Raw genomic sequence first — 57332 nt, 5'->3', positions numbered from 1 at the left:
TTGAATACCGAACTGAAAGCGCTCTCCACCGTTGAGGCAAGGGACAATGCGTTCCCTTCTTTCGAACGCTTTACCCACGATGCGGTAAAGCAGAACCTTGAAAGTCTGTTGCGTTCGCGAGGACGAAATGTCGAGATCAATCCCGATCAGATTATTGTCCAGACTGACGATTTTCAGAAAAGCGTAACGGATCTGCTCATAGAAGGACTGTCGTTTGAAGCTGCCAATCCGGCTTATCCGAGCAAGTATGACCCGAGGTATTTTTTGACGGACGGCCATCCGGCCATTGATCAACTGGATATTCGCGATCTGTCCTCGTTATCGAAAACATTCCGTCCTGGCGACAGGTATACGGAAATGCTCAATACCGACTATCTGGACGGGAAGCATCCTGGCTACGCATTCAAGCGCGCCGTTCACGCAAAAAAAGTTCGCTGTCAGATGCATTACGATCTGCTCTCCAACTACATTGATGGCAGGTTTGGCTCTGAAATCTTTATAGCGCTACAACGGGTTGTCGGCAGTTTGAAAGAGGATGTCTATCACTACCCGATCAATGATTCGTCCGCAGAAGGTGATGAAGGTCTTTACGAATTCAATATCGGGAAAATCGGCTTGACCAAGGCGGGGGATCGTACGGTTGCGGGTGTCTACATCCTACGGATGAACATTCTCGGCCAGTTCCACGACTGGTTATATACGCCCGATGCGCCGGATGGCGTTGCCTATCGACCCATCAACGATTTCATTCCATCGATTCGTTTCCAATACGGACCTATGCGCGATTATTACTTTGACCGGGTTGCAATCGTCGATCAAAAAGTAATCAATGACTATTTTGACGATCTTGCCGCAAGCGGGAAACCCCTGCCTCCGGTCAAGACGCAAGAACGTGCCAAGTTGAACAACCTCTTCACGTTCCATGATCGGAGAGTGCGTCGCGCATTGAGCGATATCGATGAGCGAACCACCAGTTTGAAGGAGGTTATCGCGGGACTGGTTTACGATGGCCTGATCAAAGTGGTGAATGTCATCAGTCTCGCCGTGCCGCCTATTGGCTCCGTGGCCGTTGCGGTGCAGATGATGAAAAGTGTCTACGACGGAGCACTGGCGCAACGGCGAGGTGACTACTCGGCGGCACTGGGATACGGCGCGGACGCGTTGATCGGACTATTTACGCTCGGCCAGGCGGCCACAGCCGGTGCGAGCGCAGAGGTGATCAAGCAGGTGACCAACGTTCAACGATCGTTTCTCGGTCTGGTCGATGATGCACGGTCGGCGGCGCAATTCGTCGCCGAGGCGGCGGGTCATAAAGCGGCAGATCAACAGTTGATCGATTTCTTCACTGAATTGATGAAGGATCGGGTAACCGGCATCAGCCAGACCATCGTGCGCTGATCCCGGGCTGGCGCCTGGAGATCGCCTGACTCAACCGGCTTGCTCATACCCCATGCGCCAGCTCACGGCCCGCGACGCCGCCAGTAACCGCTGCGCCGCCGGGCCGTCTTCATCAGCGTGGAACAGTGAAGTCGGGCCGACGATGGTCAGCACCGCGGCGATCTGCCCGACTGCGTTGAACACCGGGGCTGACAACGCGTCCACACCTGGCATCAACAAGCCGTGCACATGATGCAGACCGCGTTCGCGGATCTGCTCGCACAAACCGCTGTAGGCATTTTGATCGGCCAGTGGATGGCCGGCGACGGCGATTTCCTGCTCGCGCAACTCATCGGTTTCCCGATGCGGCAGAAAGGCACTGAACACCAGCCCGGTGGACGAGCTGAGTAACGGCAACACCGAACCCAGTTGCGTCACCACCGTCACCGCGCGCACCGCCGGTTCGATGTGCACCACGGTCGCGCCCTGATTGCCCCACACCGCCAGAAAACAGGTTTCGTTCAGTTCATCGCGCAACTCGGACAGGGGCAGGGCGGCGACTTTCAGCACGTCCATACTGTTCAGCGCAGCGAGGCCTACACGCAACGCTTCACGGCCGAGTCCGTAATGGTTGGTGGCGGCGTTCTGCTCGGCAAAACCACTGGCGATCAGTGCCTGGAGATAGCGGTGCACCTTGCTCGCCGGCATCTGCACATGTTCGGCCAATCGCGACAGTGAGGTGGAGGGCGATAACTCGGCCAACGCCTTGAGGATGTCAGTGCCGACCTCGGCGGAGCGGACTTTCTGTTTGCCGTTGCTGTCGCTGGTTTTTTCCATGGTGCGGCCGGGATCCGAAAACGAATGGGCGTCTTTATAGCTTGACGCTGGATAGCGAGCAAATTACGTTATGCGTAATCGAATTACGATAATAACAACCCCGGCGTGCGCAAAGCTCTGAGCCAGAGCGATGGGCCACTGCCGACTCCCTGTTCAGGAGGCTCCATGAACCTCGATTCAAACGCGTCGAAGCTGGCGTACCAGTCCGGTTTCGGCAACGAATTCAGCAGTGAAGCGTTGCCCGGCGCCTTGCCCATCGGCCAGAACTCCCCGCAAAAAGCCCCGTACGGCCTCTATACCGAATTGCTCTCCGGCACTGCGTTTACCATGACCCGCAGTGAAGCCCGGCGCACCTGGATGTACCGGATCCAGCCGTCGGCCAATCACCCGGCGTTCGTCAAACTGGAGCGGCAACTGGCCGGCGGCCCGTTGGGTGAAGTGACGCCCAATCGCCTGCGCTGGAATCCTCTGGATATCCCGGCCGAGCCGACTGATTTCATCGACGGTCTGGTTGGCATGGTGGCCAATTCGGCGGCGGAAAAACCAGCCGGCATCAGCATCTATAACTACACCGCCAACCGTTCGATGGAGCGGGTGTTTTACAACGCCGACGGCGAACTGCTGCTGGTGCCGCAACTGGGGCGGCTGCGAATTGCCACTGAACTCGGCGTGCTCGAAGTCGCGCCGCTGGAAATTGCTGTGCTGCCGCGTGGCCTGAAATTCCGCGTCGAGCTGCTTGATCCGCAGGCGCGCGGTTACGTTGCCGAGAACCACGGCGCGCCGCTGCGCCTGCCGGACCTGGGGCCAATCGGCAGCAACGGCCTGGCCAATCCACGGGATTTCCTCGCGCCGGTCGCGTCTTATGAAAACCTGCAGCAGCCGACGACGCTGGTGCAGAAATTCCTCGGCCAGTTGTGGGGCACCGAGCTCGATCATTCGCCGCTGAACGTGGTCGCCTGGCACGGCAACAACGTGCCGTACAAATATGATCTGCGCCGTTTCAACACCATCGGCACCGTGAGCTTCGATCACCCGGATCCGTCGATCTTCACCGTGCTGACCTCGCCGACCAGCGTGCACGGTCTGGCCAACCTCGACTTCGTGATCTTCCCGCCACGCTGGATGGTCGCCGAGAACACCTTCCGTCCGCCGTGGTTCCATCGCAACCTGATGAACGAATTCATGGGCCTGATTCAGGGCGAATACGATGCCAAGGCTGAAGGCTTCGTGCCCGGCGGTGCCTCGCTGCACAGCTGCATGAGCGCCCACGGCCCGGATGGCGAAACCTGTACCAAAGCGATCAACGCGGAACTCAAACCGGCGAAGATCGACAACACCATGGCCTTCATGTTCGAGACCAGTCAGGTACTGCGCCCAAGCCGCTTCGCCCTCGACTGCCCGCAACTGCAATCCACATACGACGCCTGCTGGGCCACGCTGCCCGCCACGTTCGACCCGACCCGGAGATAACCCATGACTCAGACTTCCATCACCCGCAGCTGGGTTGCTTCGGCCAATGGCCACGCGGATTTCCCGCTGCAGAACCTGCCGCTGGGCGTGTTCAGCACTGGCGGCTCGGCGCCGCGCGCGGGCGTGGCGATCGGTGAACACATTTTCGATCTGCAGGTGGCGCTTGAAGCCGGCCTGTTCGACGGCCCGGCACGCAGCGCGGTCGAAGCCATGCACGGCGGTCTGCTAAACGCCTTCTTCGACCTCGGTCGTGAAGCCCGCGTAGCCTTGCGCAGCCGCTTGCTGGAATTGTTCGGCGAGGGCAGCACTCATCGCGGCGCCATCGAAGCCCAAGGCGCAAAACTGCTGCCACTGGCTGCCGATTGCCAGATGCACCTGCCGGCGCGCATCAGCGATTACACCGACTTCTACGTCGGCATCGAGCACGCGCAGAACGTCGGCAAACTGTTCCGTCCGGACAACCCACTGCTGCCCAACTACAAGCACGTGCCGATCGGTTATCACGGTCGCGCCTCCACCGTGCGCGCTTCTGGTACCGACGTGCGCCGCCCGAAAGGCCAGACCCTGCCGGCCGGTGCGAGCGAGCCGACCTTCGGCCCGTGCGCACGACTGGACTACGAGCTGGAACTGGGCATCTGGATCGGTCAGGGCAACGACATGGGCGAGCCGATTGCCATCGGTGACGCCGCCGAACACATCGCCGGTTTCTGCCTGCTCAACGACTGGTCGGCCCGCGATATTCAGGCCTGGGAATACCAGCCACTCGGCCCGTTCCTCTCCAAGAGTTTTATCACCAGTGTTTCGCCATGGGTGGTGACCGCCGAAGCGCTGGAGCCATTCCGCATGGCGCAACCTGCGCGCCCGGAAGGTGATCCGCAGCCGCTGCCATACCTGTTCGACAAACGTGATCAAGATGGCGGCGCCTTCGACATCGAACTGGAAGTGCTGCTGCTCACCGAAGCCATGCGCGAACAGAATCTGCCAGCCCATCGGCTGACCCTGAGTAACACTCGCTACATGTACTGGACCGTCGCACAAATGGTCGCGCACCACAGCGTCAACGGCTGCCAGTTGCAGGCCGGTGACCTGTTCGGTTCGGGGACTTTGTCCGGCCCGCAAAGCGGTCAGTTCGGCAGCTTGCTGGAAATCACCGAGGGCGGTAAAAAGCCGATCGAACTGGCCTCCGGCGAAGTGCGCAAATTCCTCGAAGACGGCGACGAAATCATTCTGCGTGCGCGCTGCGCCCGTGACGGTTTTGCCTCGATCGGCTTCGGCGAATGCCGCGGCAAAGTGCTGGCGGCGCGCTGACAGGAGCGGATCATGGATCTCTACACCTATTACCGCTCGACCTCGTCGTATCGGGTGCGTATCGCGTTGGCGCTGAAAGGGCTCGACTACACCGCGTTGCCGGTCAACCTGATTGCGCCGTCGGGAGGCGAGCATCGCCAGCCGGCGTATCTGGCGATCAATCCGCAGGGCCGGGTGCCGGCCTTGCGCACCGATGACGGCGAGCTGCTGATTCAGTCGCCGGCGATCATCGAGTACCTGGAAGAGCGTTATCCACAGTTGCCATTGCTACCCGAAGACCTCGCCGCCCGTGCTCATGTGCGCGGTGTGGCGGCGGTGATCGGCTGCGATGTGCATCCGCTGCATAACGTCAGCGTGCTCAATCGCCTGCGCCAGTTGGGCCACGAAGAGCCGCAGGTGGTGGAGTGGATCGCGCACTGGATCAGTCAGGGGCTGACGACCGTCGAGCAATTGATCGGTGACAGCGGTTTCTGTTTCGGTGAGTGGCCGTGTGTGGCGGATGTTTATCTGATTCCGCAGTTGTATGCGGCCGAGCGCTTCGGTGTTTCGCTGCAGGCTTATCCGCGGATTTGTCGGGTGGCGGCGTTGGCGGCTGAGCATCCGGCGTTCATCAAGGCGCATCCGGCCAATCAGCCGGATACCCCTTAAAGCTTCACCTTGCCCCAATGTGGGAGCGGGCTTGCTCGCGAAAGCGGAGTGTCAGGTACCGGGATGCTGACTGATACACCGCTTTCGCGAGCAAGCCCCTCCCACAGGGGAGATTCGGCGCCCGCCAAAAAAATCATAAAAACAAAACAGGTACCTTGCGATGCATAACCAGATTGCCAGCTTTCGCGCGGCACTCGACGCCCGTCCTGTGTCCCGCTATCAGTGGTTATTGCTGATCCTGCTCGCCTTGCTGCTGGTCACCGACGGCTATGACGCCCAGGTGCTCGGTTACGTGGTGCCGGCTCTGGCTCAGGACTGGGGGCTGGAGAAAGCCGCATTCGGGCCGGTTTTCAGTGCCAACCTGTTGGGCCTGACCCTTGGTTCGCTCGCGGTGACGCCGCTGGCCGATCGCTTCGGCGTACGGCGGATCCTGCTCGCCTGCGTGTTGATCTACGCCAGCCTGACGGTGTTGATGGTGTTCGCCGATTCTCTGAACACCTTGATGATCGCGCGCTTCATCTGCGGCATCGGCATGGGCGGGGCGATGCCCAGTGCCATGGCCTTGATGTCGGAATATTCACCGCCTCGTCTGCGCACCTTGATGGTGACGCTGGCCGCTTGTGGGTTTTCGTTTGGCGGTGCGGCGGGTGGTTTTGTTGCTGCGGGCTTCATCGACCGCTTTGGCTGGCAAGCGGTGTTCCTTGCCGGTGGTGTCACGCCGTTGCTGCTGTTCCCGTTCCTGTGGTGGATGCTGCCGGAGTCGCTGCCACGTCTGCTGCGCGATGCACCGCCCTATGCGCGCCTGCGCAAAGTCACCGCGCGAATGCTGCCGGACTGGCAACCGCCGGCCGCGTCCGTCGAACAGAACAAGCGCGAGCAGGGCAGCAAATTGACCGTGGTCGAGCTGTTCCGCAACGGTTATGCGCGCCCGACCCTGCTGATCTGGGCGACGTTTTTTGTCAGCCTGATTCTGTTGTATTTCATGATCAGCTGGCTGCCGACGTTGTTGCTGGAAAGCGGTCTGAAACTCAATGAAGCCAACCTGGTGACCTCGATGTTCCTGTTCGCCGGCACCTTGGGCGCAGTATGCATGGCGTGGTTCGCCGACCGTTTGAAACGCAAGGTGCGGCTGCTCTGCGCAGTGATGGCCGGGGCGGCGCTGTGCACGATTCTGCTGGGTTTGAACCACGATAATCCACGTTATCTGGTGGCCTGCGTGTTTGCCGCCGGGTTCTGCATCATCGGTGGGCAACTGACGCTGAACGCCTTCGCCAGCAACTTCTACCCAGCGCATGTGCGGGCCACGGGCACGGGCTGGGCGTTGGGGGTAGGGCGCTTCGGTTCGATCCTCGGGCCGCTGTTCGGCAGCATGCTGCTGGCGATGCACATTCCGGTGACGCAGATTTTCTTCTTCTGCGCGATACCGGCGGTCATTGCGGCGCTGCTAATCATCCAGGTGCGCTCGCCTTCAGATATCCCGCAATCCAATGTGGGAGCGAGCTTGCTCGCGAAGAACGATAACGCAGTCTGACAGGAACAACGGTGGCGCCTGCTTCGCGGGCAAGCCACGCTCCCACAAGGGATCGTTGTGATGCAGAAGAATGGGGCCACGCTGAACCCTGTGGGAGCGGGCTTGCTCGCGAAGGCGATTCAGGCTTCGATGCATTCATCGCTGACACGACGCTTCGCGAGCAGGCTCACTCCTACAAAAAGCGTTTAGTGCACAACGGAATTGGGTGGCAGGTGGCCGAGGCGTTCAGTCAGACGCAGGCGCTGGATCGGGTCGTCACTAAGCAGCAACGCATGTTCCAGATCGAAGCGCTCGGCGTTCGGACAGTCGAGCCGTTGATACAGGCTGGCGCGGGCCAGATAATCGGCGGCGCTGGCACCGCCCAGTTCCAGCACGCGTTCGGCATCGATCAGCGCGGCGATGTAATCCTCATGGGCCAGATGCAACTGCCGCAGGTTGCGTGACAGGCGCTGGAGCATCTGCTCTGGGCTGGCGGTGGCCAGATGGTCGGCGTTGAGTTTGAGGTGCGCGCCGTACTGACGTTGCAACAACTCGCGACAGTCATTGGGGTACAGCCGCCGACCGCCGCAGGGATCCAGCAGGTGATCAGCACCGGGTACCCGCAGCAGGAAATGCCCGGGGAAGTTCACCCCGACCAGCGGAATCTCCAGACCACGGGCCAGTTCCAGAGCAATCAGGGACAGGGTCAGCGGCTGGCCGCGACGGGTCTGCAACACTTTGTGCAACAACGCGACCTGTGGGCGTAGCGGCAGAAAATCGTCCTGAGAGAAGCCCAGATCATTCAACCGCCGCAGCAACGGTTGCGCCAGTTCGCTGACTGGCAGCATCGGCAAGCCGTAGCTGACGCGCTGTTGCAGCTCCTTGAAGTCCTGTTGCAGCGCGTCGACATCGAGGCCTTTTTCGTGCTCGGCAGCCATCCACAGCGCCGCTTCGAACAGCGCGGGCGGTGAACGGTGCAGACACTCGAAAAAGCGTTGGCGCGGACTCATCGAAATCTCCGGGGAATGCCTCGTTTTAGCCCCGTCCGCGCCATTCGTCCAGTACCGGCCAGGTTATGCCGCAAAGTCGCCGTCGAAGCGGGCGCTTATTCCGGTGCGCTTCAGCAATTTTTGGGCGCAAGCCTATACTGGCGTCTACCAGAAGTGATTCGGGAGCCTGCCGATGTTCGCTCTCATGCAAAGCACTCGCCTGGAATCGCTGCACCTCAGCGTTGACCCGGTCACCGGGTTGAAGGCGGTCATTGCCATTCATAACAGTCGCCTCGGGCCTGCCCTGGGCGGTTGCCGTTATCTTGCCTATCCCAACGACGAATCCGCAGTCGAGGATGCCATACGCCTCGCGCAGGGCATGAGCTACAAGGCGGCACTGGCCGGGCTCGATCAGGGCGGCGGGGTGGCGGTGATCGTGCGCCCGGCGCATGTGGAAAACCGCGCTGCGTTGTTCGAAGCGTTTGGCCGCTGCATCGAGCAGCTCGACGGTCGCTACATCACCGCCATCGACAGCGGCACTTCGGTGGCGGACATGGATTGCATTGCCCAGCAGACCCAGCATGTCACCAGCACCACCTCGGCCGGCGACCCGGCGCCGCATGCGGCGATGGGCGTGTTCACCGGGATTCGCGCCACCGCCATGGCGCGGCTGGGCAGCGACAATCTTGAAGGCTTGCGCGTGGCGATTCAGGGCTTGGGCAATGTCGGATATGCGCTGGCGGAGCAACTGCATGCGGCGGGCGCCGAGTTGCTGGTCAGCGACATCGACCACGGCAAGGTGCAACTGGCGATGGAGCAGCTCAATGCGCATCCGATCGCCAACGATGCCTTGCTCAGCACACCCTGCGACATCCTTGCGCCGTGCGGCCTGGGTGGTGTGCTCAACAGCCACACGGTGACGCAACTGCGCTGTTCGGCGGTGGCCGGTTCGGCGAACAATCAACTGACGCATCTGGATGTGGCTGATCAACTGGAGCGACGCGGGATTCTGTATGCGCCGGATTATGTGATCAACGCGGGCGGGTTGATTTATGTCTCGCTCAAGCATCGCGGCGAAGAGCTGGGGACGATTACTGCGCACCTGTCGAAGATTTCTTCGCGGCTGACCGAGGTGTTTGCCCATGCGCAGGCCGAGAAGCGTTCGCCGGCGCGGGTGGCGGATGAGTTGGCGGAGAAAGTCCTGTATCGCTGAAAAGCAAAAGATCGCAGCCTGCGGCAGCTCCTACATATGGAATGCGTATTCCCTGTAGGAGCTGCCGCAGGCTGCGATCTTTTCGATTCAAACGTGGTTACTTGGCAGCTTTCGCCGCTTTAACCGGCTTCACTGGAGCTTCTTCCGGCTCAGCCGCTGCGTCTTTTTCGACTACTTCTGCCGGTGCATTGATCAGCTCCGACAGTGCATCAGGCTGGCTCTTGAAGGCCTTGGCGAACACATCGCGGTTCTTCGCCATGTAGATCCCGACTTCTTCAACCTGTTGCTCGTTCAGCGACGGCACGGCTTTTTGCAACACTTCGGACAGCATCTCGGCCAGTTCGAGCATTTTGTCATGACGGTCAGCTTCGGCTTTATCCATGAACAAGCGCTCCAGATCTCGGCTGCTGCGGTATACCACTTCGACGGCCATTCACCACCTCACATGCCTTCACATTTAGTTGTCTTAGCGACTACTGTATTTATATACAGCGAAAGGATAAGCGAATCCCTGCGCTTTGGGTAGTGGCTTTTCAATGTAGACCGGATTCGGCATTTTTCCTGATGCGCGCGCCTCAAACAAAACGACCCGCACACGGCGGGTCGTTGGTTTTTTTGATTTCAGAACTTGCCGCTGGCGTAACCACCATCGATAGGCATGATCACACCCGTGACGTATGCGGATTGATCGCTGAGCAGCCAGAGCACCGCGTTGGCCACTTCGTCCGCCGTGCCGAAGCGCTTCATCGACGTCACGTTGATTTTGCGCTGGGTGTTTTCCGGTGCGGCTTTCAGGCGTGCCTCGTTGTTCATGCCGCCGAGAATCGGCCCGGGGGCGACCGCATTGACGCGAATGCAGCCGCCTTCTTCCAGTCGCGCATTCTCGATCGACGCCACCTGGGTCATGCCATTGATCGCCTGCTTGCTGGCGACATAGGCGACCTGGCCGCCAATCGGTACCACGCCGGCGCAGGACGAGGTATTGACGATGGCCCCGGTGCCGCGGGTGAGCATCAGTTGCAGTTCATGGCGCATGCAGTGGTAGGTGCCGTTGACGTTGATGTTCATCACCTTCATCCAGTCGTCCGGGCACGATTGCGCGAGCGCTCCGTATTTGGCGGTCACGCCGGCATTGTTGAACGCGCAATCGAGGCGGCCGTAGGCCGAACGAATGGTCGCGAACGCCTGCTCGACCTGCTCCGGATCACCGACATCGCAGGCGATAAAGCGGCAGTGTTCACCCAGCCGATCGGCCAGCGCCGCGCCTTTTTCCTCGTCCCGGCCGAACACGATCACATCGGCGCCGGCCTTGATCAGGCGTTCGCTGACGGTTTCGCCAATGCCACTGGTGCCGCCGGTGACCAGGCACACTTTTCCCAGAAAATCGTACATATGTCGCATCTCCTTATGCCAACGCGGGGCGTAAATATTTCGGGTTTACGCAGCAATACACCCGATCCAGTCGCGGATTGCTTTTGTCACTGAAGCACTGGCTGTCCCATCGGCATTTGTGGATGTCGGCGGAGCGGCCCTGCAGGGTTTTGTTGATCAGGTCGTTGTCGGCAAACAGCGCCCGCGACATCCCCACCCAATCGCATACGCCGTCGGCGAGCAACTGCTCGGCCTTGTCCAGACCGTCGATGAAACCGGCGTAACCCACCGGTACTGTCGACACCGACTTGATCGCCCGCACTCCGGCTTGCAGGTAATGGTCCATGGTCTCCGAATGCACAATCAACTGGCCGAAGGTCGCGCCCATGCACATCGAACATTCCAGCGCGGCAACACCGGCCTGACAGAGCGCCTGCACGGTTTCCTTGAGGTCCGGATATTGCAGCCCTTCAGCGCCCAGACGGTCGTCGATGCCCAGACGAATAGTGACGATCAGTTGGCCCTGGGTGCGCTCGCGGATGGCCTTGACCACGTCGAGCAACAGTCGCGCACGGTTCTCTTCGCTGCCGCCATATCGGTCAGTGCGCTTGTTGGTGTGCGGCGAAAGAAAACTGCTCAGCAGGTAGCCGTTGGACGCCTGCAACTGCACCAGACGTGCGCCGTTGGTCCAGGCCAGCCAGGCGGAGTGGGCGAACTGCTCGATTACCAGGGCGATGTCGCTTTCGTCCATGATCCGCACGCGGTAATCCGGATCGAGTTTCGACACGCGCGGGCAGGGCACGCCACTCGGGGTCAGCACGGCAACGCCGGTGTGGGTGGTGGTGCCCTGACCGCCGTAATGCTGCAATTGCACACCCACCGGCGTGTTGACCTGCTCGGCCATCGCGAACATCGCCTTGAGCGATTCGCCCTGATGCTCCTCGAACAGGCCGAGCCCGGTGCTCTGTAAACGCGACTGCGGCGAGACCGTGGCGTTGCACAGAAACGCCATGGAGCAACCGCCCTCCATGATGCCCTGATAGAACTCGATCATGGCGGGCGTCACGGACCCGCTGTGATCGGCCAGGTCCACGCCCATCGACGCGAAGAACAGCCGATTGCGCAACTCCAGCCCGCCGGCCAGCCGCAGCGGCTCCAGCACGTGGGGATAGCGCGGCATCATGCTTCCTTCCTTTGTTCGGGCATCGCCGAAGCCTGGTCGAAGGTCATCCACAACGGTTGGCCGAGGACGGGCGCCGGAACCGGGGCGGTTTCTTCGTGGGAGAAGTAAGCGAACTGTTTGAGCACTTCGCGCCACTTGAAGCGCAACGGCGAATCCAGCTCTGCCAGGTGCAGTTTGAGCGTGCCGGCCTTTGTCGCGTCGCTGGCGTGCAGCGATTGCAACGGCAGGCTGATCATCCCTTCGTTTTCCAGGTACAGGTAGACGTGTCCGCGCTCGGAAGCCTCGAGCGGGCTGTCGCATTGCACTTGCAGACCGGCCATCGACAACAGTTCAAGGCGGGCGGAGAGGTGACGACCGGAATCCAGGCGCACCAGCACTTCATGGCGTATGCCCTTGAGCGGACGGAACCAGCAGGCCGGGTCGATGTTGATATTCCGCATGCGCTTGAACACCGGCATCTTGATCACTTCGCCGTGCAGGCGAATGTCGGCCACCAGCTCGCCACGCTGGAAGAAACGCGCACGCTTGTCGACCTTGCGTGCCCGTGGCTGGGCCATGCCTTCGTAGTCGCCAACCAGCACATCCACCTGAAACGAAGACTCGGTGTAACGGGGAAAACTCGACAGCAGATCAACGATGGAAATCGACACCTCGCCGCGGGCATAACCGCTGTGCTCGTAGAACTGCGCGTACATGGCCTGGCGTGCCGCTTCGATCAGCATCAGGCCGGGCACGTGTTCGTGGTGCTTGCGGTAGAAAAAGTAATTGGCGGTGTCGTTGAACAGGGTGAAATAGAGCAGACCCTGCTGCGGGCAGCCGTCCAGGTTTTTCAGGACATCATGTACCTGCCGGCGCTGATCGAGGCTCAGGCCGTTGCCGCAACCGGGCAGTCGAGCCAGTTTGGCTTCGGTGCTTTCCAGCACCCAGATGCCGCTGAGGATCAGGTGGTCGGTGGCCTTTTCGTAATTCGTCAGCAGTTCCGGCAGACAGTCCGACAGGCCTGCCTGTTCGAGCTCTTCCAGGTCAATGATGGTTGGCAGCGAGCGCAGCACCAGACGTTCGCTGTCCAGCCGATAGGCCTGATTGACGATCTCCAGATCCATTGGATCAAGGTTCGCCCGTTGCACGACGGCGGCCGGCAGCCAGGCCGGCAGCAAGTGGTGAGCGTCGTAAATCAGCACGTCGTCATCGTGGCCTTTGTGGACGATGTCTTTGGCAACTTTCCTGTGCATGTCGATCATGATCATCCCTCTGTGTTGAACGTTGGTTGTAAGGCAGTTGCTATCCATGGCGTGAAATCGACCCACACCCAAAGGTGCTGCTCGACGCGTATCAGCAGCTTCAGTTGATGTGTTTTCTTGTTTTCTTGTTATCGAGTGTCGGGCAGGGTTACTGCACCGTGATGTAGCAGGCGCCCAGGGTTCGGTTGTCCAGAACCTGCAGCGGCGCCAGCCATTTGTAGTCGATGCCGCCACGTCTGAGCAGGCGTCCGATGGCAACCGGGGACACTGACACCAGATGTGAAACGCCGCAGGTTCGGGCGTACTCCAGCGTGGCCATGAACAGGCCAACGGTGTTTTCGTCGGACATCACCTGTTCGTTTTTACCGCCCTCGGCATCGAGGTCCAGTGAGGTGAAGCGCGACAGCTCCCAGATGTCATCGCCGCACGGGGCAGGCTTGTCGCCGAGCAACGAGGTGAACACTTCACTCAGCAGATACGGCTGGGTGGTGGGCAGCAGGCGGGCGCATCCCTTGATGTTGCCGTCGTGCTCTTCGGCGACAATGTAGTGGGTGCCGCTGTGATCAAATTGGTCGAACTCGAAATCGTCCGGCGTGGATAATTGCCAGCCGAGGCGTTCGACGAACACCTGATAGCGATATTGAGCCAAGCGTTGACGCTTTAGTGTCGTCAACTCGTCATAACGTCCTGACAAGTAATCCATCACAGATTCCGTTTAGTGATTGGTTGGGTGGCGATTAAAGTGCACACTGCGCTCGCATACTACCTGTCACCCTTGACAGCTAGCGGAAACATTTGGAAATATGCTAGGCATGTTGGCAAGAGGCCGACAGCATTAACTGTGGGAAAGGAATCTCTATGTCATATTGGCAGGCTGAACTGTTGGAAAACGCCATGTCTGCAACGGATGTCGAGTTGTTGTTCGACAGTATCAAGACCGTCGCCAGGCAGTTGGAGTTTGATTATGTGGCTTACGGGTCACGCCGGCTTTTCCCCATCACCAAACCTTGTCTTTTTCTCGCCAATAATTATTCGCCCGCCTGGCAAGCTGCCTATTCCGCCAATCGTTACCTGGACATCGATCCTTACGTCCAGCGCGCAATGCGCAGCGTGAAACCGGTGCTGTGGGACGCTGAACTCAAGGCTCAGATGCCCGAATTCTGGCAGGATGCGCAGGCTCACGGGCTCTCGGAGGGCTGGGGGCAGACGCTGCTCAACAGCGAAACTCAAGGGCTGGTGACCTTTGCCCGGGGCAGCGGGACGATCACCGCGCTGGAACTCGAAACCAAACAGGCGCAGCTGTCCTGGCTGGCTCAGATTACTCACCTGGGCCTGACGCGCCTGCAGATGCGCGGCGCCGATTCGGTGCTCCCGGTGCCGATAGAACTGTCGCAGAGAGAAAAGGAAATCCTGCAATGGACCGCTGACGGAAAGTCATCGGACGATGTTTCGGTGATCCTCGGTATCAGCAAAAGGACAGTAAACTTCCATATTAATCATTGCCTGAAAAAACTCGGTTGCCAAAACAAGATCGCCGCTGCAGTTAAAGCTTCGCTGATGGGCCTGCTGTGGAAATAATTACCCTGATAATTTATTGGATAACTAACTGGTGAATACCCGGAGTGTTTGTGCGCGAGTTCACAGATTTTCCCGATTAATAATATTTCATTTATAAGCTAATGCCTTTTCAAGCGTAACGAATTCATCAAGAAACTTCAGTTATAGCGTCACAAACATTCCTGTCGACGGTGCCTGTTCAACGGTGCGACCAAACGCCACGGCGCAGGTTTCATGCCGGCTCGCCATGATGCGTGGCCTCGTTTCTGCATGGCGCATAGCGCATACGGAAAACCGTCACGTCCAACCGGCATCATCCGCTCGCATCGGGCTAAGGAACATCATCGTGAAAATCAACTGGGCCGAGAAACTGCGGCAAAACGTGCATCAACTGGCCGAGTCCCTGGGCAACCTGTTCGTCGAGACCTTCCACTACCTGGCGCTGTTCGCCATTGGTGCGGTGACCGCATGGGCGGCGGTGATGGAATTTCTCGGCATGCTCGAAGAAGGCCACATCAAGATCGATGACATTCTGTTGCTGTTCATCTATCTGGAACTGGGGGCAATGGTCGGGATTTACTTCAAGACCAACCACATGCCGGTGCGCTTCCTGATCTACGTGGCGATCACTGCGCTGACCCGCCTGCTGATCTCCAACGTCTCGCACCACAACCCGCCGGACATGGGCATCATCTACCTGTGCGGCGGCATTCTGCTGTTGGCGTTCTCGATCCTGGTGGTGCGTTACGCCTCGTCGCAATTTCCGTCGGTGAAGATCGAAAAACCGCAACGCAAGCTCGGCGCCGGCTCCGGTGAACACCCCGAGATCGAGAAGGGCGAGCTTTAAAGCCCCATCGACGGCCGAGGCTGGCCGTTGCTCTGCTGCGGTGGCGGAGGCAGCCCGTCGCCGCTGGTCATCGCTTCAAGGATCGCCATGGCGCTGTGGCCCTGTTCGATGGCGATGCCGAACTGAATGCTTTGCACCAGCCGCTTGAGCCGTACCGGATCGTTGCGCTGTTCGGCGCTGATCATCCGTTTGGCGACGATTCGGCCGCTGTTCGACAGGGTCAGCATGATGCTGCCGTCCAGCCCCTGAATGCTCAGGTTGATCTGATAGTCCGGCGCGAAGGCATCGGTAATGATCTGAAAAGGGTTGTCCATGATGCGTCACCGCCTGATTGAACGTGCAGTTGTTGACCGGCCGTGATCGGGTTGGTTCGCAATACCTGATCATCGGCGATTCCGTGGCCTGTGTTGTTGCTTTATGTGGGAGCTGCCGCAGGCTGCGATCTTTTGATCTGCGCTGTTTTGACTTCGGTCATGAAGATCAAAAGATCGCAGCCTGCGGCAGCTCCTACAGGGGATTTGCAAGGGGCATGCCGGGAAAATTGTTGGACAATGGATACGGCATAAAAAAGGCGAGCCCATGGCTCGCCTTTGTCATTTGTGGCCCGTTTCAGGGCAGAACCGAGTAGATGATCGCCGACAGTGCAATCAGGCCGATCAGCACCACGAACACGTTCGACGCCTGTCCCGAGTACTGGCGCAAGGCTGGCACGCGGCGGATGGCGTACATCGGCATCAGGAACAACAGGCAGGCAATCACCGGCCCGCCGAGGGTTTCGATCATGCCGAGGATGCTCGGGTTAAAGGTGGCCACGGCCCAGCAACTGAGGATCATGAACAGCGCAGTCGCACGGTTCAGCCAGCTCGCCGACATCACCTTGCCACGACCGCGCAGGCTCTTGACGATCATGCCCTGAAAGCCTTCGCTGGCGCCGATGTAGTGGCCGAGGAAGGATTTGGTGATCGCCACCAGCGCAATCAGCGGTGCGGCGTAAGCGATGACCGGGGTCTGGAAGTGGTTGGCCAGGTACGACAGGATCGAAATGTTCTGCGCCTTGGCCGCGGCCAGATCGGCCGGCGACAGCGCCAGCACACAGCTGAAGCAGAAGAACATCACCGTCACCACCATCATCCCGTGGGCCATGGCGAGGATGCCGCTGCTCTTGCGTTCGGCCTCGGCGCCGTAGCGCTGCTTCTGGTCAACCGCGAAGGCGGAGATGATCGGCGAGTGGTTGAACGAGAACACCATCACCGGGATCGCCAGCCACAGGGTCTTGAGGAACGTCGACAGCGGCATCGCTTCCTTGGCGCTGGCGAAGAACGCGCCGTTCCAGTTGGGGATAAGGCTCAGGCCGAGCAACAGCAGCGCGGCGACGAACGGATAGACCAGCACGCTCATGGCTTTGACGATCACGTTCTGCCCGCAGCGCACGATCGCCATCAGGCCGAGGATCAGCACCAGCGACAGGATTGCCCGAGGTGGCGGCGCGATGTGCAATTGATGTTCGAGAAAACTGCTCAGGGTGTTGGTCAGTGCAACGCTGTACACCAGCAGGATCGGGAAGATCGCGAAGAAGTACAGCAGGGTGATCAGCTTGCCGGCACCGATGCCGAAGTGTTCTTCAACGACTTCGGTGATGTCGCCCGAACGCCCGGACAAGACGAAGCGGGTCAGGCCCCGGTGGGCGAAGAAGGTCATCGGGAACGCCAGCAACGCCAGAATCAGCAATGGCCAGAAACCGCCGACACCGGCGTTGATCGGCAGAAACAAAGTGCCGGCACCGATGGCGGTGCCATACAGACCGAGCATCCAGGTGGTGTCGGATTTGCTCCAGCCCTTGTGGGCTATTTCGGTGTTGCGTGTGCGATCTACAGCGGGATTTTCGGCAGCAGGTGTACGTACATCGGTCATCGTTTTTGCCTCGTTATTATTTTTGCTCGGGCTCACGGTTGGCGGGCCGCAAGTTGCGGCCCGCCGGGACGGTCAGGCAATGCGCGTCAGCATTCCACCCAGTTCACAGCCAGGCCGCCCCGTGAAGTCTCTTTGTATTTGTCGTGCATGTCGGCGCCGGTATCGCGCATGGTGCGGATCACCCGGTCGAGGGAAATGAAGTGTTTGCCATCGCCGCGCAGGGCCATTTGCGTGGCGTTGATCGCCTTCACGGCGGCGATGGCATTGCGTTCGATACACGGCACCTGCACCAGGCCGCCGACCGGGTCGCAGGTCAGGCCGAGGTTGTGTTCCAGGCCGATTTCAGCGGCGTTTTCCAGTTGCTCCGGGGTCGCGCCGAGCACTTCAGCGAGGCCCGCCGCGGCCATGGCGCAGGCTGAACCGACTTCGCCCTGACAGCCGACTTCGGCGCCGGAGATCGAGGCATTTTTCTTACACAGAATGCCGACGGCGGCGGCGCCCATGAAGAATGCGACGACGTCATCGTCAGACGCGTCCGGATTGAATTTCATGTAGTAGTGCAGCACGGCAGGAATGATCCCGGCCGCGCCGTTGGTCGGCGCGGTGACCATGCGCCCGCCGGCAGCGTTCTCTTCGTTGACGGCGAGGGCGAACAGGTTGACCCACTCCATCGCCGACAGCGTCGAACTGATCACGTTCGGCTTGCCGATTTCCAGCAGGCTGCGGTGCAATTTCGCCGCGCGGCGCGGCACGTTCAGCCCACCGGGCAGGATGCCTTCGTGGCGCAAGCCCTGTTCGACACACTCGCGCATCACCGACCAGATGTGCAGCAAGCCGTTACGGATTTCAGCGTCGCTGCGCCAGGCCCGTTCGTTGGCCATCATCAACTCTGAGACTCGCAGGTTGTGGGTTTTACACAGGCTCAGCAGTTCGGCAGCGCTGGAAAAATCGAACGGCAGCACCACGTCGCCGGCCGGTGCCACACCGGACTCGGCTTCCGCCGCTTCGATGATGAAACCGCCGCCAATCGAGTAGTACGTTTGCGTGAACAGCTCGGCGCTTTCGCCAAAGGCTGTCAGCGACATGGCGTTGGGGTGGTAAGGCAGGCTTTCGTCCAGCAGCAGGAGATCGTACTGCCAGTTGAAGGAAATTTCTCTGTGCCCGGCCAGCAGCAACAGGCCGCTTTCGCGCAGTTGCTGGATGCGTGGGTCGATGGTCGCCGGATCGATGCTGTCCGGCCATTCACCCATCAGGCCCATGACCGTCGCGCGGTCGGTGGCGTGGCCGACACCGGTGGCTGACAGCGAACCGTACAAACGGATTTCCACGCGGCGCACATCGTTGAGCAACCGTTGATCGATCAGCGCCTGGGCGAAGGTCGCGGCGGCTCGCATCGGGCCAACGGTGTGGGAGCTGGACGGGCCTATGCCGACTTTGAATAGATCGAAAACACTGATAGCCATGCTAAACCCTTACAAGCAATGGAGTAGGAATCGCTGCCATTTTTTGTAGGACAAGCGCAATGTCGGCGATACTGCCTACGTCAGATCTACGTGACCAACGAAACTTCCTAAGAAAGCCTTTAGCAGGACTAAACGATGAGTCGTCAATTGCATGCCCAGACCTACGTCTGGCTGCAGGTGTTTTCCTGTGCCGCGCGGCACCTGTCGTTCACCCGTTGCGCTGAAGAGCTGCACATCACTCCGGGGGCGGTCAGCCAGCAGATTCGCCAGCTGGAAGAGCGCCTCGGTTTTCGCCTGTTCCACCGACGAGCGCGGGGCGTGGAGTTGAGTGCGGAAGGCCAGCGGTTAGCGATTACCGTCAACGAGGCCTACGGCAGCATTGATGCGGAATTGCGTCGACTGGATGCGGGGATGATCAGCGGGATTCTGCGGGTGCGTTCGATTCCGTCGTTCCTCAGCAAATGGCTGACCCCGCGTTTGCCGCGTCTGCAGCAGCGCTATCCGGACATCCAGTTGCGCCTGGTGGCCGAGGACAGCAGCGTGCCGTTGCACGAGGGCGATTTCGATCTGGCGATTGACCTGAACGACGGCAGCTATCCGGGACTGTTATCCACAGCCTTGCTCGATGAGCAGATTTTCCCGGTGTGTGCGCCGAATTTGTTGCGCGGACGCCCTCCGCTGCACGGGCCGGCGGATCTGGTGCATTTCCCGTTGTTGCACGACATCACCGCCTGGCGTGGCAGTTATGAATATGCGGAATGGGAGTTTTATCTGAACGCGATCGGTTTTGAGGGTGCCGACGTTCGGCGTGGGCACACGTTCAATCGCAATCACCTGACCATCGAAGCGGCAATTGCCGGCATGGGCGTGGCGATTGCCCGACGCACGTTGCTCAACGATGAACTGGAGCGCGGGACGTTGATTGTGCCGTTCGGCCTGTCGGTGCCCAACCACAAACGCTACGTGCTGCTGTATGCGCCGGGGGCCTTGAGCCATCCGGGCGTGCGCGCGGTGCATGACTGGCTGGTGGAGGAGGCGGGAATTTTCCGTAGCTTGCACCCGTTGAACGACGGGCAATTGTGAGCAGATTTTGCAGGGTTGCGAAGCGACCCAACTCCCGACCTTACCAGTGACTTGCCCGGTTGTCCGGCTTTTTTTGCGAATGAATATTTATCTTTTTTCAGGGGTTGAAATGTTCGCCGGTCGGGCCGATTGTTGTAACCAGGAGGTCAGGAAATCCAATTCAAGGCCTCTGGCGAGCTAGCTGAAATAAGGGATGAACTATGCAAATCCAAGTCAACAGCGATAACCATATTCAAAGCAGTAAGCGACTGGAGGAGTGGGTACGTACAACTATTGAGAGCACGCTCGAACGTTATGAAGAAGACCTGACCCGTGTCGAAGTCCACCTGAGCGACGAGAACGGCGACAAACCAGGTCCCCATGACTTGCGCTGCCAACTGGAAGCGCGGCCAAAAGGCCATCAACCGATTTCCGTCACCCACAAAGCCGATTCGCTGGAACAGGCGATCGACGGTGCAGCCGAAAAACTGGAACACGCGCTGGAGCACCTGTTTGGCAAACTGCGCGGCAAACCTCGCGCCGCCATCGTGCCATTCAGCAAGGCGAATGATGCACTGCTGGAGGAAGAATTTCTCGAGAACGAACAGGCAGCGATCAACAGTTGATACGCTGATTTTTCAAGCCACCCCATGAGAACGGGCCTGCGCAAGCAGGCCCGTTTTTGTTTGTGTTGCTGAACACTGTGGCGAGGGAGCTTGCTCCCGCTGGGCTGCGAAGCGGCCCCAAAACCTGCAAAGGCGTTCAACAGCCAGACCGCATTAGCAGGATTTACGTCTGCTTCGCAGCCGAGCGGGAGCAAGCTCCCTCGCCACTTTTTTTTAGAAAGCCACAGACGTTTGTACATACACCGTACGCGGTTCACCCACGTACTTGCCCTTGTTGTTGTCATCAAACGAGCGGGTGAAATACTGGGTGTTGAAAATGTTCTTCACCCCCACCGCCACGTTCAGATCCGACAGTTGCGGGCCGAAGTCGTAACCGGCGCGGCTGCTGAACAGCATGTAACCGGGGATCTTGCCGGTGCTGCCGTCGGCGCTTTCCCTGGAGGTGTTGGCATTGTCGGCGAACTGGTCGCTCTGGAAGCTGCTGTCGACGTTGAGTTTCCACGGGCCTTCGGTGTAACCGACGCCAATCGTGCCTTTGTGTTTCGACGAGAACGGCACGCGATTGCCTTTGTTCGGCCCGTCTTCACGGATGGTCGCGTCAACATAGGCATAAGTGGCGTACACATCGAAACCGGCGAGTGCCGGGCTCAAGTCATCCAGCGCATAGTTGACGCTGGTCTCGATGCCTTGATGACGGGTCTCGCCCCGGGCAATCACCGAATCGTTGGTCTGGTTGCTTTCGTACTGGTTGTCGAAGTTGATCAGGAATGCGCCAATCTCGGCGCGCAGGGCGCCGTTGTCATAACGGGTACCGAGTTCCCAGGTGCGGGCTTTCTCCGGTTTCACTTCGCCGCTGCTGACGCGGTTGGGCATCTGGCTGTACTGCACGCTGCCAAACGAACCTTCGGTGTTGGCGTACAGATTCCAGCTGTCGCTCAGGTGATACAGCACGTTCAGCGCCGGCAGCGCGGTGTTGTAGTCGCCCTTGTATTTGACGTCGGTCAGGTTGTTGGTCTGCTGCGACTCGATCATCTCGTAGCGCACACCCGGGGTGATGGTCCATTTGCCGATGTCGATGCGGTCGTCAACGAACAACGCATTGGCTTCGGTGCCACCGCGGGTGTCACGGTCGTTGCGGCTGTCGGTGGTCGGGTATTGGTTGCTGCTGATCGGCGTGCGATAGCGCAATTCGTGGCCAGCCTCGTTGATGTAGCGGTAACCGACGCCGACTTCATGGCTGGTCGGGCCGAGGTCGAAGCCTTGGGCGAAACGTGTTTCGAAACCGCGTACCCAATATTCGCGCGGTGACAGCGAGAGGAAACTGCCCTGATCCAGATAACCGCTGCGCAGGGTCTTGGTGAAGAAGGTGTTGGCGGTGAATTCGCGGCGATCTTCCTGATAGCGATAGCCGAAGTTTAAAATTGTGCGGCGACCCCAGAACTGGTCTTTCAGGCGCGTCGACTGATACGGATCGGCGTCGTAATCGGCGACGCTGAGGCCGCCGGGCATGTCGGCCTTGCCTTCGTAATACTGGGCCATGGCGTTGAAGCTGTTGGCCTCGTCGAGCTGGTATTTGCCCTTGAGGATCAGGTCGTCGATTTCGCTGTCGCTGTGTTCACGCCAGTCACCGCCACGGGTGCCGGAGTAAAGCAGCGCGCCGCCCAGACCATTTTCGTTGGTGCCACCGGCCAGCAGGTTGGCGCTGGTCTTGAAGCCGTCATGGCTCGACGACGGACTGGTCTCCGTCTGGAAGCCACCCTTGACCGTCGGCGCGTCGGGAATGGCACGGGTCACGAAGTTGACCACCCCGCCGACGTTCTGCGGGCCGTAACGCACGGCGCCGCCGCCACGCACCACGTCCACGGCATCCATGTTGCCCATGCTGATCGGCGCAAACGACAACTGCGGTTGGCCGTACGGTGCGAACGGCACGGGAATGCCGTCCATCAGTACGGTCGAGCGCGCGGCCAGGCGCGGATTGAGACCGCGAATGCCGAAGTTCAGCGCCATGTCGTGGCTGCCGGTGCCGTTGTTTTCCGGGGCATTGACCCCGGGGATGCGGTTGAGCACATCGCGCGCCTGAGTCGCGCCCTGCCGTTCAAAATCTTCGCGGCGGATCACATCGCGGGCGCCGGGGTGTTCGAACACGTTGACCTGCGCCGCTTCACCGAGCCAGTCACCGACGACTTTCGAGGTGTCCAGCTCCAGCGCCGTGTCGCCGACCGGTTGCAGGCTGAAGGCATTGTCGCCCTCGGCGCGAGCTTGCAGGCCGGTGCCTTCGAGCAGCGCATCGAGACCTTGTGCAGCGCTGTAGCTGCCTTCGAGGCCACGGCTTTGCACACCGCTGGTGACTTGCGAGCCAAAGGAAATCAGCACGCCGGCTTCACGACCAAACTGGTTGAGGGCGTTTTCCAGCGACGCCGGAGCGATGTGGTAAACCTTGGTTTCGGCAGCCATGACCGGCAGAGCGCTGAAGCTCAGGCTGGCGCCCAGTAAGAGGTTGCGCAGGCGGCGGGCCAGTGGCGTGAGACGGGTGGGGTGCATGAAGGTTGATCCTGAGAAGGTTGAATCAAGGGGGCTTTCCTTCTCTGTCACGCCAGATCTGAAAAACGGCTCATTTTTTTTGAAAGCAAAAGATCGCAGCCTTCGGCAGCTCCTACACTTGTTCAGCCTGTAGGAGCTGCCGAAGGCTGCGATCTTTTGATTTTGCTTCTACGCCCGCGCCTCAACGCTGACCCAATAGCGGGTAAACCGCCGCACTTTCACCGGCAGACTGATTTGCAGCAGATCAAGAATCCGCTCGCTGTCGTCCAGTGGATAGGTCCCGGAGATCAGCAGGTCGGCCACTTTCGCATCGCAATGCAACTGGCCACGACGGTAGCGGCCGAGCTCTTCAAGAAAATCGCCCAGGCGCATGTGTGCGGCGATCAGCATGCCGTCGGTCCAGGCGCCGCTGTTGGCGTCCAGTGGCTTGGCTTCGCTGACGGAAGTGGCGCTGAAACTCAGCTGACGAGCGACGGGCAGCCCCATCGGCGCGTGCCCGTGGCGGATCAATTCGACCTGGCCTTCGAACAGCGCAACTTGTGTGCGATCGGCAAATTGACGGACGTTGATCCGGGCAGCACTGGTTTTCAACAGCCCTTGTGCCGTGTGCACTTCGAACGCTTGTGCGGTGCTCAGAAGGATCTCGCCCTCCAGCAAACGGATCAGCCGCTGCGCGCCATCCACGTCCGCGGCGCTCGCGGTATTGAGCTGCAGCTGACTGCCCGCACCCAGCGTCACCTTGCGTCGCTCGCCCAGCGGGCTGCGGTAGTCGGCGAGCAGGGTCGGCAGCGGATTGTGCTCGCGCATGCCCCAGGTGACGGCAGAACCGGCACCGAGAAGCAGCAGCAATTTGAGCGCCTGACGGCGACTGGAAGACTTCTGCCCGTTCAACGCGGCGTGGACCAATGGCGACGCCACGCCGCGCAAGCGTTGGTTGACCCGCTGCATGTGCTCCCACGCGCGACGATGTTCGCTGTGGGCGTCCAGCCATTGTTGCCAGGCTTGTTGCTGACGCGGGGAGAGCGTGCCTTGCTGCATTTCCATCAGCCAGTGCACGGCCTGTTCGGCCACTTGCGCAGAGAAATCCGGAGCGCGGTTCATAGGGCGAAATAGCAGCGCAGGGCGGCTTTGTGCAGATGACGTTTGACCGTGGCCACCGAGATGCTCAGCTCGGCGGCGATTTGCGGATAAGTCAGGCCATCGACCTGCGCCAGCAAAAAGGCGCGCTTGACCAGACGCGGCAAGCCATCGAGCAGCTGGTCCAGCTCGATCAGGGTTTGCAGGATGATCGCTTTGTCTTCTTCCGATGGCGCAACCATTTCCGGCATCTGCGCCAGCGTGTCGAGGTAGGCGCGTTCCAGATCCTGACGACGGTAATGATTGAACAGCACGCGTTTGGCGAGGGTGGTGAGGAAGGCGCGCGGCTCGATGATCACTGCGGGTTCGCGAGAGCTGAGCACGCGGATGAACGTGTCTTGCGCCAGATCCGCCGCGCTGTCCGGGCAGCCGAGTCTGCGCCGCAACCAGCCGGTGAGCCAGCTGTGGTGGTCGTGGTAGAGCGATTCGACGGGATGGGCGGACGACAAGGGTATTACTCCGGGCGCACGTTGGATGCGTTAGAGAACAAGAACTGTTCGCATTGTAGGGGCGGGCGAGGGTGTCCGGCAATCAGATGCTTTTGCGTATGAGAATATTTATCATTAATATTGCTCGCCTGTTGGTTCGGCTCGTTGGCCGGACGTTTTTTCGTTTCAGGGTCGAAACATGAAAGGCAAACTCGCCTCACTTCCCATGTCCTATCGTCTGGCCGTCACCTCGCGGGTGCTGGCGGCGGTGTTCGGCGGCTATCTGGTCGCGGCGCTGGCCAGTGTCGCGCTGACGATGTGGCTGCCGTTGAGCCGCGCCGAAGCGGTGGTGACCGGTATGACCATTTCCTTTCTGGTCTATCTGGTCGCGGTGCTGTGGTGCTTCGCTTGCCGCACGGCGTGGTCGGCGTGGGTCGGTTTGCTGGTGCCCAGCGTGATTCTGGCGACGGTGTCGGGTGCCGCGCGGGGCTTGGGTTACGCATGAAAGAGGGCTTTCGTCAGTCGATGGCCTGGCTGCACACGTGGACGGGGCTGGTGCTCGGCTGGCTGCTGTTTGCGATTTTCCTCACCGGAACGCTGGCCTATTTCAAGGATGAGATCAGCCACTGGATGCAGCCGGAAATTCCCTCGCGGCCCATCAATGCCGAAGCGAGCCTGACCCTGGCGCAAAGTTACCTGCAGCAACACGCCGCCGGCGCCTCGCGCTGGCTGATCGACTTGCCCGACGCCCGCGATCCCGGCCTGACGGTGCGCTGGCAACAGGCTTCGAACACACCGGGCGAGCGCGGCAAGTTCGAATCCAGAACACTCGACGCGCAGACCGGCAGTGAAGTCCAGGCCCGCGAAAGCCTGGGCGGCGAGTTCTTCTATCGCTTCCATTTCCAGCTGCAAATGCCTTATCCATGGGGCCGCTGGCTGGCGACGATGGCGGCGATGGTGATGTTCGTCGGGCTGATCACCGGCATCATCACCCACAAGAAAATCTTCAAGGACTTCTTCACCTTTCGCCCGCGCAAAGGCCAGCGTTCATGGCTCGACGGGCATAACGCGGTCGGCGTGCTGGTGTTGCCGTTTCACTTGATGATCACCTACAGCAGCCTGGTGATTTTCATGGCGATGGTCATGCCGGCGAGCATTCTGGCGTCCTATAACGGCGACGTGCGCACCTTTTACGACGAAGTTTTTCCGGCATCGAAGACCCCTGAGCGGGCCAACCGGGCGGCGCCGCTGAGCCCGTTGGCACCACTGCTGGCCAAGGCTAGCGGGCAGTGGGCGGGAGGCAGCACCGCGCGGCTGACAGTGAACAACCCGGGGGACGCGAATGCCTCGGTGGTGCTGTCGCGCCGTGGCGACCGCGTCGTCCACGATTTCGGTCGCGCGGTGACGTTCAATGGCGTCACCGGCGAGCGCCTCGGCGGCGCTCCGGAGCAGCCCGTGGCGATGGCCGTCGGCGGCACGTTCTACGGTTTGCACATGGGACACTTCGCCGGGGCGACGTTGCGCTGGCTGTATTTCATCTGCGGTCTGGCGAGTACCGCGATGATCGGCACCGGGCTGGTGATCTGGCTTGGCAAGCGCCAGCTCAAACACGCCAAGAGCGGCGTGATGCCGTTCGAATTGCGTCTGGTGGAAGTGCTGAACATCGCCAGCATGGCCGGGCTGGTGTTGGCGGTGGCGGTGTTCTTTTTGGCCAATCGCCTGTTGCCTGCAGATCTGCTCGGGCGCGCCGATCAGGAAGTGAATGCGTTTTTTATCGCCTGGGCTTTGAGTGTGGTGCATGCGTTGCTGCGCAAAGGGGGCAAGGCCTGGGTCGAACAGCTCGCGCTGGCTGCCGTGCTGTTTATCGCGGTGCCGCTGATCAATTTGACCACACCGTGGAATCTCGGGGTAACGCTGGCGCAAGGTGACTGGACGCTGGCGGGTTTCGATCTGACTTGCCTGGGCGCAGGTCTGTTCCTCGGCTGGGCCGCATGGAAAATGCAGCGTGCCGGCGGCGCCGCCAGCGTGAAAAAAACTCCCCGGGAAAAGCCGCGACCGATCGCGCTTGAGCAGGAGGTCAGCTGATGTTGCTGGCGTTGTTGCTGTGCTATGCCGCCTTCAGCGCGTTGTGTCTGTCGATGCCTCGGCACCATGATGAACTGCTCGGCAACAAACCCTCGGCGCGACGCGCACGGGGTCTGAAACTCGCCGGTTGGCTGTTGCTCGGGCTGTCGCTATGGGCGGCAGTCGCTGCACACGGCTGGAGTTTCGGTCTGGTCGACTGGTTCGCGGTGCTCATGCTCAGCGCCTTGGCGTTGGTGCTGTTGCTGCCGTATCGCCCACGTCTGGCCCTCGCACTGGCCGGGTTGAGCCTGCTGGCCAGTCCGGTCGCTGCCTGGGCGCAGGTCTGACATGCTGATCGGTCATCCCCCGGAATCCCGCGACGACGAGCCGCACGGCGCGCGTGCGCATTTTCTTCAGGTGTTCCTGTCGCAGCGCTCGCAGATGGAGGCGCTGGTCAACCGGCGCGTCGGTTGCCGGGCCACGGCAGCGGATCTGGTGCAGGACCTGTTTCTGCGTTTCTGGCGACGGCCGCTGGTGCAGGTCGAAGAACTCAGCACCTACCTGTTGCGCTGCGCCGGCAACATCGCCATCGATCACTTGCGCAGCGAAGGCACGCGGGTGCGGGTCAACGAGGGTTGGCAACCGGATGCGCCGGACAGTCACGGCAGCGAACCGCAAGCCGCGCTCGAAGCGGGCAATGATCTGCGCCATGTCGAAGCGGCGTTGCGCGCCTTGCCCGAACGCACCCGGCAGATCTTCCTGCTCAATCGCATCCACGGCCGCAAATACGCAGATATCGCCAAAGCTATGGGCCTGTCCCAAAGTGCCGTGGAAAAACATATGATGCGCGCCCTCGAGGCCTGCAAGGCCTGCCTGCGCGAACCCGCGCCACGCCTGCCAGGGAAAGCACCGTGAAAGTCACCGACCGCGTCACCCCGACGCCTGCTCAGGAGCAGGCCGCGCTCGCCTGGCTGAGCCTGCTGCACGACCGCCCGAGCACCGGCGATCAACTGACCTTCAGCCAATGGCTGCGCGCCGACCCGGCCCACGCCGAGGCCTACGCCCAGGCGCAAGTGCTCTGGGAGTTGAGCGAAAGTCCGGCGCGTACCTTGGCCGATGAAGAGGCGTTGGCGTTGCAGGGCTACCTCAATGCGATGGATCGTCCGCGTCGTTTACTGCTGCTGCGCTGGTCGGGCGCGCTGGCGATGGCCGCGTGTCTGATGCTGATGATCAGCCTTGGCACGGGTTGGCAGCCGCAGCGCTGGATCGATGATCTCGGTGCCGATTACGTCTCGGCGCCGGGTGAAGTCCGCACCGTGACACTGGCCGATCAATCGCAAGTCACGCTGGATGCCGACAGTGCCATCGCGGTGGATTTCAGTCAGGGCGAGCGGCATGTGCAATTGCGTCGCGGTGCCGGATTTTTCAGTGTCACGCATACGGGGGATCCGTTTGTGGTCGCGGCGGAGAAGGGCGAGGCGCGGGTGCTCGGCACGCAGTTCGAAGTGCGTCTGCAGCCCGGTGGTGCGCAAGTCACGGTGCTGTCCGGGCGTGTTGGCGTGACGGCGGATCGCAACGCGCAACAGCAGATTCTGACCGCCGGCCAGCAAGTGGCTTACGGGCAGGGCAGTGCGGAAAAACTGCACGCGGTGGACAGCGAGGCGCAACTGGCTTGGCGTCAGGGCTGGCTGAATTACTACAAGGCGTCGCTGGCCGATGTGGTGGAGGATCTGCGGCGCTATTACCCGGGACGGATTGTTGTGCTCAATGATGAGTTGGCTGCGCGCAAGGTCAGCGGCAGTTTTCCGAGCAAGGATCCGCAGGCGGTGCTCAGTTCCCTGCAAGGTGTGATGGGGTTTGAGCAGCATCAGGTGTTGGGGCATCTGATTATTTTGCGCTGAGCCTGCCGGCGCCATCGCGAGCAGGCTCACTCCTACATTTGGAATGTGTTCCCCCTGTAGGAGTGAGCCTGCTCGCGATAGCGTTCTTTCAGACAGCAAAAAATATTTTCAAATTTGTGGTGAGGTAAACCGCAGCCCCATCCGTGTAGTGACTGAAACTGCGAGTCATTCGCATCCGTTGCGGTTCTACACAGGTCATTGAGCAATGAAGTCCAGGGCAAAATCGGGTTCGGTCAAACAGTGGTTGGGTGTTTCGGCATTGAGTTTTTCGGCATTGGCGCTGTTGCCGCTGAGTGTGGCGCTGGCCGCTGAAACCGTCAGCAGCCCGACACAGAAACAGTTCAGTTTCTCCCTGAGCGCCAAACCACTGCCCCAGGCTCTGAGCGACTTCAGCCGCGTCACCGGGCAAAGCGTGGTCTACACCGATGAAGCGCCGTACGGCCTCAACGCCCCGGCCGTCAGCGGCCAGATGAGCGCCGAACAGGCGCTGCAACGCCTGCTCAGTGGTTCCGGCATGACCTTTCGCCGTACCGACAGCCACACCCTGGCGCTGGAACCGCAACCCACCGCAGGCGCACTCAATCTTGGCGCGACCACCATCACGTCGATGCGTGACGAGTCGATGAGCTATCAGCCGCCGCAGACCAGTTCGGTGATGCGCTCCTCGGCTTCGCTGCAGGAAATCCCGCAGACCGTCAACGTGATCCCGGCCCAGGTCATTCGTGATCAGGCCCCGCGCAATCTCGACGATGCGTTGGCCAACGTCAGCGGCATCACCCAGGGCAACACCTTGGGCAGCACGCAAGACTCGGTGATGACCCGCGGTTTCGGCGACAACCGCAATGGCTCGATCATGCGCGACGGCATGCCGATCGTGCAGGGCCGTGGCATGAACGCGACGGTCGATCGGGTCGAAGTGCTCAAGGGCCCGGCCTCGTTGCTCTACGGCATTCAGGATCCGGGCGGCGTGGTCAACCTGGTCAGCAAGAAGCCGGAACTGACTCAATACAACGCCCTGACCCTGCGCGGTTCCACCTACGGCGACGGCAAAAATGGCAGCGGCGGCACCTTCGACAGCACTGGTGCGCTGGGTGAATCCGGGCTGGCCTACCGGCTGGTACTGGATCACGAAGACGAAGATTACTGGCGCAACTACGGCACTCACCGCGAGACGCTGATCGCACCGTCGCTGGCCTGGTTCGGCGAGCGCACCAAGCTGTCGTTCGGCTATGAACACCGCGAGTTTCTCACCCCGTTCGACCGTGGCACGGTGATCGATCCACGCACCAACCATCCGCTGGACATCTCGCGCAACGAGCGTCTGGACGAGCCGTTCAACGACATGGAAGGCCGTTCCGACCTGTACCACTTCGAAGCCGACCACGAACTCAACGACGACTGGAAAGCCCATTTTGGCTACAGCTGGAACCGCGAAACCTACGACGCCAGCCAGGTACGCGTGACCGCCATCGACACCAAAAAAGGCACGCTGACCCGCAGCATGGACGGCACGCAAGGCGCGATCAGCACTGACCGTTTCAACACTGCCAGCCTCGAAGGCAAAGTCAACCTGCTGGGCATGCAACATGATCTGGTGTTCGGCGTTGACGATGAGTACCGCAAGATCTACCGCGCTGACCTGATCCGCCAGAAAAGCCTGAGCACCTTCAGCTATGTCAATCCGGTGTATGGCCGTGAAGTCGAAGGCACCACGGTCAGCCCGGCTGACAGCGCGCAGACCGATCTGCTGCGCAGCGATTCGGTGTTTCTGCAGGACTCGATACACCTCAACGACCAGTGGATTCTGGTCGCCGGCGGACGCTTCCAGGAGTACGACCAGTACGCCGGCAAAGGCGTGCCGTTCAAGGCCAACACCGACAGCAACGGGCAGAAATTCGTACCGCGCGCCGGTCTGGTGTATCGCTACACCGACGAATTATCGTTCTACGGCAGCTACACCGAATCGTTCAAACCCAACTCGACCATCGCCCCGCTCAGCGGCAGCAGCACCGTGCTCGACGGCAGCATTGCGCCGGAAGAGGCCAAGTCGTGGGAACTGGGTGCGCGTCTGGATATGCCGGGGCGCATCACAGGCAATATCGCACTGTTCGACATCAAGAAGCGCAACGTGCTGGTCTCCAATTCTGAAGGCCCGACCACCATTTACAGCGCCGCAGGCGAAGTGCGTTCCCGTGGTCTGGAACTGGATCTGACTGGGCAGTTGACCGATCGCTGGAGCCTGATCGGCGCCTATGCCTACACCGATGCCGAGGTCACCGAAGACCCGGACTACAAAGGCAATCGCTTGCAAAACGTGGCGAAGAACAGCGGTTCATTGTCGGCGGTGTATGACTTCGGCAGCGTGATTGGTGGCGACCAACTGCGGGTCGGTGCCGGGGCGCGGTATGTCGGCGAACGCGCGGGCAATGCGGTGAATGATTTCGACCTGCCGAGCTACACCGTGGCCGATGCGTTTGCCACTTACGACACCAGACTCGAAGGGCAGAAGGTCAAGTTCCAGCTCAACGTGAAGAACCTGTTCGACCGCACCTACTACACCTCGGCGGCGAGCCGGTTCTTTGTGTCGATGGGCGATTCGCGGCAGATTTCGCTCTCCAGTACGCTGGAGTTCTGATTCAGGACCGCGTCATCGTTCATCGCTGGCAAGCCAGCTCCCACAGGTTCTCGGTCGGGCACAAATATCTTGAACGGCCGGAGACATTGTGGGAGCTGGCTTGCCAGCGATAAGGCCCTGATAGACACCTGAAAAGTTCGGATCTAACGCAAAAACGCCTGTCGATAATCCCCCGGCGTCCCACCCAATACTTGCCGAAACCGGTTGGTGAAATGACTGGCACTGGCAAACCCGCACGCCAATGCAATCTCCCCCAGCGGCAACGCCGTGCCACGCAACAATTCCCGCGCCCGGTTCAAGCGCCGCGCCAGCACGTACTGATGCGGCGGCAGGCCGAAGCTCACGCGAAACATCCGCGCAAAGTGGTATTCCGACAGCGCACACAATCCGGCCAGTTGCCCGAGGCTGATCGGCTCGGCCAACTGATTGTCGATGAACTCGACCAGTTGCCGCCGCTGATGCGGCGCCAGTCCGCCCTTGAGGCGCACACCCTGCCGGGCGCCGACCTGGCTGAGCAGGGTATGGCTGATCAATTCATGCGCAATGCTGCTGGTCAGCAGGCGTTCGGCCGGTTCGTCCCAATTCAGTGTCAGTAACTGACGAAAGCGTCGGGCCTGCTGCGGATCTTCCAGAAAGGTCTGCTCGCGCAACTGCATCTCTCGCGGCTCGCGATCCAGCAGCGTGACGCAACCCAAGGCAAATTGTTCGGCGCTGAAATACAGATGAGCGAGACGCAGATCGCCGTTGATCACCCAGCCCGATTGGTGATCGGCGGGCAGGATGCACAACTTGTCCGGTCCGCCCTTGCGCCCCGGTTGGCCACGGCGAAAGGTGCCCGTGCCCCCGGCGATGTAGCAGGAAAGCGTGTGGTGGCTCGGCGTTTCGTATTCCTGGGCATCGTGGTGGTTGGTCCACAGGGCCGCAGACAAGCCGTCACCGAGATCGGCGCTGTGCAACAGGCGTGCATTCGGCGAGCGGTTGAGGGCTTGGAAGACTTGCAAGGTATCGATAGCGGCCATATTCGGTTCTCTCCAACGCCTTGCATCCTACTCCGTAGCTTTCGCGCTGCCAGCCTGTCGAGCGACAAAAGCGCAAGAATCTGCAAGCGCCCCGATCGTTGCTGTCGCACCCTGAACCTCCATACAACACAACCCTGTGGCGAGGGCGCTTGCTCCCGCCGGGCTGCGCAGCGGACCCATCAGTGAGTGCTGCGCACTCAAGCGCGAGCAAGCTCGCTTGCCACAGAGTGCCCGGTGTTCTCAGGAGTTTCGTCATGAACCTTTCGCTGTATCTGCTGACCGTGCTGATCTGGGGCACCACCTGGATTGCCCTGAAATGGCAACTGGGCGTGGTGGCGATTCCGGTGTCGATCGTTTATCGCTTCGGTCTCGCCGCGCTGGTGCTGTTCGTGCTGTTGCTGCTCAGTCGGCGGCTGCAACCGATGAATCGGCGCGGACATCTGATCTGTGTGGCGCAGGGGCTGTGCCTGTTCTGCGTCAACTTCATGTGCTTTCTGACCGCCAGCCAGTGGATTCCCAGCGGGCTGGTGGCGGTGGTGTTTTCCACGGCCACTTTGTGGAATGCGCTCAATGCACGCGTATTCTTCGGTCAGCGCATCGCGCGCAATGTTTTGATGGGCGGGGCGCTCGGCCTGTTCGGTCTGGGAATGCTGTTCTGGCCGGAACTGGCCGGCCATCACGCCAGCCCCGAAACGTTGCTTGGTCTTGGCCTGGCGCTGTGTGGCACCTTGTGTTTTTCGGCGGGCAATATGTTGTCGAGTCTGCAGCAGAAGGCAGGCTTGAAACCCTTGACCACCAATGCCTGGGGCATGGCCTACGGGGCGGCGATGTTGTCGGTGTGGTGTCTGGTCAATGGCAATGCGTTCGACATGGAGTGGTCGCCACGTTACGTCGGGGCGTTACTGTATCTGGTGATCCCCGGTTCGGTGATCGGCTTCACCGCGTACCTGACGCTGGTCGGGCGTATGGGGCCGGAACGTGCGGCGTATTGCACCGTGCTGTTCCCGGTGGTGGCACTGAACGTGTCAGCGTTTGCTGAAGGTTATCAGTGGACGGCACCGGCGTTGCTCGGGCTGGTGTTGGTGATGCTGGGTAATGTCTTGGTGTTTCGTAAGCCGAAAACGCTGGTGGCGCCGGTGCAGGGGAAGTTGGTATGAAACAAACGATCACTGAACATCAGCGCTCGACTTTCAAGGTGATGTAAATCATCACCGGGAATATGAAGTCAATGATATGCCGGGCCCAGTCCTTGGCATTCCATGATTGTGAGGTGTCCATGTCAAACCATTCCACACCCACGGTTTGCAGGCACACGTAATAAATGAAAATTGCCGTCAGTATGCCCATGATCGAGAACTTTTTTGCCTCGTGGAATACCTCTGCAGGCGCATTGATGTGCCGATAGAGTTGATAGGTGCCTATCAGGCATAACGTCGTATACGTCACTTCCAGCGTGATGATGAACCAGTAGATCCGGTGATGAATCATCGGTGAATCGATGGCTCGGTACTTTATGGACTCATTGGCGGTGGTAGTGTCCATGCTCAGGATATGAGCCACGTACGTGTAGTTCGAGTCATAGTCGGTAAAGTTGTGAATCATCACCAATACACCAAAGAAGCTGATGTAAGCCATCAATATAACTTTGCTGTAGCGAATAACTTTATCGGTTGTCAGGTTGTTCACGGGATTAGCTCTCCATAGCAGTGGTCGATCATTCGATTGCCAGGCAGAGCTTATAATGCTGTTGTTAAGTTGGCTTTGTTGTTCAATTTCAAGTTGTGTAGGGCGGCAACTAACGGGCAAGTGTGGTTCTGCACTTGCCCGTCATTTTTTTATCCGCGCCAGACTTGCGGATTGACCAGGTCCTGCGGGCGTTCGCCGAGCAGCGCGCTGCGCAGATTGGCCAGTGCACGATCGGCCATGGCTTCGCGCGTTTCATTCGTGGCGGAGCCGATGTGCGGCAATGTCACAGCATTTTTCAACTGGAACAGCGGCGACTCGGCCAGCGGTTCTTTCTCGTAGACGTCCAGTCCTGCGCCACGGATGCGATTGTTTTGCAGGGCTTCGATCAGCGCCGGCTCGTCGACCACCGGGCCACGGGAGATGTTGACCAAAATCGCCCCCGGCTTCATCAACGCCAATTCGCGATGGCTGATCAGGTGGCGGGTTTTGTCGCTGAGCGGCACCACCAGGCAGACGAAGTCGGCTTCGGCCAGCAGTTGGTCAAGGCTGCGGAATTGCGCGCCGAGTTGCTGTTCCAGTTCGGGCTTGCGGCTGTTGCCGCTGTAGATAATCGGCATGTTGAAGCCGAAGTGGCCACGGCGGGCGATGGCAGCGCCGATGTTGCCCATGCCGACGATGCCCAGGGTCTTGCCGTGGACGTCACAGCCGAACAACGGTGCGCCGACGCTGGCCTGCCATTGGCCGGCCTTGGTCCAGGCGTCGAGTTCGGCGACGCGGCGGGCGCTGCTCATGATCAGGGCGAAGGCGAGGTCGGCGGTGCTTTCGGTGAGCACGTCCGGGGTGTTGGTGAGCATGATCCCGCGTTCATTGAAGTAGTCGAGGTCGTAGTTGTCGTAGCCGACGGAGACGCTGGAGACTACTTCGAGTTTTGTGGCTGTTTCGAGTTGGGCCTTGCCGAGTTTGCGGCCGACGCCGATCAGGCCGTGGGCGTGGGGGAGGGCTTCGTTGAATTGGGCGTTGATGTCGCCGTTCTTCGGGTTGGGGACGATGACGTCGAACTCTTGTTGCAGCTGTTCGATCATGGGTGGGGTGATGCGGCTGAAGGCCAGGACTGTTTTTTTCATCGCTATGGGCTCGGCTTCTGGGCTTTATTGCCAAGCAAGCTAACATTTCTGTTTTGGGTTGTCTTGGCGGCCTCTGGGCCGACCATGCTTTGGGTTGATGGGGGACATATCCGTTGCTTCGGGTGCTGCTGCTGGCGGTTTCGCCCTTACGGCGAGTCACTTTGGCAAACGCCCCAAAGTAACCAAAGGTCTTGGCCCCGGCGTACGGCCCTCGCCGTGGCTCGGGTTCCTTCGTTGCGGGGTTCATCCGGGGGCATCGCCTCCGGTTTGCTTCGCTGCACCTTCTCTCGATGTATGCGGCTTCGCCGCATGGCGCTGCGCGCCTCCCCCCGGATAAACCCCTCCACTCAGCCTGCCGATGGGGCCGGCACGGCAAGATCAAGAGCTTTCGGCGAGCTGACACTCGGCCATTTGAGTGGTGAAAAGCATGCGGTCTGTCTGGACTGCTTTGCTTTTCTGTAGGAGTGAGCCTGCTCGCGAAGGCGGCCTACGCGCCGACCAGTCTCCAACTGAACACACCCATTCCAACTGTGGGAGCGAGCCTGCTCGCGAAAGCGGTGTGTCAGGCACCAAAAATATTGAATGGGCTGACGCTTTCGCGAGCAGGCTCGCTCCCACAGGGGGATTAGTTGTGTGTTGGAGACTGCGAGATTTCGTGGTTATCCAGCACCCGATTCACCGCCAGCTCGGCCAGCATGATGATCTGCTGGATCGCCAGTATCGTCTGTCGCTGCGGGCTTTCGACATAGGCCGCAATGTCGCTGGTCATGATGCTGGCCGAGGCCAGTGATTCGCAGGCGTGAACCAGCAGGCTTTCGTTGTCCATGTCGGGGGCGACCTGGAACATGCTGCTGGGTTTGTGGAATCTCACAGCGGCGGCGGAAGGTTTCAGGTAATGGTCGAGTGCACGCTCGGCGGCGTCGTGGAGCTTTTTTGAATCGAGGGATTCGTAGGGGGAGGTGCTTTCGGCTTGGGGCGGATTGGGTGTGGGTTTGATCATGGTGGAACTCCATTCGGGATGTGGAGTTCGCCACGTACTGCGACCAAGCAATAGGGTGGCGAACCGTACGCAGGTTGGTCGACCAGGGAATGGAAACCCGGCAGGGCCAAGGCCCTCCCACGCACAGCTCGCCATTAAGCAAGCTTAAAAAGTGCGCCATTCTAAACCCGGACGACCAAGTCCGGTCGTTGATTCGTCAACGACCCCCTGAGCCTATCCACCCCACTTCCGAGCCACAACCGTCAAAACCTGTCGGAAAACTCCCTTCAAATCACCGCTTTTGTAGGAGCTGCCGTAGGCTGCGATCTTTTGATTTTTAAACATCAAGGGCAAAAGATCGCAGCCTGCGGCAGCTCCTACAGTGAACACCGTGTGTTGAAAATCAGTTGGCGACGCGGGCTCCGGCGAGGCTCCCACTCAACTCATACGCCGCCAGTTCCGCCTGATGCGCCGCCAATATCTCCGGCAGTGACCCGCGCAAATACTCGACCCAAGTCTTGATCTTCGCATCCAGGTATTGCCGCGACGGGTAGATCGCGTACAGGTTGAGTTCCTGCGAGCGGTAGTTGGGCATCATCCGCACCAGCGTGCCGTTGCGCAGGCCTTCGATGGCGGCGTAGACCGGCAGGACGCCGACGCCCATGCCGCTGATGATCGCGGCTTTCATCGCGTCGGCGGAGTTCACCAGGAACGGCGAGCTGTTGATGGTGACCATTTCCTGGCCGTCCGGGCCGTTGAAGGCCCATTTTTCCAGGGGGATCACCGGGCTGACGAGGCGCAGGCAGGCGTGGTTCAGCAGGTCTGCGGGCTTTTGTGCGCAGCCGTTGGCTTTCACGTAGGCCGGGGAGGCGCAGACGATGCTGTAGGTGATGCCCAGGCGTTGCGAGACGAAGCCCGAGTCCGGCAGTTCGCTGGCGAGCACGATGGACACGTCGTAGCCCTCGTCGAGCAGGTCCGGCACGCGGTTGGCCATGGTCAGGTCGAAGGTCACGTCCGGGTGGGTCTTGCGGTAGCGGGCGATGGCGTCGATCACGAAGTGCTGGCCGATGCCGGTCATGGTGTGCACTTTCAACTGGCCGGCGGGGCGCGCGTGGGCCTGGCTGGCCTCGGCTTCGGCTTCTTCGACATAGGCCAGGATCTGTTCGCAGCGCAGCAGGTAGCGCTTGCCGGCCTCGGTCAGGGCGATGCGCCGGGTCGTGCGATTGAGCAGGCGGGTTTGCAGGTGGGCTTCCAGGTTGGAGACCGCGCGCGAGACGTTGGCCGTGGTGGTGTCGAGTTGCACGGCAGCGGCGGTGAAGCTGCCGGCTTCGGCCACACAACTGAAGGCGCGCATGTTTTGCAATGTGTCCATGGGGTGCTCTCAAGGGAGATGGCAAATTGTGACACGAAGTTTCAGGGGCTGAGACCCCCGACCAACGGATTATCTCGTTAACGGTAACAAAGATTCACAGGAATCCCAGCTTATCGCCACCAAGGCGCCCACCTAGAATTGCGCCGTTCCCTGTAGGAGCTGCCGAAGGCTGCGATCTTTTGATCTTGTTTTAAGGGATCAGGATCAACTGATCGCCGCCTGCGGCAGCCCCTGCACAAATCCCCGCCTTATCCTCTTTCAGGAATTCGCAGCTGTGCCGCGTCGCATCATCAGAGCGCTTTTGCCGCTCAGTGTTCTGGCTTTTACCCTGGGTCTCAGCGGCTGCATCTCAACGCAAGGAATTGCCCCGCATAGCACGGCATTGGAAGCCGACGCACTGGCCACTGACGACGCCATCGCCCACGCCGCCCGTGACGCACACTGGCCCACCGCACAATGGTGGCAAGCCTACGGCGACCCGCAACTCAATCACTGGATCGACCTCGCCGTGCAGGGCAGTCCGAGCATGGCCATGGCCGCTGCACGAGTGCGTCAGGCCAGGGCGCTGGCCGGTGTCGCCGAGGCCGCCGAGTCGTTGCAGATCAATGGCGAGTCGACGCTCAAGCGCCACAACTGGCCGACCGACCAGTTCTACGGCCCGGGCGAGCTGGCCAACACCACCACCTGGGACAACAACGCCGCGCTGGGTTTCAGCTACGCCCTCGACCTCTGGGGCCGGGAAAGCAATGCCAGCGAACGCGCGGTGGATCTGGCGCACATGAGCGCCGCCGAAGCGCGGCTGGCGCAGCTGGAATTGCAGAACAATATCGTGCGCGCCTACATCGATCTGTCGCTGCATTACGCCCAGCGCGACATCGTCGCCGCGACGCTCAAGCAGCAACAGCAGATTCTCGATCTGGCGCAGAAGCGTCTCGACGGCGGTATCGGCACGCACTTTGAAGTCAGTCAGGCCGAAACGCCGTTGCCGGAGACCCATCGGCAACTGGATGCGCTGGACGAAGAAATCGCCCTGAGCCGTAACCAGATCGCCGCGCTGGCGGGCAATGGCCCGGGCGACGGCGCGCAGTTGCAGCGGCCGACTCTGGCGCTGGGTGCTGCGTTGAAACTGCCGTCGGCATTGCCCGCCGAATTGCTCGGTCAGCGCCCGGACGTGGTCGCCAGTCGCTGGCAAGTGGCGGCGCAGGCACGCGGCATCGATGTCGCGCATGCCGGGTTTTATCCCAACGTCGATCTGGTCGGCAGCCTCGGCTACATGGCCACCGGCGGCGGAGCGCTGGAGTTTTTGACTGGCAAGAAACTCAATTACAACGTCGGCCCGGCAATCTCGCTGCCGATCTTCGACGGTGGGCGTTTACGCAGCGAATTGGGTGAAGCCTCCGCCGGGTATGACATCGCCGTTGCGCATTACAACCAGACGCTGGTCAATGCGCTGAAGAACATCTCCGACCAGTTGATCCGCCGCGAGTCGATGGACAAGCAGCAAGCCTTCGCCGCCGAGTCGGTGGCTACTGCGCAGAAGACCTACGACATCGCGATGATCGCTTATCAGCGTGGCCTCACCGATTACCTCAACGTGCTGAATGCGCAGACCTTGCTGTTCAAGCAGCAGCAAGTGCAGCAGCAGGTGCAGGCGGCGCGCTTGAGTGCGCATGCCGAGTTGGTGACGGCGCTGGGTGGCGGCCTCGGGGCTGGCAATGATGTGCCCACTGCCGAGCAAACCCAGGCCCCGAAAACCCCGACCCTCCTGCGGTGAACACACAACCCAATGTGGGAGCGAGCCTGCTCGCGAAAGCGGTTTGTCTATCGACATCAATGTTGAATTTGAAAACGCATTCGCGAGCAGGCTCGCTCCCACAGGTTCTGCGATCAGACCGAATCTCATTGAGCACATTTGAATGACTCCCTTGCCCGCACCTTTACGCTGGCTCTACTCCCTGGAATGGCGTCGGGGTTTGTTTGACTGGGCGCGCAGCGATGGCGTGACCTGGGTGTATATCTTCAAGGTATTGCTCGCCGCGTTCCTCACGCTGTGGCTGGCGATGCGCCTGGAGTTGCCGCAACCGCGCACGGCGATGATCACCGTGTTCATCGTCATGCAGCCGCAGAGCGGCCAGGTGTTCGCCAAGAGTTTCTATCGTTTCCTTGGCACCCTGGCCGGGTCGGCGATGATGGTCACGCTGATCGCGCTGTTCGCGCAAAACACTGAGTTGTTCCTCGGTTCGCTGGCGATTTGGGTCGGCATCTGCTCGGCCGGTGCGGCGCGTTGCCGTAACTTCCGCGCCTACGGTTTTGTCCTCGCCGGCTACACCGCCGCGATGGTCGGATTGCCGGCGCTGGCGCATCCGGACGGTGCGTTCATGGCCGCCGTGTGGCGGGTGCTGGAGATCTCGCTGGGGATTCTCTGCTCGACGGTGGTCAGCGCCGCGATCCTGCCGCAAACAGCCAGCGCGGCGATGCGCAACGCGCTGTATCAGCGCTTCGGCGTGTTCGCGTTGTTCGTCACCGATGGCTTGCGCGGGCGTAACAAAGCCGAATCGTTCGAAGCGAGCAACGTGCGTTTTATCGCCGAAGCCGTGGGCCTGGAAGGGCTGCGCAGCGTCACCGTATTCGAAGACCCGCACATGCGTCGGCGCAACGGTCGCCTCAGCCGTTTGAACAGCGAGTTCATGGGCATTACCACGCGCTTCAACGCGCTGCATCAGTTGCTCGAACGCCTGCGCGTGAATGACGAAGAACACGTGGTGGCCGCGATCAGGCCGGGCCTGCAGGATCTGGCGGAAGTACTCGACGGCTTCAGTGGCCGCGCCTTGACCAGCCCGGACGCCGCACGTTTGGCGACGGCATTGGCCACGTACAAGGAAGGCCTGCCGACGCGCGTGCGAACCTTGCGCGGGATTTTCCAGGAAACCGGTCCGAGTGAAGCCGAACAACTGGATTTCCACACTGCATACGAACTGCTCTATCGCTTCGTCGACGACCTGCACAGTTATGCACAGACCCACGCCTCGCTGGCCGATCACCGCCACGAGCGTGAGCGCTGGGACGAGCCGTTCACCCCGCAAACCAACTGGTGGGCCGCCGCGGCTTCGGGGATTCGCGCCTCGTTCATCCTGATTGTACTGGGCAGCTATTGGGTCGCCACGGCGTGGCCGAGTGGTGCGACCATGACCCTGATTGCCGCCGCGACCGTGGGCCTGTCTGCCGCCACGCCGAACCCGAAACGCATGGCGTTCCAGATGGCCTGCGGGACTTTCCTCGGAGCGGTGATCGGCTTCGTCGAGATGTTTTTCATCTTCCCGTGGATCGACGGTTTTCCCTTGTTGTGCGTGATGCTCGCGCCAGTGATTGTGCTCGGCTCATTCCTCGCTTCGCGGCCGAAATATGCCGGGGTCGGTCTCGGTCTGTTGATCTTCTTCAGCACCGGTTCGGTGCCGGACAACCTGACCATTTACAACCCTTACACCTTCATCAACGACTACATCGCCATGGTAATGGGCATGCTGGTGTGTGCCGCTGCCGGCGCGATCATTCTGCCGCCGAACAGCCGCTGGTTGTGGAAGCGCCTGGAGCAGGATCTGCGCGAGCAAGTGGTCTATGCGATCAGCGGCAAGCTCAAGGGCCTGGCATCGAGTTTCGAGAGTCGTACCCGTGACCTGCTGCACCAGGCTTATGGCCTGGCGGCAGGTCAGCCGACGGTGCAGAAGAACCTGCTGCGCTGGATGTTCGTGGTACTCGAAGTCGGCCACGCGATCATCGAGTTGCGCAAGGAACAGGCGATCCTCCCGGTGCATCCGGCGTATGCCGAATCGCAGCCGTGGCGTCAGGCGATCCGCGTCATGGGCCGGGCGCTGGTGCGACTGTTTCTGCAACCGAACCCGAGCAATCTGGAGCGCGCACTGGTGGCGGTCGATCACGCGATCAGTCGGGTCGCCGCGACCGACGAGCCGTTTGCGCCGCACTTCGACACGTCCGCGTTACGCCGGGTGAAGAGCTATCTGCACTTCATCCGCACCTCGTTGCTCGACCCGCAATCACCACTCGCTGCCTATGCCGTCGCCAAGCCCGAAGGACTTGCCCATGCCTCGTGAAATCGCCTTCCACGGCGTGTACATGCCGACCATGACCCTGATGTTTTTTGTCGCTGCGGCGCTGGCCTGGGCCTTGGACCGGTTCCTCTCGGGGTTCGACCTGTACCGCTTTTTCTGGCACCCGGCGCTGCTGCGTCTGAGTCTGTTTACCTGTCTGTTCGGCGCCATGGCGCTGACTGTCTACCGTTGAGAACGTTCTGATGAAAAAGTTTTTCAGCCTGCTTGCGACCCTGCTGGTGCTGGCCCTGGCACTGTGGATCGGCCGGACCCTGTGGGAGCACTACATGAACACCCCGTGGACCCGCGACGGCCGGGTGCGGGCGGACATCATCAACGTCGCCGCCGACGTCACCGGGGAAGTGGTCGACGTACCGGTGCGCGACAACCAATTGGTGAAGAAGGGCGATTTGCTGATGCAGATCGATCCCGAGCACTACCGCATCGCGGTCAAGCAGGCGCAGTCGCTGGCCGCTTCGCGCAAGTCGACCTGGGAGATGCGCAAGGTCAACGCGCATCGTCGTGCCGACCTCGACAACCTGGTGATCTCCAAGGAAAACCGCGACGACGCCAGCAACATCGCCGACGCCGCGCTCGCCGATTACCAACACGCACAAGCGCAACTGGAAGCCGCCGAACTCAACCTCAAACGCACTGAAGTGCGCGCGGCGGTGGACGGCTACGTGACCAACCTCAACGTGCATCGCGGTGACTACGCGCGCATCGGCGAAGCGAAAATGGCCGTGGTCGACATGAACTCGTTCTGGGTCTACGGCTTCTTTGAAGAGACCAAACTGCCGCACGTGCGCGTAGGCGACAAGGCTGACATGCAACTGATGAGCGGCGAAGTGTTGAAGGGCCACGTGGAGAGCATTTCCCGCGGCATCTACGACCGCGACAACCCGGAAAGCCGCGAGCTGATCGCCGATGTGAACCCGACGTTCAACTGGGTGCGTCTGGCGCAGCGGGTGCCGGTGCGCATTCACATCGACGAAGTGCCGGAGGGGGTGTTGTTGGCGGCGGGGATTACTTGCACGGTGGTGGTGAAGCAAGAGCCTGTGGATAACTGACAGGCCGCGTCGCGGCCATTCGCGAGCAGGCTCGCTCCCACAAGGGATCTTCGATGTGCCACAGATCCAGTGTGGGAGCGAGCCTGCTCGCGAAGAGAACAACCCGGTCTTTCAGACCAAAACCGAGTAATCATTCAGCGCAAAACGTCTCCTGCAAATGCCGCCACAGCACCCGCCCGGCCTCGGTCTTTTCAAACACCACCGTCGAGCGGCGATCGGTGCGCAACCCGCTCGCATCGCTCTGCTGCTCGCGATAACTCAGCGTCCCGCCATGCGCATGCAGCGCAATCCCGCGCAGCTCACTGAGCTCGATCCTGAACCCGGGCTTGTTCCCGCCCGCCGCGTGAAACAGCGCACGCAAGGCTTCGATATCCAGCGCCACGCCCAGCGGCGTGACCATGGAAAAATCCGCCGAGAATCGGCTCAGCAAGCGCTCCATTTCGGCTGAATCCTGCTCCACGGCAAACCAGCGTTCGATCACCAGGTGGGCCTGGATCACTTCATCAAAATATTCGTTGTAGTCAGTCATGTGGATTTTTCCTGAAGGGGAGGTGGGCTCAGCAGGGCGAGCACTGTGGAGGCGTCGAAACGCAGCACGGCGATCATGGGCAACAAGGTGAGCAAGGCCGCCGCGACAAAGCAGTATTTGAATCCGTTGCCGCCCAGTGCACCCAACAGCGAACTGAGCAGCGCGGCGCCAAGACAGAAACCGAGCTGGCGATTGATGTTCCACAGAGCGCTGGAATGGCCCATTTTTTCCGGCGCGATGCCGACAAATGCCAGGCTCTGCGCGGTGACGCTGCACAGGCTGCCGCCCAGTCCCATCAAGGCATAGGCAATGATCAGCGGCGTGGCGGCGTGTTGTTCGATGCGCATCAGCAGGACAATCCCCAGGCACTGCAAAAGCATCCCGGTGATCAGCAGCGGTTTGGGGCCAATGCGGTTGAAACTGCGTTTGCCGAGCATGATCGCCACCCCCGATGCGGCCGCCCAGGACAGCATCAGCGCACCGGTCTGCGCGGCGCCGAAGCCGAGGTCGTGCAGGTACAACACGGCAATCATGTTGGTGCCGGTAAACACCCCGGGCACGAACAGGTAGATCAGCATTGCCAAACGCAGTGACGGACTCTTGAGCAGTTGCAGGTCGAGCACCGCGTCGGGTTTGTGCCAGCCATCACGCAGGTACAGCCATAAGGTCAGGACGCCGAGCAGCAGAACTCCGCCGGCGAGGTGTCGGGTAGCGGCGGCGCTCGCCAGGCTCACGGCAATCAACAACAGTGTCAGGGCTGCCACCGCCAGCAGCAGGCCGCGCAGATCCAGTGTCGGGCGTTCCGTGCCGGGTTGATCCGCTTGCAACCACAGCAGACCCAGGCCGAAAGCGAGCAGCGCCAGCGGCATGTTCAGGTAGAAAATCCAGCGCCACGACAACGCCTCGACGATCAGGCCGCCCGCCGCTGGCGACAGGGCTGGCACCATCAGCGCGACCATCAGCACCACGCCGGTCAGGTGCGCGCGTTGTGTCGCGGGATACTGCCGATAAGCCAAGGCCTGACCGATCGGCAGCAACAACCCGCCACCGAGGCCTTGCAGCAGGCGCCAGACAATCAGGCTCTCAATCGACCCGGCCTGGGCCACCAGACCGGAAGCGATACCGAACAGCAGCAACGAGCCCAGAATCAGCCGCCGTTCGCCCAGCCGCGCCGCCAGCCACACGCTCAGCGGAATGATCAGTGTCAGCCCGAGCATGTAGGCGTTGGTGATCCACGCCAGTTGCGTCACCGAGGCCTGTAATTCCCGGGCGATGTCCGGGTAGGCGATGCTCGCGGCGAACATGTTCAGCAGGTCGAGGGCGAACCCGAACAGATACACCAGCGCGACTTTCGAGCGATAGGCCATGGCAGCTTCCCTGTGATGAGACGCGCAGGGTAGTGCGCTTCAGGCGTTAGGAAAACGCTGGTTTGCCTGCTAGTTTGTCAAAATAATTTTGACAGGGAGTGCGCTGAATATGGTCAGCCTGGACCGTTTTGACACCTTCAAAGCTGTGGTCGAGGCCGGGTCGTTGACCGCGGCTGCCGATACCTTGGGCCAGACCCGTGCGGTGGTGAGCTTCAATCTCAAGCGCCTGGAAGAGGAACTGGGCGTCACCTTGCTTACGCGCAACACCCGGCAACTGGCCCTGACCGATGCCGGCGAGCGCTTCTATCGGCGCTGCCTGCGCACCCTCGACGAAGCGCGACTGGCGATTGAGGAGGCGCGCTCCGAGCATTCGCAACTCAAGGGCACGTTGCGCATCACTACCACCGTGGAATTCGCCCTGGCCCAAGTGGTGCCGGCGCTGGAGGTGTTTCGCCAGCAACAGCCGCAACTGAACATTCACTTGTCGACATCCTCGACCCACGCCGATCTGATCTCCGAACGCTTCGATATGGCGATTCGTCTGGGGCGCATGCACGACTCCAATCTGCGCGCGGTGCAGTTGTCGAGGTTCGAAGTGTTTGCGGTGGCGGCGCCGCAACTGGTCGAGCGCTTCGCGCCGGTCGCCACGCTGGCGACGCTGGAGTCGATGCCGACGCTGGGCCATGGCCGAGTTCCGGAAATGACCGTGACCGACCCGGCCGGCAGCGAGCATGTCTACCAGCCAAAACCGGGGACCACCGCCATCGTCGCCGACAACTCGGCGACGCTCACGGCGTTTGCGCTGACTGGCCAAGGCGTGGCGATTTTGCCGCAGTGGCTGATTCAGGAGGATCTGCAGGCCGGGCGATTGGTGCGGTTGCTGGCCGATTACCGCTTTGCCCCGCAGGGTGTCTACGCGCTGTATCCGGATACCCGGCATTTGCCGCTGAAGGTGCGGGCGTTTATAGATTTCATGAAGGGTTGGGGTTGAGTGTTGGCTGATCTGGCCCCTTCGCGAGCAAGCCCGCTCCCACATTTGGAATGCATTCTCCTGTGGGAGCGGGCTTGCTCGCGAAAGCGTCAACCCGGTCTCAGAGCTTCCCACGCAAGCCGAACCGCTTCATCAACGTCGACTTCAGCAATCCCTTGGGCAACAACGTCGCCAGCAACGGCAACACCCGGCTGCCATTACCAATGCGGATCAAGCGTGGCGGCGTGTTCTGCTGCACCGCCTTGAGCAACTCAGCCGCAAACTCACTGGCCGGGGTCGGCTTGTCCTGCGATGCCTTGGCCCGCGCACGAATCCCCTCACGCAACGGATACCACGGTGATTGCTCGTTGATCAGTTGCTCCGCTTCATGCCCGGCATTCTTGGCGAAGCTCGACTGAATCGCTCCCGGTTGCACTTCCATCACGCGGATGCCGAACGGCGCCAGCTCCATGCGCAGCGCATCGCTCAGCGCATGCACCGCGGCCTTCGAGGCGCAGTAGGCGCCGGCGAACGGCGTGACCAGTACCCCTGAGACACTGCCGATGTTCACCACCAGCCCCTTGGTCCGGCGCAGTACCGGAAACAGGGCGCGGGTAACGCCGACAATCGAGAACACATTGGTTTCGAACTGGCGCTGCATGGCCGGCACGCCACCGTCGAGCAGCGGCCCCATCGCGCCATAACCGGCGTTGTTGATCAGCACGTCGAGGCCGCCGTGTTGCTGGTTGATGCGCTCGGCGAGTTGTTCCAGCGCCACACTGTCATTGACGTCCAGCGCGATCGCGCTGAACCCGGCAGCGGCGAGGGTCGCAACATCATCAGCCTTGCGCGCACTGGCCCAGACCTCGTAACCGGCGGCTTTGAACGCATCGGCGAGGGCGCGGCCAATGCCGCTGGAGCAACCGGTAATCAACGCAACGGGCATGGCGCATTCCTTGTGCAAAAAATGGGAGGAGGGGGATCAGTCGGAGAAACTGCCCTGCAAGTGCTCGGCACGAAACTCCAGGGTTTGTGGGCGATAACCGGGACGCAGCGGCGGCATTGGCAGGCAGTCTTCCCAGTCGCCACCGGCCTGCAGTTCGCCGGGGCCGCGATAGCGCGGGGCGGCGTACTGGTTGTCGGCCAGATTGACCGTGTCGCCCGGCGCGTAAGCTGCGATACGCCAGCGCAGTTCAGTCAGCGGCACGTCGTTGCCGTTTTTCATTTTCAATTGCAGCGGCCGATCTGCCGGGCATTGTTCCGGTGCATAGCTGATGCGCATCTCAAGGCGCGCCAGTTGCTTGAGCTCGCGGTTGTCCAGCCACACCACCCACATGGCCACCAGGCCCAGACCGATAGCCGCGGCCACGGAGACCGGCACAGCCTTGGCGGGATAGCGCAGCAGCAGAATCAACCAGGTGATGATCAGCAGGATGCCGATGAACATGAGGGAAGGCTCCTTGGTTCGTGAGTACCATCCTACCGGAGGGCCGGCGCAATGGACATTCGCGCGTATTCCGAATGTACCGTCAGTCGGTACTGTAATTTCTGACAGTTGAAAATCGCAAAGCGCGGATGCTCTGATGCCCTGAAGCATGGATAACGCTAGTGCCGGGAGCAAGCTGATGAACAAGCATGGCAAAACACCGACGCTTTCAGTAAGCGACCCGCGCGGACTGCAGGTTCGGACGGTTGGTTATTGGCGTGCCGACGACCTTTGCCCAGCTCAAACCCGCGTCAATCGCACGGTGCGCGACGCTGCTGGAAGGGTTGTGGAACAGTGGGATCCGCGCCTGTGGGCACTGCAAACGACCGAGCCGCTGACGCCAGCGAATCTGCGCACCCTTTATTCGTTGATCGGGCAAACGCTGCGCTCCGACAGCGTCGATGCCGGTACGCAGCTGGCGTTGTACGGGCTCGGTGCCGAGACGCTGTACGACTGGGACAGTCGAGAAACCTGGCGCGAGGTGCATCACGACCCGCTGCTGCGTCCGATTGCCGTGTTCGAAGAAGGCGCATCCGAGCCTAGGCGGTGCGTCGAACGTCTCACTTACGGTCAGCCCGGCGCGGGTGATCCCTCCCGGAATCAGCTGGGCCAGTTGATTCGGTACGATGATCCGGCGGGTAGTGTGTGCTCGCAAAGCTTTGCAATCAGTGGGCAATGCATTGAAAGCACGCGGCACTTCACCCTCGACCCCAGCGTCCCCGATTGGCCGCAAAACGTTGATGACCGCCAGCGCTTGCTGGAGCCCGGTGACGGTGCAACGACCCGCTGGCGCTTCGGGCCGCTGGGGCAGGTACTCGAACAAGTCGATGCACGTGATAATCGACAGGACCGCGAGTTGACGCTGGACGGTCAGTTGCGTGCCTGCCATCTGCAATTGCGGCACCAGACCAAAGCGCAAACGCTGGTGAGCGACATTCGTTACAACGCTGATGGGCAAGTCACTCAGGAACTGGCGGGCAATGGTGTGCTGACGACGCTGACCTATCAGCCCGAGGACGGTCTTCTGCTAACCCGCCATGCGAGGAAAGCCGGGGGCGAGGTATTGCAACATCTGATCTACGACTATGACCCGATGGGCAACTTGCTGAGCATCGAGGACAAGGCACTGCCGATCCGGTATTTCGCCAACCAGCGTATCGATCCTGTCAGTCGTTTCGACTACGACAGCTTCTACCAGTTGCATGTGGCCACCGGTTGGGAAGCAGGTGCTGCTACTCAAGGTCCGGCGTCCATCGGACGTGACGATCCGGCAGCAGTGAGCAATTATCGACAGACCTTCGACTACGATGAATCCGGCAATCTGCTGCTGCTGACGCATGTTGGCGCGCGCAATGGCCGCGAGCTCAAAGCTGCGCGATCAAGTAATCGCTGTTTGCCTTACCGTAATGGCGTGCCACCGACGGAAGAGGAGATTGCCGCGGCGTTCGATCCCCGTGGCAATTTGCGAGCGCTGTACGCGGGGAGTTCATTGACGTGGAATCTGCGTAATCAGTTGCAATCGGTCACGCCGGTCGAACGTGCCAGCGGCCCCAATGACCGTGAACACTATTGCTACGACGGTGCCGGTCAACGTGTGCGCAAGATTCGCTCACTCCAGACGAATGCCCGCGGCGTCACGGCCCAGGTGCGCTATTTGCCTGGACTGGAGCTACGCACCGACACGGCCACCGGTGAGCAATTGCAAGTGATCTGCGTCGAGGGCCACATCAGCCGTGTACACGTGCTGCACTGGGAAAGTGCTCCGCCCACCGGTTCCAATGACCATTATCGGTACACGCTGACGGATCATCTCGGATCGACCTGCCTGGAACTGGGCGAGGATGCCCGGCTCATCAGTCAAGAAACATTCTTCCCGTTCGGTGAAACGGCGTGGAGCAAGGACACCGAGGCCAGTTACAAAACCCTGCGTTATTCGGGCAAGGAGCGCGATGCCACAGGTCTCTATTATTATGGCTATCGCTATTACATGCCGTGGTTGCAGCGCTGGTTGAATCCTGACCCGAAAGGCTTTATCGACGGGCCGAACCTGTATCAGATGGTGGGTAACTCGCCCATGAACCATGTCGACACTGATGGGGGCGGGAAGACCGCCACATCTGAGTTGGCTGACAGTGTGCAAAAGCAGCAGGCATTAATGAGCACGATGACCTCGGCGGCAGCGGACGTCAGAAACTCATTGCTCAACCACACCCAGGCGCGACACCGGTTTCAGGCCTTGGCCAGGCGCGTCGGAACGCAACTGGCCAGCAGTATGTTCAGCGCAGGCGCTCAAGCCGCAGGTGGCACGATTGGCACTGCAATGGGCACCGTGTTCGGACCGGTAGCCGGTTCGCTTGGGGGCAAGATTGGCACGAAGGTCGCCGATAAGTTGGCGGGTGCAGCCATCGACAAGGTGGTGGACACCTATCAGTTGAACCGACCTATCCATTTCAAGGGCAGCGAATTGAATCCCAAGGCTCTGGTTGAAAGCGTCGAGCCGAAAAAGAAGCTGAGTCTTGCCACAGTGAAACTGCAATTGGCAGCGCATGATCCGCGCACAGCCGACGGTCGATCACGCTTGACCCAAATGGCGCGCGCCAAGGTCGAGGGCAAAGTGATCGAGGCAGTCTCTGAAAAACTGGGACCAGAAACTCGGGGGCTGTTCCAGACGGGGCGGGAATTCATCCATGCAGCGCAGGGACTGAATGCTGAGGCGTTAAGCAACACTTATGAACATCTTTCGGCAAACATCGACATGGTCGAGTTCAGGACGCAGGCCATCCTTACCGAGCTGGCAACCACCGGCAGCGCGGATCCGGAGCTTTTCGAAGCGGTCTCCGACTTGTCGATGCAAACGTCCAGTACGCTGCAGAGCCTGCGGCGGACCCAGGACTTTATCGGACTGCTCGCACCGGCTCCCTACGCGGGAAGGCAGCAATCGCTGGGGGGACATTCCCGGCCGAGGCTGACTCGACAACATTCGTTGAGTTGAAAAAAAGCCCCCGCCCAACCCACTGCGGATAGGGGACGCAGCGGGCTGGACGGGGGCTTCTCATTGCCGGGTGATCACTGCGCGATGGTTTTCACCGACACGCCACGTTCGATCGGGGTGGAGCGGCCGTAGATATCTTCGAAGCGCTCGATATCGTCTTCACCGAGATAGCTGCCCGATTGCACTTCGATGATTTCCAACGGGATCTTGCCCGGGTTGCGCAGGCGGTGCACCGAGGCGATCGGGATGTAGGTCGACTGGTTTTCAGTGAGCAGAAAGACGTTCTCGTCGCAGGTCACTTCAGCAGTGCCGCTGACCACGATCCAGTGTTCGGCGCGGTGGTGGTGCATCTGCAGCGACAGGCACGCGCCCGGTTTGACCGAGATGTGCTTGACCTGGAAACGCCCGCCCATGTCCACCGAGTCGTAGGAACCCCACGGACGATAAACCTCGCAGTGGTTCTGGGTTTCGCTGCGACCCTGCTCGTTGAGGGTGTTGACCATCTGCTTGACGCCCTGAACCTTGTCCTTGTGGGCGATCATCATCGCGTCCTTGGTTTCGACCACGACGATGTTTTCCAGACCGATCACCGACACCAGTTTGCCGTTGCCGTGGATCATGCAGTTCTTGCTGTCCTGGATCACTACGTCGCCCTTGCTGACGTTGCCGTTGGCGTCTTTCTCGTTGACTTCCCACAGCGACGACCAGCAACCGACATCGCTCCAGCCAGCGGACAGCGGCACCACGCAGGCGCGTTGGGTTTTTTCCATGACGGAGTAGTCGATGGAGTTGTCCGGGCAGCAGGCGAAGGTGGCTTCATCCAACGTGACGCTGTCGGCGTCCTGCTGGCTGCGTTCGAGGGTCAGCAGGCAGGTGTCGTAGATGTCCGGATCGTGCTTTTTCAGCTCTTCGAGGAAGCGGCTGGCGCGGAACAGGAACATGCCGCTGTTCCAGTAGTAGCCGCCGGATTCAACGTACTCGGTGGCGCGTTTGACGTCGGGTTTTTCGACGAAGTGCGAAACGCGGCTGACGCCTTCGGGCAGCAGCGAATCGCCAGTTGACTTGATGTAGCCGTAGCCGGTTTCCGGCTTGGTCGCCGGCACGCCGAACAGCACCATCTCGCCGTTTTCGGCAGCCACGGTGGCCAGGGCGAGGGCGCGTTGCAGGGCTTTCTGGTCTTCCAGTACGTGGTCGGCCGGCAGCACCAGCATCAGTTCGTCACGCCCTTCGTTGACCAGCATCATCGCAGTCAGCGCTACGGCTGGCGCGGTGTTGCGGCCGAACGGTTCCATCAGGATGCGCTGGCATTCGAGGTTACGGTTGGCCAACTGTTCGTTGACGATGAAGCGGTGATCCTTGTTGCAGACCACGATCGGCGTGTCCATGCCTTCGAACACCAGACGTTCCAGAGTTTGCTGGAACAGCGTGTGTTCACCGGTCAGGGCCAGGAATTGTTTAGGGAATTGCTTACGCGAAAGCGGCCAAAGACGTGAACCGCTACCACCTGACAAGATCACCGGAATCATGTTGTTTACTCCATAAAAATCGATTGGTTAGAGGCCCTGTGGGAGCGAGCCTGCTCGCGAAAGCGGTACATCAGTCGACATTGATGTTGGATGTCGGACCGTATTCGCGAGCAGGCTCGCTCCCACAGGGTTACTGCGTCAGTTCATGAAATTGGTTAGCGAGTCGACACCGGGCGTTTCACCCAGACTGGCGACAGGCTGCTGCCGGAACCGGTGACGTACAGCACCGCTGCTTCACCGCGCTCAAGGGCGACCGGTTTCACGTCGCCGACTTTCTTGTCGCCTTCGTACAGCGCCAGGCTGACTTTCACCGGGTTGATTTCACGTTCGCCACGGCCCTTGGCCGCCACGTTCGGCACCACGTCGGTCTTGCCGTCGGCGGTCTTCAGGGTCAGCGGCTTGTCGCTGAGGTTCTGCACGCGCACCAGGGATTTCTGCTTGTTCTTGAACGGTGGTTCTTCGATCAGTTGTGGCGCGCCGGACGCGTTGTTGACCAGGGTGTAGTAGTGGTCGCCGGCGAGTTTGACCGGCAGGGTCTGGCTGCCGACCTTGGCGCTGTAGTCGCCGCCCGGCATGAAGCTGAAGTCGCTGCTGGCCAGTGGCGCAACGTCGCTCAGGTTGGTGCTGCCGACGGTGGCGCTGACTTCGGCGTTGCTGGCGTTGTAGACGCGCACGAAGGTCGAGCCTTTCGGCGCGGTCGGGCCGTACAGCGCGGCGTCACCACCGGCAAAGGCCTGGACCGACAGCACGCTCAGACCCGCAACCAATGCGAAGCGTTTGGCGAGACGACGAGGAGTAGTAGTGAAAGTCATGGTGTTACCTCTCTTTCAGTTTTGCGCCCGATCGGGCGTCTCGGATTTAGTGTTGATAGCTACGTTTTGTTGGCGAGCACCGGCTTGTTTGAGCTCTGCGACCCACTGCGGGTCGGCGTCGCCGATTTCGTTGTTCACAGGCAGATATCGTTCAGGAAACTCCCAGATCAGCACCTGTGGCGGGCTGTTCTTGAAGTCATCGCTTTTCAGGTAGCTGAGCATCGGCAGGATCGGGCCGTGGCCGTCTTCGGCGTAATTCACGACGTCGCTGTGCAGCGCCTGTTTTAGCGCACCGACGAAGTTCCAGTTGGGGTTGGCGCTGTAGCTGGTGCCGATCAGTGCGACCGGTACTTCGCTGCTGGCGAACAGCGCGTCGTCACCGGCAGGCTGCTCGGCGGCCACGGTGTTGCGCTTTTGCAGCGGCTCTTGTGCCGGCATCAGGTTTTCGAACAGCGGATCCAGCGGCAGGAACAGACGCAGGTCGCCCTTGTGCGTGACCTTCTCCGCTGGCGTGGTGACAAAGCGTTGCGGCTCGCCGCTGAGCGGGAACTTGTCGGCGATGGTTTTCGCCAGGGTGTTGGCCGCGATTTCAGCGCCTTCCGGGGTCCAGTGGGTGTCGGTGCGCAGGAACACTTGCTGACCGTTCTGCTTGGCTTTTTGCAGCGGGCCGAGCAGGTCCGGGGCGAGGATCTTGTCTGCCGCGACACGGGCGTGGAAGTCCTGATAGAGGTTGGCGTGGATGCTCGCCGGTTTCACTTCACCCAGGTGTTCCGGGTACAGGCGCACCTTGGCCGGCACGATCGCCATCACCAGTTTCACGCCTTTCTCTTTCAGAGTCTGGCGCACGCCTTCGACCAGCGCGTAGTTGCCTTGCAGGTTCAGTTCTTCGTTGACGATCGGGTTGAATTCCTCATCGCTGTACAGCCACTGATCGCGACCGAGCACTACGCCTGGACGCCCTTCGTTGAACAGTTTGAAATCCAGCGCCGCCCAGAGGTTGGTGCCCAGACGCTTGATCGGAAACTGATCGTCGTAGTGGGTTTCCACGGCTTTGGTCCAGCGACCGTTAAGCACCGTCGCATCGGCGTTGGTGCTGAAGCCGAAGAAGCTGCGCACCGACCACAGACCGAGCACCAGCAGGGTCACCAGAAACAGTGCGATGTAGAAGATGCGTAATGAGCGGGTCATGTCAGATCCCTCAGAACTGGAAGTAAAGGAACGGCGAGAAGCTTTGCGCCGAGAGTTTGAGAATCGAGGCGATGAACAGCAGCAGGATCAGCCCGCGCATCACGTAGCGCGACCAGTCCGCGCTCCAGTAGGCCGGTTGCACCTGGGCTTCGACGCCGACGGTGTAGCCAGGCTCGTGGATGCTCGCCGGGTTTTCGCCGGGGGCTGCTTTGATCATTCCCGGAGTCGCAGTGGCAGGGCCGTTGGCCTCGACGTTGACTTCAGGTTTGCTCTTCACCGGAGGTTGGTTGGTGTACAGATCACGTAGACCGAAGAACGCCAGGGTTGCGTACGCCACCACCAGGGTTGCCACTTGCAGACCGGTGAGGCTGGCGCGGTTGAGTTCCGACAGCGACCAGTCACTGAAGCTGAACATCGCGCCGTACATGCGCCCGGCGACGTGCAGGTTTTCGGCACGGAAGATCACCCAGCCCATCACCACCAGCAGGAAGGTCAACGCCCAGCGGATCGGGTTGAGGCTGCGCGGCGAGGTGTTGATGCCGAGCATTTTTTCGATCGCCAGCCACATGCCGTGCCAGGCGCCCCAGACGATGTAAGTGATGTTCGCGCCGTGCCACAGACCACCCAGCAGCATGGTCAGGAACAGGTTGCGATAGGTCATCAGCGTGCCTTTGCGGTTACCGCCGAGGGTGATGTACAGGTAGTCACGCAGCCAGGTCGACAGGCTGATGTGCCAGCGGCGCCAGAACTCGGTGATCGACTGGCTGATGTACGGCTGCTTGAAGTTTTCCATGAAGCGGAAACCCATCATCAGGCCCAGACCGATGGCCATGTCGCTGTAGCCGGAGAAGTCGAAATACAGCTGTGCGGTGTACGCCAGCGCGCCGAGCCAGGCATCCCCGGTGGTCGGGTTTTGCAGGGCGAAGCAGTGGTCGGCGACCACCGCGAGGGTGTCGGCGATGAAGACCTTCTTGATAAAACCCTGCATGAACCGCGTGCAACCTTCGGAGAACTTGTCGAGGGTGTGGGTGCGGTTGTTGAACTGGTCGGCGAGGTCGCGAAAGCGCAGGACCGGGCCGGCAATCAGGTGCGGGAAAATCGCCACGAACGCCGCGAAGTCGATCAGGTTGCGGGTGGCCGGGGTGTCGCCGCGATACACGTCGATGATGTAGCTGATCGATTCGAAGATGTAGAACGAGATGCCGATCGGCAGCAGCACGTGGGTCAGGATGAACGGTTCCAGACCGAACGAGGTCATGATCGCGTTGATGCTGTCCACGCCGAAGTTGGCGTACTTGAAGTAGCCGAGGATGCACAGGTCGACCGCCACGCCGAGCAGCAACCAGCGCTGTGCCGGTTTGGTGCGCACGCCGGCGGCACCGACTTTCAGGCCGATCCAGTAGTTCCACAGGGTGACGCCGGCGAACAGCGCCAGGAAGTCCACCCGCCACCACGCGTAGAACACGTAGCTGGCGATCAGCAGCAACAGGTTGCGATAGCGTTGCCCGCTCAAGTAGTACAAGCCGAGAAAGATCGGCAAGAACAGAAACAGGAACACGTTGGATGAAAATACCATCCCGATCTCTCCATGTTTGAACCAACAGTCAAGGGCCAAAGCCCCCCCAAACCCCCCATGAAAATTCAGGGGGCGACATCACTTCACTGTGGGAGCGGGCTTGCTCGCGAAGGCGGTGTGTCAGTCGACATCAGTTTTGAATGTCAGACCGCATTCGCGAGCAAGCCCGCTCTCACAGGGGATTGCATTCACTCTTACGAACCCTTGTTGCCCTTCTCATGCGACGGGTCGTAGACCTTGGTCAGGTCGCCACCCAGGCGGAAGGTCTTGAACGGTTGCATGCCGTGCTTCTTCTCGATCACATCCGCCGGGCAGGTGTAGAGCGTGCAGAACGGTTCGAGCCAGGCGAATTTCATGTCCTCTTTCAAGTCGGTCATGTCCTGCTCTTTGCCGTTCTTCTTCTCGAACTGATCCGGGTCTTTCACCCCGGCCAGCACCCGGTCACCCAGACGCTTGAGCGCGCTGTTGTTTTCCTGACGCAAATCGACACCGTTGACCTGGGCGAAACTGGCGATCATCGCCAGTGGCGGCAGGGCGTAGTTGTGATAGGCGAGGGCGCGTTGCTGGCGCTTGAGTTCGTTGGGCAGGAAGCCGTCGGCGTCGATTTGATTGACCCCGACCTTGTATTCCTTCACTGCCCAATCAAACAGGTCGCGACGGTTGGTGGCGATCGAGGTCGCCATCACCGACCACGCGGCCCAGTACGAGTGGTTGTTGGTTTTTTCCAGCGGCAAGTTGTCCCAGTCACTGACCACCTGATCGGCCATCTTGCTGAACCACGCCTCGATCTGCTGCGCTTCTTGCTGATGCGTGGCCAGCGGATGCGAGTCGGAGAACTTCAGGCGAATGTACGAAGAGGCCATGCTGCCCAGCGCCCATTTGCGCATCGATTTGCCGGTGTGGTTGAAGTCTTTCGACATCAACGCATCGGCCTTGGCCCACGCGGTCAGCCAGTTCAGCGTGCAGTCGAGCTGCTCGGGGCGCCCGTCGCGCATGAACTGCATCACTCGTTTGGCGGTGCCGCGCTCCAGGGTGGTGATGTCCTTGGTGGTGTCGCGGAAGGCTTTTTCCGACTGCACGTTCAGGGTCGCGCGGGCCTTGTCCGAGCCTTCGTACTTGCTGCGAAATTGCAGCGGCCCGGTGTACGGCGCCGGCATCGCGTCGCAGCCTTCGCTGTTGTCGCCGGTCTTGAATTTATCCACCGGTGCAAAGTAGCCCTGCGGCGGGCGCAATGGCGCGGCGGCCTGAGTGGCCCCGGCGAACATCGCCAGGGTCAGCAGGGATGGCGCAAGCAAGTGTTTGATCGTTCGATTTCGCATAGCAGACCTCATTGCCCGAGCTGAGCGGTTTGTGGCCCAGCGCCCGGGAATACGTTGCGTTTGCAGATTTTCGCTTCGACTTTTTGCGGCGCGGTGCCCGCTTCCGGGCCCTGGACTTCGACTGCCAGCAGATTTTGCGAGGCCCAGTCTTCGTCCGTGCGCAGCTCAAAGGCGAAACGACCGTCGGTGTCGGAGGTTTCCGGTTTCTCGATCTTGATGTCCTCGTGGCGACCGTTCATGTACCAGAGGGTGGCTTGCAGGGTTTTCACCGAGGTGTCGGCGAAGCGGATGTCGACCTGATGGCTGCTGTTCTGCAGGTTCAGGTTCTTGCTGTTGACCAGCAGTTCCTGTTTGCCGCCAGGCTTGAGCGTGGTGCTGGCGGACATTTGCGTGTCTTTGCCTTCGCAGCCGTTGTCGAGAAGGGACATCATCTGGCGATAGATGGTTTCCTGATCGAGGCGGTACAGCGGCGAGAATTCCCAGATCAGAATCTTCGGCGGGGTCTTCTGGAATTCGTCGCTACCGAGGTACTGCAGCATCGAACCTTCGAGACCACCGCCGGGGAAGGCGACGTTGAGAATGTCGGCGCCAATGGCTTCTTCGAGGAAGCCGGCGAAGTTGTAGTTCTTGCCGCTGTGCGAGGTACCGACGAGGGTGATTTGCGGGTTGCCGGAGTCACCGAACAGGTCGCCGTCACCGGCCTCGCCTTTGGGCTCGGTGGTGAACTGGTCCATGTACTGGATCGCGTAACTGGTGCCGCACAGTTGCCCGGCCATGTTGTGCAGGGTGCCGGTCTTGCCCATGCGCCCGGTGCGTTTGGTTTCGAATTCACGCTTGGGAATGTCGGCGAAGGCCGGGATCTGCTTGACCTTCTCGGCGACGATTTTCG

At 60.6% G+C, this 57332-nt stretch carries 50 protein-coding genes and 1 pseudogene (2 of these 51 cut by a window edge); 23 read left to right on the top strand and 28 right to left on the bottom strand.

All coding sequences use genetic code 11. The annotated features are described in order from the left end of the window. Positions 1–1398, top strand: the final stretch of a protein-coding gene (locus QRN61_RS22210) for a dermonecrotic toxin domain-containing protein (protein WP_285375524.1). Its footprint begins 2085 nt before the window's first position; 1398 of the gene's 3483 nt are visible here — the last part of the coding sequence; the start codon falls outside the window, past its left edge; its stop codon occupies positions 1396–1398. A gap of 30 nt (positions 1399–1428) precedes the next feature. Here the strand turns inward: QRN61_RS22210 and QRN61_RS22205 are convergent, their stop codons facing one another. Further along, positions 1429–2214, bottom strand: coding sequence for an IclR family transcriptional regulator (locus tag QRN61_RS22205; RefSeq protein WP_027610880.1), 786 nt, complete (start codon positions 2212–2214; stop codon positions 1429–1431). 165 nt (positions 2215–2379) lie between these two features. Between QRN61_RS22205 and hmgA the strand changes: the two genes are divergently transcribed. From hmgA to QRN61_RS22185, 4 genes are all read left to right on the top strand, one after another. Continuing rightward, positions 2380–3684 carry a homogentisate 1,2-dioxygenase gene (gene hmgA, locus QRN61_RS22200; RefSeq protein WP_285375522.1) on the top strand — a complete coding sequence of 435 codons (1305 nt, stop codon included), beginning with the start codon at positions 2380–2382 and terminating at the stop codon, positions 3682–3684. Positions 3685–3687: 3 nt separating this feature from the next. Continuing rightward, positions 3688–4992, top strand: coding sequence for a fumarylacetoacetase (gene fahA / locus QRN61_RS22195; protein ID WP_134785459.1), 1305 nt, complete (start codon positions 3688–3690; stop codon positions 4990–4992). A gap of 12 nt (positions 4993–5004) precedes the next feature. Further along, positions 5005–5640 carry a maleylacetoacetate isomerase gene (gene maiA, locus QRN61_RS22190; RefSeq protein WP_285375519.1) on the top strand — a complete coding sequence of 212 codons (636 nt, stop codon included), beginning with the start codon at positions 5005–5007 and terminating at the stop codon, positions 5638–5640. Between the two features lie 160 nt (positions 5641–5800). Beyond that, entirely contained in the window at positions 5801–7171 is a 1371-nt protein-coding gene (locus tag QRN61_RS22185; RefSeq protein WP_097090413.1) for an MFS transporter, read from the top strand. A 185-nt stretch (positions 7172–7356) separates the two neighbouring features. Here QRN61_RS22185 and QRN61_RS22180 read toward each other — a convergent pair whose 3' ends face one another. Next, positions 7357–8160, bottom strand: coding sequence for a SirB1 family protein (locus QRN61_RS22180; RefSeq protein ID WP_285375517.1), 804 nt, complete (start codon positions 8158–8160; stop codon positions 7357–7359). Positions 8161–8332: 172 nt separating this feature from the next. Here QRN61_RS22180 and QRN61_RS22175 point away from each other — a divergent pair, with 172 nt between their 5' ends. Further along, a complete protein-coding gene (locus tag QRN61_RS22175) occupies positions 8333–9352 on the top strand; it encodes a Glu/Leu/Phe/Val dehydrogenase family protein (RefSeq protein WP_047597781.1) in 1020 nt (339 codons plus the stop codon). Positions 9353–9530: 178 nt separating this feature from the next. Here the strand turns inward: QRN61_RS22175 and QRN61_RS22170 are convergent. From QRN61_RS22170 to QRN61_RS22150, 5 genes and pseudogenes are all read right to left on the bottom strand, one after another. Further along, positions 9531–9785 (bottom strand): annotated as a pseudogene (locus QRN61_RS22170) (YebG family protein); the annotation flags it as partial. Positions 9786–9973: 188 nt separating this feature from the next. After that, the gene (locus tag QRN61_RS22165; RefSeq protein ID WP_285375513.1) at positions 9974–10744 is read right to left on the bottom strand and encodes an SDR family NAD(P)-dependent oxidoreductase; all 771 of its coding nucleotides are present in this window, start codon (positions 10742–10744) and stop codon (positions 9974–9976) included. A gap of 13 nt (positions 10745–10757) precedes the next feature. Continuing rightward, on the bottom strand, positions 10758–11906 hold the full coding sequence (locus QRN61_RS22160; RefSeq protein WP_285375510.1) for an oxidoreductase: 1149 nt from the start codon (positions 11904–11906) through the stop codon (positions 10758–10760). Beyond that, positions 11903–13147 carry an AfsA-related hotdog domain-containing protein gene (locus QRN61_RS22155; protein ID WP_115990443.1) on the bottom strand — a complete coding sequence of 415 codons (1245 nt, stop codon included), beginning with the start codon at positions 13145–13147 and terminating at the stop codon, positions 11903–11905. Before QRN61_RS22155 ends, QRN61_RS22160 begins: the two co-directional genes overlap by 4 nt. 148 nt (positions 13148–13295) lie before the next feature. Beyond that, positions 13296–13850, bottom strand: coding sequence for an acyl-homoserine-lactone synthase (locus tag QRN61_RS22150; protein WP_097090418.1), 555 nt, complete (start codon positions 13848–13850; stop codon positions 13296–13298). Between the two features lie 155 nt (positions 13851–14005). Here QRN61_RS22150 and QRN61_RS22145 point away from each other — a divergent pair, with 155 nt between their 5' ends. Together QRN61_RS22145 and QRN61_RS22140 are read left to right on the top strand one after the other, a co-directional pair. Further along, entirely contained in the window at positions 14006–14725 is a 720-nt protein-coding gene (locus QRN61_RS22145) for an autoinducer binding domain-containing protein (RefSeq protein ID WP_285375506.1), read from the top strand. Positions 14726–15050: 325 nt separating this feature from the next. Then, entirely contained in the window at positions 15051–15551 is a 501-nt protein-coding gene (locus tag QRN61_RS22140) for a phosphate-starvation-inducible protein PsiE (RefSeq protein WP_003221775.1), read from the top strand. Here the strand turns inward: QRN61_RS22140 and QRN61_RS22135 are convergent. The 3 genes from QRN61_RS22135 to QRN61_RS22125 form a co-directional block, all read right to left on the bottom strand. After that, positions 15548–15865, bottom strand: coding sequence for a DUF3509 domain-containing protein (locus QRN61_RS22135; protein ID WP_007968083.1), 318 nt, complete (start codon positions 15863–15865; stop codon positions 15548–15550). The genes QRN61_RS22140 and QRN61_RS22135 overlap by 4 nt on opposite strands. Positions 15866–16160: 295 nt before the next feature. Beyond that, positions 16161–17462, bottom strand: coding sequence for an HAAAP family serine/threonine permease (locus QRN61_RS22130; RefSeq protein ID WP_115988185.1), 1302 nt, complete (start codon positions 17460–17462; stop codon positions 16161–16163). A gap of 86 nt (positions 17463–17548) precedes the next feature. Further along, positions 17549–18925, bottom strand: a complete 1377-nt coding sequence (locus QRN61_RS22125; protein WP_096795390.1) for an L-serine ammonia-lyase — start codon at positions 18923–18925, stop codon at positions 17549–17551. Positions 18926–19060: 135 nt separating this feature from the next. Between QRN61_RS22125 and QRN61_RS22120 the strand changes: the two genes are divergently transcribed. Both QRN61_RS22120 and QRN61_RS22115 read left to right on the top strand, forming a co-directional pair. After that, entirely contained in the window at positions 19061–20008 is a 948-nt protein-coding gene (locus QRN61_RS22120; RefSeq protein WP_096795391.1) for a LysR substrate-binding domain-containing protein, read from the top strand. Positions 20009–20208: 200 nt separating this feature from the next. Further along, positions 20209–20613 (top strand): HPF/RaiA family ribosome-associated protein, encoded by a 405-nt coding sequence (locus QRN61_RS22115; protein WP_027610895.1) that lies wholly within the window; start codon positions 20209–20211, stop codon positions 20611–20613. 213 nt (positions 20614–20826) lie between these two features. Here QRN61_RS22115 and fecA read toward each other — a convergent pair whose 3' ends face one another. The 3 genes from fecA to QRN61_RS22100 all read right to left on the bottom strand — a co-directional run bounded on the left by fecA (position 20827) and on the right by QRN61_RS22100 (position 24743). Beyond that, positions 20827–23157: a TonB-dependent Fe(3+) dicitrate receptor FecA gene (gene fecA, locus QRN61_RS22110; RefSeq protein WP_285375501.1), complete on the bottom strand. Its 2331-nt coding sequence runs from the start codon at positions 23155–23157 to the stop codon at positions 20827–20829. A 168-nt stretch (positions 23158–23325) separates the two neighbouring features. Further along, positions 23326–24258 carry a DUF4880 domain-containing protein gene (locus QRN61_RS22105; protein ID WP_097090421.1) on the bottom strand — a complete coding sequence of 311 codons (933 nt, stop codon included), beginning with the start codon at positions 24256–24258 and terminating at the stop codon, positions 23326–23328. Then, the gene (locus QRN61_RS22100; protein ID WP_027610898.1) at positions 24255–24743 is read right to left on the bottom strand and encodes a sigma-70 family RNA polymerase sigma factor; all 489 of its coding nucleotides are present in this window, start codon (positions 24741–24743) and stop codon (positions 24255–24257) included. Before QRN61_RS22100 ends, QRN61_RS22105 begins: the two co-directional genes overlap by 4 nt. Before the next feature lie 178 nt (positions 24744–24921). On the opposite strand from QRN61_RS22100, the gene QRN61_RS22095 reads away from it, so the two are divergent. From QRN61_RS22095 to QRN61_RS22070, 6 genes are all read left to right on the top strand, one after another. Beyond that, positions 24922–25227 (top strand): DUF3649 domain-containing protein, encoded by a 306-nt coding sequence (locus QRN61_RS22095; protein ID WP_007967542.1) that lies wholly within the window; start codon positions 24922–24924, stop codon positions 25225–25227. Next, positions 25224–26807: a PepSY-associated TM helix domain-containing protein gene (locus QRN61_RS22090; RefSeq protein ID WP_285375496.1), complete on the top strand. Its 1584-nt coding sequence runs from the start codon at positions 25224–25226 to the stop codon at positions 26805–26807. The genes QRN61_RS22095 and QRN61_RS22090 overlap by 4 nt, the downstream gene beginning before the upstream one ends. After that, positions 26807–27133: a DUF3325 domain-containing protein gene (locus tag QRN61_RS22085; protein ID WP_097090424.1), complete on the top strand. Its 327-nt coding sequence runs from the start codon at positions 26807–26809 to the stop codon at positions 27131–27133. The genes QRN61_RS22090 and QRN61_RS22085 overlap by 1 nt, the downstream gene beginning before the upstream one ends. A 1-nt stretch (position 27134) precedes the next feature. Next, positions 27135–27701: an RNA polymerase sigma factor gene (locus QRN61_RS22080; protein ID WP_285375492.1), complete on the top strand. Its 567-nt coding sequence runs from the start codon at positions 27135–27137 to the stop codon at positions 27699–27701. Beyond that, on the top strand, positions 27698–28687 hold the full coding sequence (locus QRN61_RS22075; RefSeq protein WP_285375490.1) for a FecR family protein: 990 nt from the start codon (positions 27698–27700) through the stop codon (positions 28685–28687). Before QRN61_RS22080 ends, QRN61_RS22075 begins: the two co-directional genes overlap by 4 nt. 205 nt (positions 28688–28892) lie before the next feature. Next, the gene (locus tag QRN61_RS22070) at positions 28893–31322 is read left to right on the top strand and encodes a TonB-dependent siderophore receptor (protein WP_285375486.1); all 2430 of its coding nucleotides are present in this window, start codon (positions 28893–28895) and stop codon (positions 31320–31322) included. Between the two features lie 143 nt (positions 31323–31465). Here QRN61_RS22070 and QRN61_RS22065 read toward each other — a convergent pair whose 3' ends face one another. Beyond that, on the bottom strand, positions 31466–32341 hold the full coding sequence (locus QRN61_RS22065; RefSeq protein ID WP_097090427.1) for a helix-turn-helix domain-containing protein: 876 nt from the start codon (positions 32339–32341) through the stop codon (positions 31466–31468). Positions 32342–32595: 254 nt separating this feature from the next. Here QRN61_RS22065 and QRN61_RS22060 point away from each other — a divergent pair, with 254 nt between their 5' ends. Continuing rightward, positions 32596–33498 carry a DMT family transporter gene (locus tag QRN61_RS22060; protein WP_285375483.1) on the top strand — a complete coding sequence of 301 codons (903 nt, stop codon included), beginning with the start codon at positions 32596–32598 and terminating at the stop codon, positions 33496–33498. A gap of 19 nt (positions 33499–33517) precedes the next feature. Here QRN61_RS22060 and QRN61_RS22055 read toward each other — a convergent pair whose 3' ends face one another. The 4 genes from QRN61_RS22055 to QRN61_RS22035 form a co-directional block, all read right to left on the bottom strand. Next, positions 33518–34027: a DUF2165 family protein gene (locus tag QRN61_RS22055; RefSeq protein ID WP_103369613.1), complete on the bottom strand. Its 510-nt coding sequence runs from the start codon at positions 34025–34027 to the stop codon at positions 33518–33520. Positions 34028–34176: 149 nt separating this feature from the next. After that, the gene (locus QRN61_RS22050; protein WP_285375482.1) at positions 34177–35151 is read right to left on the bottom strand and encodes a 2-hydroxyacid dehydrogenase; all 975 of its coding nucleotides are present in this window, start codon (positions 35149–35151) and stop codon (positions 34177–34179) included. Positions 35152–35776: 625 nt separating this feature from the next. Beyond that, positions 35777–36151, bottom strand: a complete 375-nt coding sequence (locus tag QRN61_RS22040; protein ID WP_285375480.1) for a DUF6124 family protein — start codon at positions 36149–36151, stop codon at positions 35777–35779. Positions 36152–36533: 382 nt separating this feature from the next. After that, the gene (locus QRN61_RS22035) at positions 36534–37502 is read right to left on the bottom strand and encodes a LysR family transcriptional regulator (RefSeq protein WP_027610909.1); all 969 of its coding nucleotides are present in this window, start codon (positions 37500–37502) and stop codon (positions 36534–36536) included. Between the two features lie 274 nt (positions 37503–37776). Between QRN61_RS22035 and QRN61_RS22030 the strand changes: the two genes are divergently transcribed. From QRN61_RS22030 to QRN61_RS22015, 4 genes are all read left to right on the top strand, one after another. Next, positions 37777–39276, top strand: a complete 1500-nt coding sequence (locus QRN61_RS22030) for an efflux transporter outer membrane subunit (protein ID WP_285375477.1) — start codon at positions 37777–37779, stop codon at positions 39274–39276. 142 nt (positions 39277–39418) lie between these two features. Continuing rightward, positions 39419–41611, top strand: a complete 2193-nt coding sequence (locus QRN61_RS22025) for an FUSC family protein (RefSeq protein WP_285375474.1) — start codon at positions 39419–39421, stop codon at positions 41609–41611. Continuing rightward, positions 41601–41801, top strand: coding sequence for a DUF1656 domain-containing protein (locus tag QRN61_RS22020; RefSeq protein WP_003221811.1), 201 nt, complete (start codon positions 41601–41603; stop codon positions 41799–41801). Before QRN61_RS22025 ends, QRN61_RS22020 begins: the two co-directional genes overlap by 11 nt. A 10-nt stretch (positions 41802–41811) precedes the next feature. After that, a complete protein-coding gene (locus QRN61_RS22015) occupies positions 41812–42678 on the top strand; it encodes an efflux RND transporter periplasmic adaptor subunit (protein WP_285375472.1) in 867 nt (288 codons plus the stop codon). Positions 42679–42808: 130 nt separating this feature from the next. Here QRN61_RS22015 and QRN61_RS22010 read toward each other — a convergent pair whose 3' ends face one another. Together QRN61_RS22010 and QRN61_RS22005 are read right to left on the bottom strand one after the other, a co-directional pair. After that, positions 42809–43207: a hypothetical protein gene (locus QRN61_RS22010; RefSeq protein ID WP_027610913.1), complete on the bottom strand. Its 399-nt coding sequence runs from the start codon at positions 43205–43207 to the stop codon at positions 42809–42811. Beyond that, positions 43204–44574, bottom strand: coding sequence for an MFS transporter (locus QRN61_RS22005; RefSeq protein WP_285375470.1), 1371 nt, complete (start codon positions 44572–44574; stop codon positions 43204–43206). The genes QRN61_RS22010 and QRN61_RS22005 overlap by 4 nt, the downstream gene beginning before the upstream one ends. 109 nt (positions 44575–44683) lie before the next feature. On the opposite strand from QRN61_RS22005, the gene QRN61_RS22000 reads away from it, so the two are divergent. Then, positions 44684–45565, top strand: a complete 882-nt coding sequence (locus tag QRN61_RS22000; protein WP_285375468.1) for a LysR family transcriptional regulator — start codon at positions 44684–44686, stop codon at positions 45563–45565. Positions 45566–45665: 100 nt separating this feature from the next. Here QRN61_RS22000 and QRN61_RS21995 read toward each other — a convergent pair whose 3' ends face one another. Continuing rightward, on the bottom strand, positions 45666–46490 hold the full coding sequence (locus tag QRN61_RS21995) for an SDR family oxidoreductase (protein WP_285375466.1): 825 nt from the start codon (positions 46488–46490) through the stop codon (positions 45666–45668). Positions 46491–46526: 36 nt separating this feature from the next. Further along, the gene (locus QRN61_RS21990) at positions 46527–46991 is read right to left on the bottom strand and encodes a multidrug transporter (RefSeq protein WP_285375464.1); all 465 of its coding nucleotides are present in this window, start codon (positions 46989–46991) and stop codon (positions 46527–46529) included. 178 nt (positions 46992–47169) lie between these two features. Here QRN61_RS21990 and QRN61_RS21985 point away from each other — a divergent pair, with 178 nt between their 5' ends. Further along, the gene (locus QRN61_RS21985) at positions 47170–50022 is read left to right on the top strand and encodes an RHS repeat domain-containing protein (RefSeq protein WP_285375462.1); all 2853 of its coding nucleotides are present in this window, start codon (positions 47170–47172) and stop codon (positions 50020–50022) included. 74 nt (positions 50023–50096) lie between these two features. Here QRN61_RS21985 and QRN61_RS21980 read toward each other — a convergent pair whose 3' ends face one another. The 6 genes from QRN61_RS21980 to QRN61_RS21955 form a co-directional block, all read right to left on the bottom strand. Further along, positions 50097–51548, bottom strand: a complete 1452-nt coding sequence (locus QRN61_RS21980; RefSeq protein ID WP_139053804.1) for a mannose-1-phosphate guanylyltransferase/mannose-6-phosphate isomerase — start codon at positions 51546–51548, stop codon at positions 50097–50099. A 155-nt stretch (positions 51549–51703) separates the two neighbouring features. Beyond that, complete coding sequence (locus QRN61_RS21975; RefSeq protein WP_007969549.1) at positions 51704–52360, bottom strand: alginate O-acetyltransferase AlgF; 657 nt, start codon at positions 52358–52360, stop codon at positions 51704–51706. A gap of 15 nt (positions 52361–52375) precedes the next feature. After that, positions 52376–53548 carry an alginate O-acetyltransferase gene (locus QRN61_RS21970; RefSeq protein ID WP_027610920.1) on the bottom strand — a complete coding sequence of 391 codons (1173 nt, stop codon included), beginning with the start codon at positions 53546–53548 and terminating at the stop codon, positions 52376–52378. 10 nt (positions 53549–53558) lie between these two features. After that, positions 53559–55124 (bottom strand): MBOAT family O-acyltransferase, encoded by a 1566-nt coding sequence (locus QRN61_RS21965; RefSeq protein ID WP_285375460.1) that lies wholly within the window; start codon positions 55122–55124, stop codon positions 53559–53561. Positions 55125–55318: 194 nt separating this feature from the next. Beyond that, complete coding sequence (locus tag QRN61_RS21960) at positions 55319–56443, bottom strand: mannuronate-specific alginate lyase (protein WP_285375459.1); 1125 nt, start codon at positions 56441–56443, stop codon at positions 55319–55321. An 8-nt stretch (positions 56444–56451) separates the two neighbouring features. Next, on the bottom strand, positions 56452–57332 hold the 3' portion of the coding sequence (locus QRN61_RS21955) for an alginate O-acetyltransferase (protein ID WP_285375458.1). The gene runs 580 nt beyond the window's last position; only the last 881 of its 1461 coding nucleotides appear in the window; its start codon lies beyond the right edge, outside the window; its stop codon occupies positions 56452–56454.

Origin of the sequence: Pseudomonas sp. lyk4-TYG-107 (assembly GCF_030209055.1) — a bacterium.
GTDB lineage: Bacteria > Pseudomonadota > Gammaproteobacteria > Pseudomonadales > Pseudomonadaceae > Aquipseudomonas > Aquipseudomonas putida_A.
This window is presented reverse-complemented; position numbering and strand designations above follow the sequence as displayed.

Coding starts and splice junctions, on each gene's coding strand:
- QRN61_RS22065 (WP_097090427.1), bottom strand. CDS start 32,341: ATGGCCGCTATCGATACCTTGCAAGTCTTCCAAGCCCTCAACCGCTCG.
- QRN61_RS22120 (WP_096795391.1), top strand. CDS start 19,061: ATGAGTCGTCAATTGCATGCCCAGACCTACGTCTGGCTGCAGGTGTTT.
- QRN61_RS22010 (WP_027610913.1), bottom strand. CDS start 43,207: ATGACTGACTACAACGAATATTTTGATGAAGTGATCCAGGCCCACCTG.
- QRN61_RS22185 (WP_097090413.1), top strand. CDS start 5,801: ATGCATAACCAGATTGCCAGCTTTCGCGCGGCACTCGACGCCCGTCCT.
- fahA (WP_134785459.1), top strand. CDS start 3,688: ATGACTCAGACTTCCATCACCCGCAGCTGGGTTGCTTCGGCCAATGGC.
- QRN61_RS21990 (WP_285375464.1), bottom strand. CDS start 46,991: ATGTTCATCGGCATCCTGCTGATCATCACCTGGTTGATTCTGCTGCTG.
- QRN61_RS21975 (WP_007969549.1), bottom strand. CDS start 52,360: ATGACTTTCACTACTACTCCTCGTCGTCTCGCCAAACGCTTCGCATTG.
- QRN61_RS22070 (WP_285375486.1), top strand. CDS start 28,893: ATGAAGTCCAGGGCAAAATCGGGTTCGGTCAAACAGTGGTTGGGTGTT.
- QRN61_RS21980 (WP_139053804.1), bottom strand. CDS start 51,548: ATGATTCCGGTGATCTTGTCAGGTGGTAGCGGTTCACGTCTTTGGCCG.
- QRN61_RS22000 (WP_285375468.1), top strand. CDS start 44,684: ATGGTCAGCCTGGACCGTTTTGACACCTTCAAAGCTGTGGTCGAGGCC.
- hmgA (WP_285375522.1), top strand. CDS start 2,380: ATGAACCTCGATTCAAACGCGTCGAAGCTGGCGTACCAGTCCGGTTTC.
- QRN61_RS22175 (WP_047597781.1), top strand. CDS start 8,333: ATGTTCGCTCTCATGCAAAGCACTCGCCTGGAATCGCTGCACCTCAGC.
- fecA (WP_285375501.1), bottom strand. CDS start 23,157: ATGCACCCCACCCGTCTCACGCCACTGGCCCGCCGCCTGCGCAACCTC.
- QRN61_RS22165 (WP_285375513.1), bottom strand. CDS start 10,744: ATGTACGATTTTCTGGGAAAAGTGTGCCTGGTCACCGGCGGCACCAGT.
- QRN61_RS22050 (WP_285375482.1), bottom strand. CDS start 35,151: ATGAAAAAAACAGTCCTGGCCTTCAGCCGCATCACCCCACCCATGATC.
- QRN61_RS22080 (WP_285375492.1), top strand. CDS start 27,135: ATGCTGATCGGTCATCCCCCGGAATCCCGCGACGACGAGCCGCACGGC.
- QRN61_RS22155 (WP_115990443.1), bottom strand. CDS start 13,147: ATGATCGACATGCACAGGAAAGTTGCCAAAGACATCGTCCACAAAGGC.
- QRN61_RS22135 (WP_007968083.1), bottom strand. CDS start 15,865: ATGGACAACCCTTTTCAGATCATTACCGATGCCTTCGCGCCGGACTAT.
- QRN61_RS22205 (WP_027610880.1), bottom strand. CDS start 2,214: ATGGAAAAAACCAGCGACAGCAACGGCAAACAGAAAGTCCGCTCCGCC.
- QRN61_RS22130 (WP_115988185.1), bottom strand. CDS start 17,462: ATGACCGATGTACGTACACCTGCTGCCGAAAATCCCGCTGTAGATCGC.
- QRN61_RS22060 (WP_285375483.1), top strand. CDS start 32,596: ATGAACCTTTCGCTGTATCTGCTGACCGTGCTGATCTGGGGCACCACC.
- QRN61_RS22160 (WP_285375510.1), bottom strand. CDS start 11,906: ATGATGCCGCGCTATCCCCACGTGCTGGAGCCGCTGCGGCTGGCCGGC.
- QRN61_RS22025 (WP_285375474.1), top strand. CDS start 39,419: ATGACTCCCTTGCCCGCACCTTTACGCTGGCTCTACTCCCTGGAATGG.
- QRN61_RS21985 (WP_285375462.1), top strand. CDS start 47,170: ATGAACAAGCATGGCAAAACACCGACGCTTTCAGTAAGCGACCCGCGC.
- QRN61_RS22150 (WP_097090418.1), bottom strand. CDS start 13,850: ATGGATTACTTGTCAGGACGTTATGACGAGTTGACGACACTAAAGCGT.
- QRN61_RS22115 (WP_027610895.1), top strand. CDS start 20,209: ATGCAAATCCAAGTCAACAGCGATAACCATATTCAAAGCAGTAAGCGA.
- QRN61_RS22180 (WP_285375517.1), bottom strand. CDS start 8,160: ATGAGTCCGCGCCAACGCTTTTTCGAGTGTCTGCACCGTTCACCGCCC.
- QRN61_RS22085 (WP_097090424.1), top strand. CDS start 26,807: ATGTTGCTGGCGTTGTTGCTGTGCTATGCCGCCTTCAGCGCGTTGTGT.
- QRN61_RS22090 (WP_285375496.1), top strand. CDS start 25,224: ATGAAAGAGGGCTTTCGTCAGTCGATGGCCTGGCTGCACACGTGGACG.
- QRN61_RS22095 (WP_007967542.1), top strand. CDS start 24,922: ATGAAAGGCAAACTCGCCTCACTTCCCATGTCCTATCGTCTGGCCGTC.
- QRN61_RS22015 (WP_285375472.1), top strand. CDS start 41,812: ATGAAAAAGTTTTTCAGCCTGCTTGCGACCCTGCTGGTGCTGGCCCTG.
- QRN61_RS22035 (WP_027610909.1), bottom strand. CDS start 37,502: ATGGACACATTGCAAAACATGCGCGCCTTCAGTTGTGTGGCCGAAGCC.
- QRN61_RS22020 (WP_003221811.1), top strand. CDS start 41,601: ATGCCTCGTGAAATCGCCTTCCACGGCGTGTACATGCCGACCATGACC.
- QRN61_RS22105 (WP_097090421.1), bottom strand. CDS start 24,258: ATGAACCGCGCTCCGGATTTCTCTGCGCAAGTGGCCGAACAGGCCGTG.
- QRN61_RS21960 (WP_285375459.1), bottom strand. CDS start 56,443: ATGCGAAATCGAACGATCAAACACTTGCTTGCGCCATCCCTGCTGACC.
- QRN61_RS22040 (WP_285375480.1), bottom strand. CDS start 36,151: ATGATCAAACCCACACCCAATCCGCCCCAAGCCGAAAGCACCTCCCCC.
- QRN61_RS21970 (WP_027610920.1), bottom strand. CDS start 53,548: ATGACCCGCTCATTACGCATCTTCTACATCGCACTGTTTCTGGTGACC.
- QRN61_RS22125 (WP_096795390.1), bottom strand. CDS start 18,925: ATGGCTATCAGTGTTTTCGATCTATTCAAAGTCGGCATAGGCCCGTCC.
- QRN61_RS21965 (WP_285375460.1), bottom strand. CDS start 55,124: ATGGTATTTTCATCCAACGTGTTCCTGTTTCTGTTCTTGCCGATCTTT.
- QRN61_RS22005 (WP_285375470.1), bottom strand. CDS start 44,574: ATGGCCTATCGCTCGAAAGTCGCGCTGGTGTATCTGTTCGGGTTCGCC.
- maiA (WP_285375519.1), top strand. CDS start 5,005: ATGGATCTCTACACCTATTACCGCTCGACCTCGTCGTATCGGGTGCGT.
- QRN61_RS22145 (WP_285375506.1), top strand. CDS start 14,006: ATGTCATATTGGCAGGCTGAACTGTTGGAAAACGCCATGTCTGCAACG.
- QRN61_RS21995 (WP_285375466.1), bottom strand. CDS start 46,490: ATGCCCGTTGCGTTGATTACCGGTTGCTCCAGCGGCATTGGCCGCGCC.